The organism is Pseudomonas sp. JS425 (assembly GCF_018223845.1).
Lineage (GTDB): Bacteria > Pseudomonadota > Gammaproteobacteria > Pseudomonadales > Pseudomonadaceae > Aquipseudomonas > Aquipseudomonas asiatica.
The window spans coordinates 5,291,963-5,349,633 of the sequence record NZ_CP073661.1; the positions used below are offsets into that span (position 1 = coordinate 5,291,963).

Consider the following 57,671-nt stretch of genomic DNA (forward strand, 5'->3'; position numbering starts at 1 on the left):
ACTAGGCGTGCTGCACAAGTACTGGGCCGTCCGTGTGGCCATCGATGCCCAATTGTTCGCCCGCCTCGCCGCCAGCCGCGACCTGGCGGCGGACACCCAGGCCCTGGACCACGCACTGTTCGAGCTGAAACTCAAACCGCAGGCCGCCGACACCCGAGCATGGCCTGCCCGTAGCCGGGCCGCGCTGGCCCTGTTGCGCCGCCAGGCAGTGTGCCTGGGCCTGCAGCTGTCGCTGGCCTTGGCTACCCTGCTGACACTGCCTTTGAAGGGATGACTACCGATCCATGCTCGCCAACCTGACCGCCTACCTCATCACTTCCGCCGCCCGCCTGATCACCGGTGCCCGCGCCCTGTGGCTGGGCTGCACGCCGCTGCCGGTGCAGCGCCTGTATTTCGCCAACCACAGCAGCCATGGTGATTTCGTGCTGCTGTGGGCCTCGCTGCCGCAGCCGCTGCGCAAGCGTACCCGTCCGGTAGCCGGTGCCGATTACTGGGCCAAGCCGGGTATTCGCGATTTTCTTATCCGCAAGGTGTTCAACGGTGTGCTGATCAACCGGCAACACAGCGCCGGCCAGGGCAGCCCGTTGCAGCCGATCCTCGAAGCAGTGGCCCAGGGCGACTCGCTGATCTTTTTCCCGGAGGGCACTCGCAATCTCGGCGACGAGCCGCTGATGCCGTTCAGGAGCGGGCTGTACCACTTGGCAGCAGCCAACCCCGAAGTCGAACTGGTGCCGGTATGGATCGCCAATCTCAACCGGGTGATGCCCAAAGGTCGCGCCCTGCCGTTGCCGTTGTTGTGCACATTGAGCTTTGGCGAGCCGCTGCACCTGCAGGCGGATGAAAGCAAGCAAGCCTTTCTCGAGCGGGCCAGCCGGGCCTTGCTGAACCTGGCCCCAAGGATGCCTGAGATGGACGACAACACCCTTTCCCTGTTTGCCGGCATCGGCGCCCTGCTGCTGCTCGCCAGCGTGATCGGCCGCCTGCTCAAATGGCGCGCCGGCCCGGCACCGCACGCGGTGATCGACAACCTCAACGCCCGCATCAACGCCTGGTGGGTGATGGTGCTGGTGATCGGCATCGCCTTCCTGTTCGGCAAGTACGGCGTGATCGTGCTGTTCTACGGCGTGTCGTTCTATGCCTTGCGCGAGTTCATGACGCTCACCCCGACCCGGCGCAGCGACTACCCGGCGCTGGTGGCGGCGTTCTATGTGGCGCTGCCGGTGCAATACGTGCTGATCGCCATGGACTGGTACGGGTTGTTCAGCATCTTCATCCCGGTGTACCTGTTCCTGTTGCTGCCGATCCTGGCCAGCTTCGGCGGCGACACCACGCGCTTTCTCGAGCGCGCCTCGAAGGTGCAATGGGGGCTGATGATCGCGGTGTACTGCGTGTCGTCGGTGCCGGCATTGATGACCCTGGACATCCCGGGTTACGAGGGCCGCAACCTGCTGCTGATTGCCTGGCTGATCCTGGTGGTGCAGATCAGCGACGTGCTGCAGTACGTGTGTGGCAAGCTGTTCGGCAAGCACAAGGTAGCGCCCAACCTGTCACCATCCAAGACCGTCGAAGGCCTGGCCGGCGGCGTGGCGCTGGCCACCCTGATCGGCGCCCTGGTGTGCTGGATCACCCCGTTCACCTTCTGGCAGGCCGCGCTGATGGCGTTGGCGGTGAACGCCATGGGCTTCTTCGGCGGGCTGGTGATGTCGGCGATCAAGCGCGACCGTGGGGTGAAGGACTGGGGGCACATGATCGAAGGCCACGGCGGCATGCTCGACCGCATGGATTCGGTGTGCTTTGCCGCGCCGGTGTTCTTCCACTTTGTGCGGTATTGGTGGGCGTAATCATACCCCTTGGGGGTATAGAGGCCCCTGTAGGAGCGGCCTTGTATCGCGAAAGGGCCGCAGAGCGGCCCCAGGACTCCAGCAGTGGTGCACAAATTGCTGGGGCGTGCCTACCCACCTAATTCACTTGAGGTACGACCGCAGCAACGTCGCCACCTTGTCCGCCTCGTCCTGCCGCTCCTCGGCACTCAGCCCGTCCGCCACCAGGTGTTCGCGGATATGCCCTTCCATCACTTCGGCCATCAGCCCGTTCACCGCACCGCGCACGGCGGCGATCTGTTGCAGTATCGCCAGGCAGTCCTTGTCCTGCTCCAGCGCTGTCTCCAGGGCGGCGGCCTGGCCTTTGATCTTGCGCACCCGGGTCAGCAGCTGCTTCTTGCTCTTCAGGGTATGTGCCATTGGGTTTCACACCATGCTAGGTATACTGGGGTATAGTATATTTCTCGACGTTCCGGGAGCATGATAAACCATGGCGACACAAACCTCAGACCGCTGGCAGCACAGCCACCAGTTCCATACCAGCAACCTGAGCGCCGAGCGCAAGACGCGCCTGGCCGTGTGGCTGACCGCAGTGATGATGGTGGCGGAAATTACCGGGGGCTGGTTCTTCAATTCCATGGCGTTGCTGGCCGACGGCTGGCACATGAGCTCCCACGCCCTGGCCCTGGGCCTGTCGCTGCTGGCCTATGCCGCCGCGCGGCGTTATGCCGGCGACCGGCGCTTTGCCTTCGGCACCTGGAAGATCGAGATTCTCGGCGGCTACTCCAGCGCCCTGCTGTTGCTGGGCGTGGCCGGGTTGATGGCGTTCCAGTCGGTGCAGCGCCTGCTGGCACCGGGGCCGATCCATTATGACGAGGCGATCTTCATCGCCGCCGTGGGCCTGGCCGTCAACCTGATCTGCGCCTGGCTGCTGCGTGACGACCATCACCATCACGATCACGATCATCACCACCATGGCCACGACCATCACCATGACCATGACCATGGCCACCGTCACCACGACCTGAACCTGCGCTCGGCCTACCTGCACGTGATGGCCGACGCCGCCACCTCGGTGCTGGCTATCGTTGCCCTGCTGGCCGGCAAGTACTGGGGCGCCGGGTGGCTCGACCCGGTCATGGGCCTGGTCGGTGCGCTGCTGGTGGCGCTGTGGGCCCGCGGGCTGCTGCGCGATACCGGGCGGGTGCTGCTGGATGCGGAGATGGACGCGCCGGTAGTGGAAGAAATCCGCGCGGTGGTCGCGCAACTGCCGGTGCCGGCCAGCATCACCGACCTGCACGTGTGGCGCGTGGGCAAAGACCAGTACGCCTGCATTCTCGGCCTGGCCGCCTGGGCCGAACTCAGCGCCGACAGCGTGCGCCAGGCCCTGGGCGTACACGAAGAACTGGCGCACATCACCGTCGAGGTCAACCGCCTGGCATAGCGCGACCAGACAGCTGGACGTCGAGCCCAGGCAACTGCGGCTCGGCCGATGGCCCTATGGTGACGAGTCATTCAGCCAGTCACCAGGAGTTGTGCCATGTCCGATTTCATCACCGTCCTGCGCGAAACCTGCCCGACGCCGGTCGTGGACGCCACCAAGTGGAAGCGCATCGGCGGCGATCCGCACACCGTCAACCTCAACGCCTACCTGTCGGCCGACGGCAGCAAGATCATGGGCACCTGGATCTGCACTCCGGGCAAGTTCGAGGTCAACTACGAGAAGTGGGAGTTCTGCCACTTCCTCGATGGCTACTGCATCATCACCCCGGAAGGCGAAGAGCCGAAGCACCTGAAAGCGGGTGATGTGTTCGTGATCGAACCGGGGATGAAAGGCACCTGGGAAGTGGTCGAGACCGTGCGCAAGTACTTTGTCTTTGCCTGATTCATAAGCGGACTTTGCCGGTCATGTGGGATGCGCAAAAAATCCCACATGACCATGACGCCGCTCAGGTTCAGGCATGATGACCAATGAGTGCGCGAGACGAATAGTATCCTGCCGCAAGTATGATAGTAGCCTTTGGCACATCTCCGCTCGACTACGAGCGGTCACTCTTCAAGAGTTTTACACCCTTCTGAGAAAGACAAACGACTCTGTAGTTTACTTTGTCTCGTGAGGTACGACTTTCGATAGACCTCAGGAACTTTTTCGGGTCTGCCAAATTCAGCTCTCTCAAGGTAGCGGTATCCAAATCCCACCACTCGCTGTCCATGAGCCTGACAATGATATCTTCAGCATGTCGATACTTGATGACTTTGGCCGGATTCCCACCCACGATCGCATACGGCGGCACATCACGCGACACCAAAGCCTTGGTCGCGATAATGGCTCCGGTCCCGACCTTCACGCCTGCAAGGACAGTGGCTCCGGCGCCAATCCATACGTCGTGGCCTATCTGGGCAAGCGCTTCTTCAGCTCGATACTCCAGATTTCCTCCATCTTCATACTGAAATGGATGGGTACTTACCCAGGAGGATGGGTGTGTGTGTTTCTCTTGACCAATGACACAATCAGAGCCAATGGAGCAGAATCGACCTATGGAAGATACAAATGAAAGATGGGTACCACTTCTTATATAGGTGTAAGCACCAATTCCGACTTGGGAAGAACGAATTTTTATATGACCTAGTTGAACATATCCCTCTAGATCAGCACTGGCATACTTACTGAATGTTGAAGGCCCGGCAGCAATCTTACCCCCGTGAGACCTGACTATTCGCTTGTAGCGAGCGGCTTTGATTGACTCTATTATCTTGAACATAAAGATGGCTCAGGTTTCCCTATCTGGAAACCGTAGCAAATTGACATCTTGGGTTGAAGATGTTGTTGCCTGCGCAAAGTCAGTAAACTCATCAAAATACGTGGGAAAAATCTGAGCGCCCGGCAGCAAAAAAAATCGCGGATCAGACGCCCTTCCCTCTGGTGCGCAGTTACAGAGGGAAGGCCGCCTGGCCCGCGACGAAGTACACGCTCGTCAATCCTTCTTGCGGTAACCCTCGACGATCGCCGAGAAGTCCTTGCCACCCTCGCCGCGCAGGCTCATGGCCTGGTACAGCTGCTGGGCCACGGCCCCCAGGATCACCGGTTGATGCGCCTGGCGTGCAGCCTCGGTGGCCAGCCCCAGGTCCTTGAGCATCAGCTCGGCGCCAAAGCCACCGGTATAGCCACGCGATGCCGGCGCATCGCCCATGTCCACGCCCTTGGCCGCTGCGGCCTTGGACACATCACGCGCAGTCTGCGGGTCGATGGTGCTGCAATTCACGGTCGGCGTGCCGGGGCGTATGCCGGCCAGCACGGCCTTGTTCAAGTCGAACAGGTTCAGTTGGTGCCCGGCCTTGATCAGGTTGCGGGCCCTGGGTGCCCCCATGTTGCCCAGGCCGATGAATGCGATACGCATGACGTACTCCTTAACGCAGGCCGATGGCTTAACGCAGGCTGATGGTGGTGTTCACACCGTCGTTGACGCTGTCGTCATCGAACCAGCGGGCGGTGACGGTCTTGGTCTGAGTGTAAAACTGCACCACTTGCTTGCCGTACGGATGAGTGAAAATTCCCACATGACTCTGTTCGCAATTAAACATGATGAATAAGGCAACCAGGAGTTGAATAAACATCATCCTATTGCAAGGGTAACAGTTACATTTTTTGACATATGAATTCAGCTTTCCCCCTTCATTTGTAGTCCATTTCTGAACTGCACCTCTTCATCCCCTGAAGTATTGCCCCCGACTCATCGCAGGCCTAGGCTCTGCAAATCAGCCGGGTCACCGGGCAGCAATACCCAATTGATTCAATTGCCAGGGAGAAGAAAACATGGCTTTCGACGCCTACATTCAGATCGACAACATTCCAGGCGAAGCACTGGACAAGCAATACAGCAAATGGATTGAAGTGCTTGGCTACGATTTCGGCGTCAGCCAAAGCACATCTGCCACTGCAAGTTCTACTGGCGGAGCCACTTCCGGCCGTACCTCTGTCACCAACTTCACTTTCACCAAATACCTCGACAGTGCCAGTTGCAAACTGATGGAAGCCAGTTGCACCGGGCAGCACCTCAAGGAAGTGAAACTGGCACTCTGCCGCGCGGGTGGTGACAAACTCAAGTACTACGAAATTATCCTCGAGGAAGTGATCATCGCCGAGTATTCGCAGAGCGTGGACACCGGCGTACCGCTTGAAGTAGTGCAGCTCAACTACGGCCGGATCAAGACCACCTATACCCAGCAGCGGCGCATTGATGGCGCCGGTGGCGGCAATATCGCCAGCGGCTGGGACCGGATCGGCGACAAAAAATACGCGTGAGGACAAGCCTATGTCTGAAGCCCGGGCGTTTCTCAATCTCAAGCTGCAAAACTATCATAGGCTGAAATCCGACCTGGCGCTGACCGGTTATTCCCTGGAAAAGTTTGACGTGCTGAATTCGCACATCGCCAATACTGTGGTCCGTAGCCCGGATTTCTCATGAGGCCGGCAGGCGTGGCCGGTGAAGCCTCGGTGTATCAACAACCTGCCTTCCACCGCTAAAAATTGATCGTTTTTTATTCAATTCCCGCGTATGGGGCGCACTGCCCCCTTTCCCCCATTGAGCCGGGCCGGGGGCGCCCGCCTGTTCAGGTCGGCTTGAGGCGGGCAACCAGCCCCGCAAAGAGTTCCTGATGCGGATAGGCCTCGCTGATCAGCACGCGGATGCGCCGGCTGTTGCGAATGATCACCGCACCGATCTTGAGCAGTTTCAAGCGCAGGTTATGGATGCTCATGCGCGCCAATGCGGTGCCCTGGAGATGATCGCGTAGCCGTTCGAACAGCACATAGGCAAAGGCCGACAGCATCAGCCGCCACTGGTTGGTCCACCAGCGTGGGCTGGAGGTGCGGTCGGCGAACAGATCCAACTGTTGGTCCTTGATCCGATTCTCCATGTCGCCACGGCCGCAGTAGTCTTCGTAGTACTGCTGGGCAGCATCCTCGGCAAAGCGGGACACGACGATGAAGCGTGGATTGGCACCCTGCTCGCCATGTTCCAGGCGCGACACGACCAGGCGGCGCCTACGCCAACTACCGGCCTGATAGAGGAAGCGATACACGCCGGACATCTTCTGCCCGGTTTCTTGGTAGGCCTCGGCGACAGCTTGCATGGCCGGCGCCGCCATCCGCTGCAGGCGGGTGTTGCGGGCCAGACCCACCACATAATCCACCTGCTTGCGGTCACACCAGTCGAGCATGCGATGTCGGCAAAAACCGCCGTCACCGCGGAACACGATGCGGGTCTCTGGCCAGAAGCGGCGAATGAACTTGACCAGCAGTGCCAGGATGGCCCAACTGTGTCGGGCGCCATCGATGTTGCTCGGGCGCAAATAGCTCACCAGCAGATGGCGACCACAGAACACATAGAGCGGCAGGAAGCAGTAATGGTCGTAATAGCCATGGAAGAAGCGCCCTTCCTGATCACCATGCACCGGCACATCGGTCGCATCGAAGTCGAGCACGATCTCAGCCGGCGCCTGGTCATGCTGGGCGATGAAGTGCTCCCACAGCAGGCGATGGGCTTGCACCACCGTTTCGCGATCGGCTTGCTGTTCCAGGCGCCCCAGAGTGGATTTGCCGGCCAGCGGTTGCAGGCGGTTGACCGCAGTCTGCAGCGCGTAGTCATGGCGCAGGCCGTCATGATCGTTGAGATCCTCGTAGCCGGCGGCCAGTGCATAGATACGCTGGGCGAGCAGTGTCTGCAGTCCGTGCTGGACACGCCCAGGATCACGCCGATCGGGAACGATTTTGGCCAGGCGGCGGGTCAAGCCATGTTGCTGGTCGACCTCGCGCAGCAGCAACAAGCCCGCATCCGAGGTGATGTGACCACCGGTGAAAGAGGCCTCGACGAGGCGGCGAGAGAGGGGTGAAAAGTGGAGTTTTTCTGGTAGCATTTTGTGCGCGGCTGAAGACTTATGGGGCTTTGTTTGGCGACAAGAATCATAAGGCTTTCAGCCGTTTTTGTTTATGCGGTCATGAGAAATCCGGGGTAGCGGTGAACTTATCATCATCGGCGATCCCACCACGGCTTCCTGCACCAGCCAGGAAGCCTGGATGATGAGACAGGCGACGATTGCGCACATGGGGCTGATGCGCAACGGCCAAGGTGTGGATAACTTTTCCCTGGATAATTTCGAGACCTTGAAGAGCCTCATCGCGCATGCATCTGTGGGCGCTGGTGTAGTCAGTGAAGGGTGGAGCAAGCACCTGAAAGCTATCGAGGCCACCTTGATGGATATCGAGAAGCTGCATCAACAGCATCTCGGGTCAGGGGCCATGGCGGCTCGCGATCAGTTCTATGCAAAGCGTGCCGTCTTGTTCATGAAGTTGGATGAGCAGCTGAACAAGCTGGCGGCTTACGGTTCCGGGATAAGGAACAAAGGCTCGATCAAAAGGACGCTGGGGATATCCACAAAGAGTTATTTGCATACCGGCGAGATTGCAGGATATGCCAACAAAGTCTCAGGCGTGGCGACGGCTGCTAATTTGATCAAGAAAGGAACGTATGTAGGGATTGCATTAGACGTCGCTGCCACGGGCCTGGAGATACATAAAGCCTGTACGCTCGGACGCGAGGAGGAATGCAAAAAGGCGCAGTATGTCGAGGTTAGTTCATTAACCTTGGGCTTGTTGGGTACTACTGCTGGGGCAGCCAGTGGCAAGCTTATTCTTGGTGCTGCTTGCAGCGTGGTGTTTGGCGTAGCGACAGGTGGAACCGGAGCACTCGCTTGTGGGATATTCGGCGGTACAGTGGGGGGGAATGGCAGGCGGAAAATTTGGGAATGAAGCAGGCGCCTGGGCTGGGGAACTTCTATACGAGGCAGTAGCAAAATGACAATCATGCACTGGATTTTTTTAGTCTACAGCATGACAGTCACAACTTTACTTTTCTTGAACCTGGCATTAACAATATATATCGCTCATCGCAAAATTGATTACATTGAAGGATTTTTATTAAATTGCAATGCAATAACCGGCGAAAAAAAACTCTGGCTACATGCTGGCCTGATGGGAAAATTCTTTCGACTAACGAACATATCATTCATACTACTCATTCCTAAAATCTATGCACGAAAAAACCTCATTGACATCAAGGAAATAAATAATCTACCTTCAAAAATCAAGACCCTCCTAATCTTCATAGGCTCCTCGCTTTTGATATTGACTATCGCATTTTTTGGTTTGGGAGTTTTCATGTATTACTTACCCCCCTTGCCTAAATAATGCTCAAAAAACATCGCAGTACGGGCCCCCTCCCCTCTGGTGCGCAGTTACAGAGGGAAGGCCGCCCGGCCCGCGATAAAGTCCTCGCTCGTCAATCCTTCTTGCGGTAACCCTCGACGATCGCCGAGAAATCCTTGCCACCCTCGCCGCGCAGGCTCATGGCCTGATACAGCTGCTGGGCCACGGCACCCAGGATCACCGGTTGATGCGCCTGGCGTGCAGCCTCGGTGGCCAGCCCTAGGTCCTTGAGCATCAGCTCGGCGCCAAAGCCACCGGTATAGCCACGCGATGCCGGCGCGGTTTCGATGATGCCCGGCCACGGGTTGTAGGTGTCCGAGCTCCAGCAACGCCCGGTCGAACTGTTGATGATGCCGGCCAGCACCTTGGTGTCGATGCCCAGCGCATTGCCCAGGGCCATGGCCTCGGACACGCCTATCATCGAGATGCCCAGCAGCAGGTTGTTGCAGATCTTGGCGATCTGCCCTGTGCCCACTTCACCGCAGTGCACGATGTTGCGGCCCATCTGCTCCAGTACCGGCTTGAGGGTGGCGAACAGCTCGGCGCTGGCACCGACCATGAAGGTCAGGGTGCCTGCCGCCGCGCCGCCGGTGCCACCGGACACCGGCGCATCGCCCATGTCCACGCCCTTGGCCGCTGCGGCCTTGGACACATCACGCGCCGTCTGCGGGTCGATGGTGCTGCAATCCACGGTCGGCGTGCCGGGGCGAATGCCGGCCAGCACGCCGTCTTCGTTCAGGTACACGCTGCGCACATGGGTGGCAGCCGGCAGCATGGTGATCACCAGCTCGCTGTTGGCCGCCGCGTCCTTGGGCGAAGGGCTGATCTGCCCACCCAGTTCTGCCAGCTCGGCCAGCACGGCCTTGTTCAGGTCGAACAGGTTCAGTTGGTGCCCGGCCTTGATCAGGTTGCGGGCCATGGGTGCGCCCATGTTGCCCAGGCCGATGAATGCGATACGCATGACTCTCTCCTTAGCGCAGGCTGATGGTGGTGTTCACGCCGTCGTTGACGCTGTCATCATCGAACCAGCGGGCGGTGACGGTCTTGGTCTGAGTGTAGAACTGCACCACTTGCTTGCCGTACGGGCCGAGGTCGCCGAGCTTGGAGCCACGCGAGCCGGTGAAGCTGAAGAACGGTACCGGGACCGGGATCGGGATGTTGATGCCGACCTGGCCGACGTCGATTTCGCTCTGGAACTTGCGCGCTGCCGCGCCACTCTGGGTGAACAGGCCGGTACCGTTACCGAACGGGTTGGCATTGACCAGGGCGATGGCCTCATCAAGGGTATCGACCTCCAGGGTCACCAGCACCGGGCCGAAGATTTCCTGGGTGTAGACCTGCATGTCGGTCTTCACGCCCGAAAACAGGGTCGGGCCAATGAAGTTGCCTTGCTCGTAGCCCGGTACCGTGACGTCACGGCCGTCGAGTTCCAGCTTGGCGCCTTCCTTGATGCCACTTTCGATCAGACCCAGCACACGCTCCTTGGCGCGTTTGGAGACCACAGGGCCGACATCGGTGCCTGGCTCGCAGCCGGCATTGACCTTGAGCTTGCTGGCCGCTTCCTTGATGTCCGGCAGCCATTCACGGGCCTTGCCCACCAACACAGCCACCGAGGTGGCCATGCAGCGCTGGCCTGCTGCACCGAAGGCGGCACCGACCAGCGCGTTGACGGTTTGCGTGCGGTTGGCATCAGGCAGCACCACCGCGTGGTTCTTGGCGCCCATCATCGACTGCACGCGCTTGCCGTGCTGGCTGCCCAGGTTGTACACGTGGGTGCCCACTTCAGTGGAGCCGACGAAGGAAATCGCCTTGATGTCCTGGTGGGTGCAAATGGCATCCACCACTTGCTTGCCGCCGTGCACCACGTTGAGCACGCCAGCCGGTATGCCGGCTTCCAGCGCCAGTTCAACCAGCAGCATGGTCGACAGCGGGTCCTGCTCGGACGGCTTGAGCACGAAGGTGTTGCCGCAGACGATGGCCATGGGGAACATCCACAGCGGGATCATCGCCGGGAAGTTGAACGGGGTGATGCCAGCGCATACGCCGATCGGCTGGCGCAGGGTGTAGGTATCGACGCCGCCGGCAACGTTCTCGGCGAATTCGCCCATCTGCAGGGTGCCGATGGAGGCGGCGTGCTCGACCACTTCCAGGCCGCGGAAGATATCGCCTTCGGCGTCGGCCAGGGTCTTGCCCTGCTCGGCACTGAGGACCTGGGCGATGCGTTTGGTGTTTTCGCGGATCAGCGCCTGCAGCTTGAGCATGATGCGCATGCGCGCGCCGATCGGCGTGTTACGCCAGGTCTGGAAGGCGCGGTGGGCAGCGGCGACGGCTGCGTCGACTTCTTCGACGGTGGCGAACGGTACGCGCGCCAGCACCTCTTGGGTAGCCGGGTTGACGATGTCGCGCCATTCGGTGGTCTTGGACTCGACCCATTGGCCGTCGATCAGCAGCTTGACCTGCTCGATTTTGGTCTGGTTAGGGGATTGCGGTGCGTTCATCTGCGTTCTCCTTGGAATTATTGTCGGGACGAGATCGCCAGCGCCGTGCAAACGCGAGGTGGCGTCCTGAGGCTTGTTTCGAGTATAGATGTGCAAACATCCAACAAGAACGCACAAAAAAACCGGATCATCATGCAAAAAGACCTTACATCCCTGAGCGCGCTCAACTGGGACGACCTGAAGTTCTTCCTTGAAGTGGCGCGTACGCGCAAGGCCAGCAGCGCCGCCAAACGCCTGAGCGTGGACTACACCACTGTGTCGCGGCGCATCAGCTCGCTGGAGGGGGCGCTGGGCACCTTGCTGTTCGAGAAATCCCGGACCAACGGCTTTGTCCTCACCGCCGAGGGCCAGCGCTTGCTGGGCTATGCCGAGTCGATCGAGAGCACGCTGCACATGGCCTGCGAGCAGGTATCCGGGTCGGGCGTGGCGTTGTCGGGGCATGTGCGCATGGGCTGCACCGAAGGCTTCGGCAGCTTCTTCGTCACCCCGCAGCTAAGCCACTTCGTCGATGCCTACCCGGCGATTTCGGTGGATATCCTGCCGCTGCCGCACTTCATCAGTCTGTCCAAGCGCGAGGCGGACATCGTCATCGCCCTGGAGCGGCCGGAGCATGGGCCTTATGTGTGCTGCAAGCTGTGCGACTACCGCTTGCGGCTGTACGCGACCCAGGACTACCTGGACCGCCATGCACCGATCAACCAGATCGCAGACTTGGCCAAGCACCCGTTCATCAGCTACGTGGACGACCTGGCGTTCAGTTCGGAGCTGCTGTACCTGGCCAACCTGATCCCCAGCGCCAGCGCGCATTTACGCAGTACCAGCGTGATTGCGCAGTACACGGCAGCGTTGCAGGGGCGTGGGCTGGCGATCTTGCCGTGCTTCCTGGCGGCGCAGGACCCGCGGCTGGTGACGGTGTTGCCGGAGGAGATCGAGGTGACACGGCAGTTCTGGATGTATTGCCGGGAGGATTTGAGGAAGTTGAAGCGGATTACGCTGTTGTGGGACTACATCCGGGGGGTGACCGAGGCGAATGCGCCGTTGTTGATGGGGGAGACCCGGGAGATGCGGTTTGCTCAGGAATAAGGGGCTGCGTTGCAGCCCATCGCCGGCAAGCCAGCTCCCACGGATGCAGCGTTGATCTAGAGGTTGTCGCTGTACCTGTGGGAGCGGCCTTGTGTCGCGAAAGGGCTGCAGAGCAGCCCCGGCAATTTGTGCATCTGCGCTAAAACCCCGGGGGTAACACAGATAATGTGGGAGCGGGTTTACCCGCGAAGCAGACAACTCGGTGCATGGCACCGGCTTCGCCGGTGTTCGCGGGTGAACCCGCTCCACAGGGATATCTGATAGCCCGTAGGCTGTGGTCAGTACGAAGCCACCACAATGGACACCCGCCGGTTCTCGGTGCGCCCGGCGCTGGTGCGGTTGTTCGCCACCGGCTGGCTGCTGCCCAGTCCGCGGGACTGGATGTTCTGCGCCGGCATGCCTACCCCGACCAGCGCCTTGGCAACGCTCTGTGCGCGGCGCTCGGACAGCTGCTGGTTATATGCCGCCTTGCCGGACGAGTCGGCATGCCCATCCACCCGCACCCCCTGGATGCCAACGCCGAGCAGCGCCTTGCCAATGCGTTCGACAATCGCCTGGCTCTGGCTGTTGAGGCTGTCCAGGTCGCTGCCGAACAGCACCTTGCCGGACAAATCGTAGGCCCAGCCTTCGTCGGTCGGGGTAAAGCCTTCACGCTTGAGCACGGCAATCTGCTCGGCGGACAGGCCTTTGGGCGGAGCGCTCTGGCAGCCGGTCAGCGCCAGCACGGCGAGCAACAAGGCCCAAAGGGGGAAACGCAAAGCCTGTATCACGGGTTCAACTCCTGTTCTTGATTTCGCTGGCGGACCGTTCCGTCTGCGCCACCTGCCAATGGCCACGGCGTTTGCGCTTGGCCTGGTACATCGCCGCATCGGCGGCATTCAGAAGACTGGCGGGGTCGGCGCCGTCATCCGGGTAATAGGCAATACCGACACTCAACGAGGTGGCGATACTGCGGCCACTGTCCAGCTGCACCGGCAACTTCATGCTGGCAACGATCTTCTCGGCAATGTGCTCGGCGTCCTGGCGCGAATGCAAAGGCGTCAGCAGCACGGCGAACTCATCGCCACCCAGGCGCGCTACCAAGTCGTGCTCGCGCAGTTGGGCACGCACGCGGTCGGCCACGCTGATCAGCACTTCGTCGCCCACCGCATGGCCGAGGGTGTCGTTGATCTGCTTGAAGTGGTCACTGTCGAGGAACAGCAGCGCCAGGTGATCCTGCTGCCGTTCGGCATTGCGCACGCTGCGGCTCAGGCGCCCCTCGAAGAAGGCGCGGTTGGGCAAGCCGGTCAGGCTGTCGTGGCTGGCCTGGTGGGCCAGGGTCTGGTTTTCGTTCTGCAGGTGGCTGTGCCATACCTCCAGCTCATCCAGCAGCGCGTTGAAGTCATTGCCCAGTTCGTTGAGCTCGGCAATCGGCGCCTCCGGCACGCGCCGGTCGAAACTGCGCTCGCGGCGGGCGGCGTGGGCGACACTGGCCAGGCCGCGCAGCGGGCGGACGATATCGCTGAGCAGACGCCGCGACAGGTATTGGGCAGCCAGGGCGCTGAGCACCGTGCAGAACAGGATGCCGGCCAGCCCGCTGAACAAGAACAGCAACAGGCTTCGCCCCTGGCCAACCAGCTCGATGCGCCCGACCTGCTGTTGCTGGTGCGTGATCGGCAGGTTGATCGGCTCATCCAGCAAGGCGGTGGCCACCTGTGCCTCCAGCCGCGCGAGCACGCCGGTATCACTGCGCTGCCAATGCGCCAGCTGCTCGCCTTCGTTGTTGAAGACCCTGGCTTCGGCCACTTCCTCGGTACTGGCGATCAGCGCCAGCGATTCATTGGCGGCAGCGCTGTCGTCAAACACCACCGCCGCTTCCACGGTGTAGCTGATCGAGCGGGCGATCAGGTGCAGGTTGTCGTTGGCGTAGACACGCAGGGCGAGCACGCCCAGCAGGGTCAGGGATATGCCGGCAAGGCCCACGGCGAGCAAGGCGACGCTGAGGTGGCCACGGCCCAACACCGAGCGCAGGGTCGGGCGCACGCCGCGCTTGCGCGTTGGTTTCATGGTTGCACCGCCCGGCGCCGCGACAATTGCAGCACGCTGGGATGAATGTGCACGCCGGAGCGTGCCACCGAGTCCAGGTTGACTTCAAAGGCTACCTGCTGGTCGCTGACCCGCAAGCAGAACAGGCTACCGACCGTGCACGGGTCGTCTGCCTCGCTGATGCTCAGCACCGGGTGGCCACTGACGCGCTCGAACAGCCGGTCGCGCTGGCCCTGGTCGAGTTTGCCAATGTAGATGGCGTCGCAGGCCTGGGCGACCTGGCTATCGTCTGCCAGCAGCCGCCGCACCTGCAGCGGTCGGCCAGACTCCTGCACATGGCCTTTGATCAGGTCATCGGCGTATTCGGTCGGGCCGACCAGGCACAGGCGCAAGGGCGAAGGTTCGACGGGCCAGCGGGCGTAGCTGAAGATGCCCAGCACCACCTGGGTAACGGCCTTGGCACGTTGCTGCGCCTGGGCGGCAGTTATGGCGGGGTCTGCCTGGGCCGGGCCTGCGGAAAGGAACAGGGCGGCCAGCAATAGCGAAAGCACACAGCTCGTCACTCGCCTTGCGGCCACGTTCATGTGGGAAATCTCTTAAGGTCCTTTCCGATATCGGCGCAACGATAGCACATGGCCGCATGCTTGTAGGAACGGCGCGGATCTAATGCGATCCCTGTGGGAGCGGGCGTGCCCGCGAAGCAGGCACCACGGTGGCTGGCACGGGCTGCGCCCGCTCCCACAAGGGATCTCCTATTGGCTCACTACAGGGTCAGACCTGCTCCAGCATCAATCCGGAAATACGCCGTACCTTGCGCGCGACCGCTTCTTCGAAAATACCCTGGCGAGGCTCGACCAGGCTGAAGCAATGCTTGGCGCGGGTGATGCCGGTGTATACCAGTTCCTTGGTCAGCACCGGGTTGAGCGCATCCGGCAGCACCAGCGCGGTGTGGCTGAACTCCGAGCCCTGGGACTTGTGCACGGTCATGGCGAATACCGTTTCCACTTCGTTCAGCCGGCTGGGCAGGACGAAGCGCACGCCCCCACTGCCGTCGTTACGCGGGAAGGCCACGCGCAGTAAGGGTTCGCCGCGCTCGTCCGGCAGGCGCAGGGCGATGCCGATGTCACCGTTCATCAGGCCCAGGCCGTAGTCATTGCGGGTGACCAGCACCGGGCGCCCTTCGTACCAGGGCTGCTGGCTGTCGATCAGCCCGGCATTGTGCAGTACCCGCGCCACCCGCTCGTTGAGGCCTTCGACACCCCAGGCGCCGCGGCGTACCGCACACAGCAGCTGGAAGTCTTCGAAGCTGTGCAGCACCTTGCCCGCCCATTGCTCCCAGGCGGGGTCGTCAACGGCGGTATCGAGTGCCGGGCGGAAGCGGCCAAGGGTGCGCAGATAGCTGCGATAACCCTGCGGGCCGTCGCTGCCGCGGTTCAGCCCGTCGAGCAGCAGGCGGTCGAAGGCGCGGTCCTGTTCGTGCTTCAGGGCCAGGCTATGCACATCGGGCGGCGGCGTGGCCAACAGGTTGCGGGCCGCGTGGGAGTCCTGGCGATTGACCAGCCGGGCCAGTTGGCCAATGCCGCTGCCTTCGCCAAAACGCCGCGAGAAGCGCAGCATCACCACCTGCTGGGCCAACGGGTTGCGTTGCTCATCGCCGGCCTTGAGGCCGCTGCCCGCCAGCGACTCGCCACCGATCTGCTCCAGCCATGCCTCGGTCGCCGACGAGTAACAGCCCTCCTCGGCATCCCGGCACAGGTCACCCAGTACCGCACCGGCTTCGACCGAGGCCAGCTGGTCCTTGTCGCCCAGCAGTACCAGACGTGCCCGTGGCGGCAGGGCATCGAGCAGGTTGGCCATCATTTCCAGGTCGATCATCGACGCTTCGTCGACCACCAGCACGTCCAACGGCAGCGGGTTGCCGGCATGGTGGCGGAAGTGCCGCGAACCGGGGCGGCTGCCGAGCAGGCGGTGCACGGTGCTGACCTCGGTGGGGATCTGCCCGCGCACCTCGGCGCTGACCTGCAGGCGCTCGACCTGCTGGCCAATGGATTCGGTCAGGCGCGCGGCCGCCTTGCCGGTCGGCGCGGCCAGGCGAATGCGCAATGGCCTGCCCTGCTCCACCGCCGGCGCCTGCAGCAAGGCCAAAAGGCGTACCACGGTGGTTGTCTTGCCCGTGCCGGGGCCGCCGGTGATGATGCTGAAGCCTGCGCGGGTGGCAAGGGCGCAGGCGAGCTTCTGCCAGTCCACCTGGCCAGCCGGCGTACCGCCGTCAAACAGCTGCGCCAGGCGGCCACGCAAGTCGGCCGGGGGCGCTTCGGACTGGGTCAGGCGCTGGCGAAGTGTATGGTCGATGCGCCGCTCGTAACTCCAGTAACGGCGCAAGTACAGGCGCTCTCCGCTGAGCACCAGAGGCCGCGCTTGCTGCCCCGAAGTATCGCCGGCGGCCACTAGCGGACTGGCGGCAATGCGCTGGCGCCAGGCGTGCAGGTCGAGGTCGGCGAGCAACTGCGAAGGCAGCAGCAAGGGGCCGGTCAAGGCGTCGCCTTCAGGCGGCAAGGACAGGGCGAAATCGGGCTCGGCCAGGGTCTGCTGCAGGTCGAGGCAGACATGGCCGTGGCCCAGTTGGTGGCTGGCCAGGGCGGCGGCCAGCAACAGCAGTGGGTCACTACCGGGGGCTAGCTCCTCCAGGAATGATACGAACGCTCGGTCCAGGGCACGCAGCCAGCCGCGCTCTACCCAGCGGTCGAGCAGTTGCAGCAGGTCACCGCTGTCATGCTGTGGCGCCAATGCAAGCAGGTGCTCGGCGTGCAGCGGGGTGGGCAACAGGTCGACTAGGCTTCGGCTCATATCACGGCTCCGGCAAACAGGTCCTGCTGTACGGGCGGATGCTCACCACGGAACAGCGCATCGAGGCTTTCGATCAGCTCACGCGGTGGCTTGGCGTGGTAAACGCCGTGGCCGCTGCTGCTGGCACCTCGCAGGAAGATGAACAGGGCGCCACCAACATGGCGGTCGTAGTCGTAGTCAGGCAGGCGGGCGCGCAACTGGCGATGCAGGGCCAGCAGGTACAGCACGTACTGCAGGTCGTAGCGATGTTCGAGGATGGACTTTTCCATGGCCTGGGCATCGTAGGCCTGAATGTCCGGCCCCAGCCAGTTGGACTTGTAGTCGGTCACGTAGTAACGCCCGTCCAGCTCGAAGGCCAGGTCGATGAAACCTTTGAACATGCCATTGAGCACAGTCGGCTGCGCCGCCGGGCGTGCCAGGCCGGGGTGGGTGTGGCGTGCCACCAGGCGGTCGAGTTGTTCGGCATCGACCTGGTGGCTGGCGAACCAGAACTCCATTTCGATCTGGTAGTGGCGCAGCTGCCCGAGCGTTACACCGAGGTGGTTGCCCGGCAACGGCAGCGCTTCGCCCAGCAGGCGCTGCAGCCAGTGCGTCAGGGTGGGAATCCAGCCGGTCCAGTCGCGACGGTTGCAGCGCTGGCCAACGGTTCGCTCGATCAGCCGTGCATTGCCGCTGACCTGGCTGAAACCCTCGCGGCCAACCCATTCCAGCAAGCCATGCAGGAAGGTGCCGGGGTTGGGCCCGCGCGGGAAGCGGTGAATATCGCCACTGTCGGCCGGGACCTCGCGCAGCATCTGGGTATCGACCACTTCATCATCCAGTAACTGCTGGGCCTGGGAGCTGTCGGCACCGAGGGTCTGGTCGCCGACGCGCAGGGCACTGTACGAGGCAATCCACCAATGCTCGGCGCCCACCGCGCGGCGCGGCTTGCGGGCAGGTAGCAGCTCATGCTCGGCGTGCGGCATGCGATACACCTGCTCATCTGCCGGCGGCAGGCTCGGGCAAGAGATGTGCGGGCAGGTCTTGGCCAAGGCCTGCAACCAGTCCGTCAGTTGTTGCGAGCCCGGCAGGGCGAGGCCGCCACCCAGCAGGTAGCCGAACGCCGAGCGGTGCAGTTGCGAGCTCTTCTGGTTGCCCCGCTTGAGGTCGGCGACACCCAGCCAGCAGGCATGCTGGGCACGGGTCAGGGCCACGTAGAGCAGGCGCAGGTCTTCGGCCAGGCGCTCGTCGTCGGCGCGGTCGATCTGTTCCTGGTCTGGTGTGAGGGTGAGATGGGCGTTGCCCTGGCTATCATGCCAGGCCAGCGGCAGGCGGGTGCCGTCCACTGGTTTGTTGGTGCAGATGAACGGCATGTAGACCAAGGGGTATTCCAGGCCCTTGGATTTGTGGATGGTCACCACTTTCACCAACTGCTCGTCACTCTCCAGGCGCAGGATCTGCTCTTCACCAGCCTGGCCGGAACTGGCCAGGTGCTCGGCCAGGTGGCGGATCAGCGCCTGTTCGCCGTCCAGTTCGCCGGCGGCCTGTTGCAGCAGCTCGGCCAGGTGCAGCAGGTTGGTCAGCACCCGCTCGCCATCGCTGCGGCGGATCAGCGTGCGCGGCAGCTGGAAGTCATGCAGCAGGTGCCGCAGCATCGGCAACACGCCCTGACGCTGCCAGGTGTCGCGGTAACGGCGAAAACGCATGACCCAGTCTTCCCAGACCCGCTCGTCCTGGTTCAGGCGGTCCAGCGCAGCCAGCGACAGATCGAGGGTAAGGCTGGCCAGGGCGGCCTTGAGCAGGCGCTCCGAGTCGGGTTCGGCACAGGCCTTTAGCCAGGCCAACAGGTCGTGGGCTTCCTGGGCGGCGAATACCGAGTCCTTGTCGGACAGGTACACACTACGCACCTCGCGCGCGGCAAGCTCGGCGCGGACCATCTGCGCCTCATGGCCATCGCGCACCAGGATGGCGATGTCCGATGGCAGGCACGGGCGTAGTTCGCCCTCGGCATTCTGGAAACCAGCCGTGCCTTGCTGGCCGCCATTGAGCAAGGCGACGATATGGCTGGCGCAACTGGCTGCCAGCTGCTGCCGGTAAACGCTGCCGGAGACCGGCTCTTCGCTTTCCAGATGCCAGCATTGCAGGGCTGCGCAGGCTTCACCGTCGATCAACAGCTGTTCGCTACGGCCTTTGGCGCGGACCTCGATGAACGGCAGCGGGTTGTCATCAGCCTCGCGGAACAGGAATGCGCCACGCCCTGCCTCACGCGCCTCGGCCTGCAGGAACACCTGGTTGACCGCCGCGACCATGGCCTTGCTGGAGCGGTAGTTGGTGTCCAGGCTGTGCAGGCGACCACTGGTGGCACGGCGGGCAGCAAGGTAGGTGTAGATGTCGGCGCCACGGAAGGCATAGATCGCCTGCTTGGGGTCGCCGATCATGAACAGGCCGGTTTCGGCGCGGTTTTCGCTGATCTGGTAGATGCGCTCGAAGATGCCGTACTGCACCGGGTCGGTGTCCTGGAACTCGTCGATCAACGCCACCGGGAACTGTTCGCGGATCAGGCTGGCCAAGCGATCGCCAGCCTCGCTGGCCAGGGCGTGCTGCAGGCGCAGGAGCATGTCGTCGAAGCCCATTTCCGCGCGCCGACGCTTCTCCACTTCGAAGCGTGCCGCTACCCAGTTGGCGGCATGCTCGAGCAATGGGGCATCCGGGCTGTCCAGGGCCTGTAACTGTTGCTGCAAACTCTGCATGGCGTTGAGGGCCGGGTGCTCGGGTGGCTCGCCCTTCCAGGCTTCGGCCATGCCCGCTGGGGTCAGGCGGGTAAAGCCGGTGCCCAGGTCAAGTTCCACCAGTTGTTCGTTTGCGGCCCAGGCGCAGAGTTTGTCGAACCAGGGCTCGAAGTAACGGGCCTGCATCTTGCGGCCATCGACCTGTTTGGCGGCCAGTGCATCACGGCAGATCTGGCGCAACTCCTCGGCCCATTGCGCCCAAGGCGCCTTGAGCCGGGCCAACTGCTCGCCACGTTGCTGCAGCGATGCCTGGATCAGTGCCGCCGGCTCGGGCCCATCGTGCTGGACGCGCACGCGACCGAACAGCGGGCGGATCCGCGGCAGCAAGGCGTCGGGGCTGCCCCAGTGGCCACGCACCCAGGCCAGCGCGTCGCCTTGCATGCCGTAGCAGAAGCGCCGCCAGTAGTCGCGCATGACCTGACCCAGCAGTTCGCTGTGGTCTGTTTCCAGGGTCTGGGTGAACAGGCTGCCGCTGTCGAAGGCATGTTCGCGCAGCATGCGCTGGCACCAGCCATGGATGGTCGATACCGCTGCCTCGTCCATCCACTGCACGGCGATTTCCAGGCGCCCGGCACAGCGTGGCCAGGTTTCTTCCGGGTAATCGTCACGCAGCTGATGCAGCAGCGGGTCGGCCGCCTCCAGCTCGCCACGGAAGAACCGCGCAGCTTCGGCCAGGCGGGCGCGGATACGTTCGCGCAGCTCTTTGGTGGCGGCGTCGGTGAAGGTCACCACGAGGATCTGCGGTGGTAGCAGCTCGCGGTTGAAGCCCTGCTCGCCACCGTGACCGAGGATCAGACGCAGGTACAGCGCCGAAATGGTGAAGGTCTTGCCCGTGCCGGCGCTTGCCTCGATCAGCTGGCTGCCGTGCAGGGGGAAACTCAGTGCCAGGGGACGGTCCTGGGTCATGCGCCTTTCTCCGGGTTGCCCAGGGTCTGCCACGGGGCGTTGAACAATGGGCGGTACAAGGCTTCGCACCAGCCTTCGAAGGTTTCATCAGCGGTGAGTGCGGCAAAGTCGCGGAACTGCCGGGCCAGGGCAATGCTTTCACTGCGCTCGCCGAAGCTGGTGCGCTCATCGCCTTCGTAGGCGCGGGCGGCAGCAGCCAGGGCTTTGTCGCTATCGTCCTGGGCCAGCCAGGCGAACGCGGTCTTGGCCGCGACCGGCAACGGCGCATTCATCGCCGCCTGACGGGCTACCAGCAGGTCGCCCAGCAATTGCGCCGCCTGCGCTTGCGGCAGTGGCTCAAGCAGTAGGGTCAAGTCGCTGGCCACCAGCGCGCTGTTATACGGGTAGCCCGCCGCGCAGGCCGCCAGGTGCGTGACCCAGGGCGCGATCAGTCGGTGCCACTTGAGGGCGTTACGCCCGGCACTGATAGTGTTGGGTACGGTGGTGATGCTGAGCAGGCTCTGGTCATCTGCCTGGAATACCCGCCCAAGCCACCCTTCGAGGCGGTGCGGGCCGTGCTCGAAATGCACTGGCAATGCCCCCTCGACCAGCTGCGGCCAGCGTTGCAATAGCTGGCGGTGGCGTTGCAGCAGGCCTGGAAGGGGCTCGATCAGCTCGCGCTGCAGCAGTTCGCCGAAGCCGGCCAGTGGCAGCACGCCACAGGCCTGCAAGCGCCGTGCTTGTGCCTGCAGGGCCTGTTCGGCATTGTCCGGCTCGGCCAGCGCTGCACCCAACAGGCTTTCACTGGCGCCGTATCGTTGCAGGATATCGAGGACGAAGGGTTCCTCGTCCGGGGTCGGTGCTTCCAGCGCTTCGAAGTACACCTTCAGACGCTGGCTGAAGAAATGCCGCACCGGGTGGCGCAGGAAGTCATTCAGCTGGGTCAGGCTCAAGGCCTCCTCGTCATGGTATGGCGGCAGGACGGGGTCAGCCTGCTGGTCCTCCTGGCCCTGCTGGTGCAACACCTGCCATTCGTGGGCAAAGCTGAACAGCGGGCTGCCCTTCTGGAAGTAGCGTGAACTGAACGGTTGCAGCGGGTGCTCCTGGGTCAGTGCGTGCAGCAGTTGCTCGCCCGGTTCTGCCGGCTGCCCCTGCTCCGCGCCTGCCAGCTGCCAGCCGGCTGCAAGGTGATCGCGCAACTGGCCGATGAGCACCGAGGCCGGGCGTTCGCTGTTGTCGCGAATGCTGCGCCCGACCCAGCTGACATACAGCTGGTCGCGGGCCGACAACAATGCTTCGAGCAGCAGGTAGCGGTCATCCTCGCGGCGCGAGCGGTCACCGGGGCGGTAGTCGCTGGCCATCAGGTCGAAGTCCAGCGGCTGCTGAGCGCGGGGGTAATCGCCATCGTTCATGCCCAGCAGGCAGACCACCCGGAACGGGATGGCGCGCATCGGCATGAGGGTACAGAAGTTCACCGAGCCGGCGAGGAAGCGCTGGGACAACTTGCCCTGGTCGAGGCCCGACAGCCAGGCTTCGCGCACCACGGTCAGCGGCAATGGGTCTTGCAGGCCGACGGCCTCGCACACCTCAAGCCAGCTATCACGCAAATCCTGCAACTGCATCAGCAGGAACTCGTCGCGCTCGCCCTCGGCCAGGAAAAACACTTGCAGCAAGGCATGCAGGCGTTCCCCCCACTGGCTGACAGTGGCAGGCTCGGACAAGGCCTTGCTGGCTACTTCGAGGGCGTCGAGCAAGGCGACCAGCGGGCCGATCAGCGCCGCATCCAGGCCACCGATTTCATCGTAGGGTTCGATGCCGTCACAGGCCTCACCCACGCCGACGGCATAACCCAGCAGCATGCGCCGCAGGCCGAACCGCCAGCTGTTCTGTTCCAGCCCAGCGGGCAAGCCCAGGCTGGCCCGCTGCTCGGCATTGAGGCCCCAGCGGATGCCGGCCCCCTCGATCCAGCGGTGCAGCGTGGGCAGGTCGTTTTCGCGTATGCCGAAACGGGCGCGGACTGCCGGCACATCCAGCAGGTCGAGCACTTCGCTGACCGCGAAGCGGCTGTCCGGCAGCTTGAGCAGGTGTTCGAGGGCAATCAGCAAGGGTTCGCGGCCACGTTGGCCCTGGTCGGTCAGGGTGAACGGGATGTAGCGCGGATCGTTGCGCTGCAACTGGCCGAATACGGCGCGAATATGCGGCGCGTAGGTATCGATGGCCGGCAGCATGACGATCACGTCACGTGGGCGCAGGGTTGGGTCTGCGCTGAACCGGGCCAGTAACTGATCGTGAAGGATCTCCACTTCGCGTTGCGGGCTATGGGCGATGTGGAAGCGGATCGAGCGGTCCTTCGCTGGGTCGACTGGATGCCACTGCTCACGAGTTTCGGCGAGCGGACGCAGTTCAAGGATGTCGTCCTGCAACTGGTTGAGCAGCGTGGTGGGCGAGCCCTCACTGAATAGGTCGATGCGACCGTCGCTGAACACGCCCTGGTAACTGCTGGGGTCATCGTAGCTGTCGAGCAGGTTGATGTAATCGCGGCCTTGTTTGCCCCAGGCGGCCAGCAAAGGGTGGGCATGCTGGTGCAGCGACTGGTCGTCCAGTTGCAAGGGCATGCCCTGCTTGCGCTGCTGGCGCTTGTACTGGTGGCGCAGCAGGTCCTTGTCGGCAACGATATCGGCCCAGTGGTGGCGGCAGGGGTTGTGCACGCACAGTAGCACCTGGCTGAAGCGTGCCAGGCCGGCCAGTGCCTCGAGGGCCTGGGCTGGCAGCGATGAGATACCGAATACGATCACCCGGGCCGGCAGACCGGCAGGTGCCTGCTCCAGGCTATTGATCCGTTCGATGAAGCGTTGATGTACGCCGGCACGGCTCTGCGCCATGCCCTGCTCACCAACATCCTCCAGCAATGCACGCCACAACTCGGCCTGCCAGCGGTTGCCCGGGGGCAGCGCCTTGCGTTCAGCGCGGGCGGTGTTGAGGACGTGCTCGCCAGCGGCCCAATCCTTGAGCCAGTCGGCGCGGTAGACCTGATACTGGTCGAACAGGTCGGCCAGGCGCTCGGCGAGCTGATAGCGCTTGCGCAGGTCGCTGTCGTCGGTGAGGAAGCGTCGCAGCGGTTCGAAGTGAGGACGTTCGATCAAAGCCGGGAGCAGACGCATCAGACGCCAGGTCAGCGGTGCCTTGTCGAGCAGGGAGACTTCGGGAATTTCGTCACGGCCCAGCACGCTGCGGTAAAGCTGCCACATGAAGCTGCCTGGCAGTTGCACATCGATGGCGGCGGCGATGCCACAGCCGCCCTGGTCATCGTCCTGAGGGTCTTCGGCAAGAGCCAGCTTGAGCCATTGGGCGATGCCATTGCTTTGCACCAAGGCGATTTCGTTTTCCAGAGGTGCCAAGGGATAGCGACGCATCCAGCTCACCACCAAGCTGCGCAGGTCGTCGAGGCGGTTGCCGTGGACGATCATGAAGCCAGGGTGGAGGTGAGTGGTATTGGGCATCGGGAGGTCTCTGGCTGGCGCTGGGGGCTGAGGGGAAACGATATCACGTAGGTACGATACGGAGAGTATGGCGCAGTGCCACTAGCCGATTGACAAGGCATCGGTGGAACCCTGTTAGCGGCCTTGCGCCGTCCCTGTGGGAGCGGCTTTAGCCGCGAAGCAAGCGACGCGGTGGATGGCACCGGCTTTGCCGGCATTCGCGGGTGAACCCGCTCCCACAGGGGCGGCGTATGCTTGGGATTTTTTGCACCACAAAGACAAAACCCCTACCTGCATGCGCAGATAGGGGTTTTGCGAAATGAATCTTGACGATGACCTACTCTCACATGGGGAAACCCCACACTACCATCGGCGATGCATCGTTTCACTACTGAGTTCGGGATGGGATCAGGTGGTTCCAATGCTCTATGGTCGTCAAGAAATTCTGTTGCCAGAATGTCCAGATGGACAGCCCAGCGAATCCGGATATGCGATATTTGTGATGTTGCGAACTTTCGGTCGTTTCGTCTTCACCACCGCAATCTGCGCTAGCAAATTGCTTGGGTGTTATATGGTCAAGCCTCACGGGCAATTAGTATTGGTTAGCTCAACGCCTCACAGCGCTTACACACCCAACCTATCAACGTCGTAGTCTTCGACGGCCCTTTAGGGGATTCAAGATCCCAGTGAGATCTCATCTTGAGGCAAGTTTCCCGCTTAGATGCTTTCAGCGGTTATCTCTTCCGAACATAGCTACCCGGCAATGCCACTGGCGTGACAACCGGAACACCAGAGGTTCGTCCACTCCGGTCCTCTCGTACTAGGAGCAGCCCCTCTCAAATCTCAAACGTCCACGGCAGATAGGGACCGAACTGTCTCACGACGTTCTAAACCCAGCTCGCGTACCACTTTAAATGGCGAACAGCCATACCCTTGGGACCGGCTTCAGCCCCAGGATGTGATGAGCCGACATCGAGGTGCCAAACACCGCCGTCGATATGAACTCTTGGGCGGTATCAGCCTGTTATCCCCGGAGTACCTTTTATCCGTTGAGCGATGGCCCTTCCATACAGAACCACCGGATCACTAAGACCTACTTTCGTACCTGCTCGACGTGTTTGTCTCGCAGTCAAGCGCGCTTTTGCCTTTATACTCTACGACCGATTTCCGACCGGTCTGAGCGCACCTTCGTACTCCTCCGTTACTCTTTGGGAGGAGACCGCCCCAGTCAAACTACCCACCATACACTGTCCTCGATCCGGATAACGGACCTGAGTTAGAACCTCAAAATTGCCAGGGTGGTATTTCAAGGATGGCTCCATGAGAACTGGCGTCCCCACTTCAAAGCCTCCCACCTATCCTACACAAGCAAATTCAAAGTCCAGTGCAAAGCTATAGTAAAGGTTCACGGGGTCTTTCCGTCTAGCCGCGGATACACTGCATCTTCACAGCGATTTCAATTTCACTGAGTCTCGGGTGGAGACAGCGCCGCCATCGTTACGCCATTCGTGCAGGTCGGAACTTACCCGACAAGGAATTTCGCTACCTTAGGACCGTTATAGTTACGGCCGCCGTTTACCGGGGCTTCGATCAAGAGCTTCGCTTGCGCTAACCCCATCAATTAACCTTCCGGCACCGGGCAGGCGTCACACCCTATACGTCCACTTTCGTGTTTGCAGAGTGCTGTGTTTTTAATAAACAGTCGCAGCGGCCTGGTATCTTCGACCGGCATGGGCTTACGGAGCAAGTCCTTCACCCTCGCCGGCGCACCTTCTCCCGAAGTTACGGTGCCATTTTGCCTAGTTCCTTCACCCGAGTTCTCTCAAGCGCCTTGGTATTCTCTACCTAACCACCTGTGTCGGTTTGGGGTACGGTTCCCAGTTATCTGAAGCTTAGGAGCTTTTCTTGGAAGCATGGTATCAACCACTTCGTCGCCTGAAGGCAACTCGTCATCAGCTCTCGGCCTTGAAATCCCGGATTTGCCTAAGATTTCAGCCTACCACCTTAAACCTGGACAACCAACGCCAGGCTGGCCTAACCTTCTCCGTCCCTCCATCGCAATAACTGGAAGTACAGGAATATTAACCTGTTTTCCATCGACTACGCTTTTCAGCCTCGCCTTAGGGACCGACTAACCCTGCGTCGATTAACGTTGCGCAGGAAACCTTGGTCTTTCGGCGTGCGAGTTTTTCACTCGCATTGTCGTTACTCATGTCAGCATTCGCACTTCTGATACCTCCAGCAAGCTTCTCAACTCACCTTCACAGGCTTACAGAACGCTCCTCTACCGCGTCATCAAAGATGACACCCGTAGCTTCGGTGCATGGTTTGAGCCCCGTTACATCTTCCGCGCAGGCCGACTCGACTAGTGAGCTATTACGCTTTCTTTAAAGGGTGGCTGCTTCTAAGCCAACCTCCTAGCTGTCTAAGCCTTCCCACATCGTTTCCCACTTAACCATGACTTTGGGACCTTAGCTGACGGTCTGGGTTGTTTCCCTTTTCACGACGGACGTTAGCACCCGCCGTGTGTCTCCCATGCTCGGCACTTCCAGGTATTCGGAGTTTGCATCGGTTTGGTAAGTCGGGATGACCCCCTAGCCGAAACAGTGCTCTACCCCCTGGAGTGATACATGAGGCGCTACCTAAATAGCTTTCGAGGAGAACCAGCTATCTCCGAGCTTGATTAGCCTTTCACTCCGATCCACAGGTCATCCGCTAACTTTTCAACGGTAGTCGGTTCGGTCCTCCAGTCAGTGTTACCTAACCTTCAACCTGCCCATGGATAGATCGCCCGGTTTCGGGTCTATACCCAGCGACTAAACGCCCTATTAAGACTCGCTTTCGCTACGCCTCCCCTATTCGGTTAAGCTCGCCACTGAATATAAGTCGCTGACCCATTATACAAAAGGTACGCAGTCACCTAACAAAGTAGGCTCCCACTGCTTGTACGCATACGGTTTCAGGTTCTATTTCACTCCCCTCTCCGGGGTTCTTTTCGCCTTTCCCTCACGGTACTGGTTCACTATCGGTCAGTCAGTAGTATTTAGCCTTGGAGGATGGTCCCCCCATATTCAGACAAAGTTTCTCGTGCTCCGTCCTACTCGATTTCATTGACAAGAGATTTTCGTGTACGGGGCTATCACCCACTATGGCCGCACTTTCCAGAGCGTTCCACTAATCTCAAATCAACTTAAGGGCTGGTCCCCGTTCGCTCGCCACTACTAAGGGAATCTCGGTTGATTTCTTTTCCTCAGGGTACTTAGATGTTTCAGTTCCCCTGGTTCGCCTCTTGCACCTATGTATTCAGTACAAGATACTCAGCTTATGCTGAGTGGGTTCCCCCATTCAGAGATCTCTGGATCACAGTCTGTTTGCCGACTCCCCAAAGCTTATCGCAGGCTACCACGTCTTTCATCGCCTCTGACTGCCAAGGCATCCACCGTATGCGCTTCTTCACTTGACCATATAACCCCAAGCAATCTGGTTATACTGTGAAGACGACATTCGCCGAAAATTCGCATGTTGCTCTTTCAAGCAGAACTCACAAATTTTACCTTAGCCTGATTAACCAGCAGTGAAACTGGCCATCAGTCTATATCTATCACATATCCGAATTTTTAAAGAACGATCTGACAAAAGCCAGAAATCAACATTCGAGCTGAATGTTCATTTCTAAGTTCTGACAAGCTACTGCGTACGGCGAAAGTGGTGGAGCCAAGCGGGATCGAACCGCTGACCTCCTGCGTGCAAGGCAGGCGCTCTCCCAGCTGAGCTATGGCCCCGTGTATTCTACGGCTGAACCGTGTAATGGTAGGTCTGGGCAGATTTGAACTGCCGACCTCACCCTTATCAGGGGTGCGCTCTAACCAACTGAGCTACAGACCTATAACAGGGTCGCGTTACAGCATCGTCTTCTACAATGAATCAAGCAATTCGTGTGGGTGCTCATCAGCAGGCTGATGTCGTCGATTAAGGAGGTGATCCAGCCGCAGGTTCCCCTACGGCTACCTTGTTACGACTTCACCCCAGTCATGAATCACACCGTGGTAACCGTCCTCCCGAAGGTTAGACTAGCTACTTCTGGTGCAACCCACTCCCATGGTGTGACGGGCGGTGTGTACAAGGCCCGGGAACGTATTCACCGCGACATTCTGATTCGCGATTACTAGCGATTCCGACTTCACGCAGTCGAGTTGCAGACTGCGATCCGGACTACGATCGGTTTTGTGAGATTAGCTCCACCTCGCGGCTTGGCAACCCTCTGTACCGACCATTGTAGCACGTGTGTAGCCCAGGCCGTAAGGGCCATGATGACTTGACGTCATCCCCACCTTCCTCCGGTTTGTCACCGGCAGTCTCCTTAGAGTGCCCACCATAACGTGCTGGTAACTAAGGACAAGGGTTGCGCTCGTTACGGGACTTAACCCAACATCTCACGACACGAGCTGACGACAGCCATGCAGCACCTGTGTCAGAGTTCCCGAAGGCACCAATCCATCTCTGGAAAGTTCTCTGCATGTCAAGGCCTGGTAAGGTTCTTCGCGTTGCTTCGAATTAAACCACATGCTCCACCGCTTGTGCGGGCCCCCGTCAATTCATTTGAGTTTTAACCTTGCGGCCGTACTCCCCAGGCGGTCAACTTAATGCGTTAGCTGCGCCACTAAAATCTCAAGGATTCCAACGGCTAGTTGACATCGTTTACGGCGTGGACTACCAGGGTATCTAATCCTGTTTGCTCCCCACGCTTTCGCACCTCAGTGTCAGTATCAGTCCAGGTGGTCGCCTTCGCCACTGGTGTTCCTTCCTATATCTACGCATTTCACCGCTACACAGGAAATTCCACCACCCTCTACCGTACTCTAGCTCGCCAGTTTTGGATGCAGTTCCCAGGTTGAGCCCGGGGCTTTCACATCCAACTTAACGAACCACCTACGCGCGCTTTACGCCCAGTAATTCCGATTAACGCTTGCACCCTCTGTATTACCGCGGCTGCTGGCACAGAGTTAGCCGGTGCTTATTCTGTCGGTAACGTCAAAACAGCAAGGTATTAACTTACTGCCCTTCCTCCCAACTTAAAGTGCTTTACAATCCGAAGACCTTCTTCACACACGCGGCATGGCTGGATCAGGCTTTCGCCCATTGTCCAATATTCCCCACTGCTGCCTCCCGTAGGAGTCTGGACCGTGTCTCAGTTCCAGTGTGACTGATCATCCTCTCAGACCAGTTACGGATCGTCGCCTTGGTGAGCCATTACCTCACCAACTAGCTAATCCGACCTAGGCTCATCTGATAGCGCAAGGCCCGAAGGTCCCCTGCTTTCTCCCGTAGGACGTATGCGGTATTAGCGTTCCTTTCGAAACGTTGCCCCCCACTACCAGGCAGATTCCTAGGCATTACTCACCCGTCCGCCGCTGAATCAAGGAGCAAGCTCCCGTCATCCGCTCGACTTGCATGTGTTAGGCCTGCCGCCAGCGTTCAATCTGAGCCATGATCAAACTCTTCAGTTCAATACTGCTTGGGTTTTTAAGAAACCCTAAACTTGGCTCAGCAATCTCAAATGACTATGTGATTTCTCGCATGGCCACTTGTGATGCCGATAATCTTTGTGACTATCAGTCCGCACTCACAAGCACCCACACGAATTGCTTGATTCGATTTGTTAAAGAGCGTTTGGTTAAGAGCGTTTCGTCTCAACCGAGGCGCGCATTCTACGCTTCCCTCATTTGCTGTCAAGCGTTTATTTTGAAGTTTTTTGCGAGAAACTCGTTTAGCTTCAAACACTTGACTCGCTGCGATCTCTCGTAGCGGGAGGCGAATCATACAGCGTTTAGAAACGCTGTCAACCATCATCTCAACCGCTGCCGATCATTTGATCGTAGCCCTTTCAACTCTTTCCGAACAACCTAACTTGTTGAATTTCAATAAGTTTGTCGTTCCGATGTCGCTGGAAGTGGGGCGCATTATAAGGGGATTCGAGAGGGCGTCAACCTTTAATTTCAAGAAATTGAAGTAAACGCTCAAACCACCCTCCCCTGCCTCCGACCAACCCTGGGCAGCACCCGCGAAACCGCGGGAACCCGCAACACCATCAACACAGCCCCAATAACCGCATAGATAGCCCACTCCCGCAGATCCGAGCGCACGATCCACAAGAAATGCAGCAACCCCAACCCAAGTATCACGTACACCAACCGGTGCAGCTTCTTCCAACGCACACCCAGGCGCCGCTGGCTATACCGATTCGAGGTAACCGCCAGGGCCAGCAATCCAAGAAACCCAAGCGCACCCACAATTATGTATGGCCGCTTGCGCAACTCCACCGCCAACTGCCCCCAGTCCAGCCCAAGGATAAAGAACAGGTAAGCCAGGATGTGCAGCACGATATAGGCAAACACCCATAACCCCAGTTGCCGGCGCACCACGATCCAGCCCGACCATCCCGTCAGCTTCTGCAGCGGCGTCATGCCCAAGGTAACCAGCAGGAAGGTCAGCGCCCCGAGCCCAAGCCGGTCCATCATGATCTTTCCGGGATCAGGCCCTAGCAGATTCATCGCCGCCTCATACAACCACCAGACTGGGAACAGGCATCCCACGATGAAGATGGCCAGACGAAACCAGGGGTAACGCATCAGTAGTTCTTCCGCAGATCAAGCCCGGTATACAGCGACGCCACTTCATCGGCATAGCCATTGAACATCTGGGTTTCCCGCACATTGGGACTGAACAGCCCGCTGGGCAGCCGCCGTTCACGCGCCTGGCTCCAACGCGGGTGGTCGACCGTCGGGTTCACATTGGCATAGAACCCATATTCATCCGGCGCCAGCCCTTCCCAGGTGGTGCCCGGCTGCTCCGCCACCAGGCTGATACGCACAATCGACTTGATGCTCTTGAAGCCATACTTCCACGGCACCACCAGCCGCAACGGTGCGCCATTCTGGTTGGGCAGCTCCCGGCCATACATCCCGACCGCCAGGATCGCTAAAGGATGCATTGCCTCATCCAGGCGCAAGCCTTCTCTATAAGGCCAGTCGATCAAGGCGAACCCCGAACGCTGCCCCGGCATGTGCTCCGGGTCTTTCAGGGTTTCGAAGCGCACATAACGTGCCTTGGATGTCGGCTCGACCTGCTTGAGCACCTGCGCCAACGGGAAGCCCAGCCACGGAATGACCATCGACCACGCCTCCACGCACCGCAGCCGGTAGATGCGCTCCTCGAGCTGGTACGGTTTGACGAAGTCCTCCAGCGCATAGCGGCCGGGCTTACCCACTTCGCCATCGACCACAACGCTCCACGGTTCGGTCTTCAGGCTGTCGCCATTGGCCGCCGGGTCACCCTTGTCGGGCCCGAACTCGTAGAAGTTGTTGTAGTGGGTGGCATCCTTGAACGGCGTGATTGCCTCACCCTTGACCGTTACTGCCTGCCATCGGGTAGCTGCGAGCTTTTCATTGAACCAGCCAGGCGCCCTGCCCGCCTCGACATCGGCGTAACGGCTGGCTTCAGCTGCGCGCGCCATGCTCGGCAAAGCGCCCAAGGCCAGGCCAGCCAACGAGCCACCCAGCAGGGTACGACGGGAGAGGTAGATGCCTTCGGGGGTGATCTCCGACGCTTTGCACTCGGAAGACCTAGGAAGCTTGATGAGCATGAGCGGCTCCACAGCACTGGATAACGGATGTACCAGTAAGACTATGGAGCCGGCGGGTTATTCCAGCATTAAATGATTGTCACGCTTTGCGACGGCGTGACTTCAGCAGGAACTGAATCGGGCCCGAAGCCGCATAGGCGAGGAAGATCAGCAGCAGGATACGCGGCGGGTCGCTGAACACCACGGCAAACACCAGCACCACGGCCAGGATAGCCACGAACGGCACACGCCCCTTCAGGTCCAGCTCCTTGAAGCTGTTGTACTTGATGTTGCTGACCATCAGCATGCCGGCAGCAGCCACCAGCAGCGCCACCAGGAACGACAGCTTGGAGCCCTGGATGCCGTAGTCGCTGAACGCCCACACGGTACCCGCGACCACACCCGCAGCAGCAGGACTGGCAAGGCCGATGAAGTAGCGCTTGTCGGCGGTGCCGACCTGGGTATTGAAGCGTGCCAGGCGCAGTGCTGCACCGGCCACATAGATGAAGGCAACCATCCAGCCAACCTTGCCCATGTCACCCAGCGCCCAGCCAAAGGCCAGCAAGGCCGGAGCGACACCAAAGGCAACCATGTCCGACAGTGAGTCGTACTCGGCACCAAAGGCGCTCTGTGTATTGGTCATGCGCGCGACACGGCCATCCAGGCCGTCGAGCACCATGGCCACGAAGATGGCGATCGCAGCGAAGGCAAAGTACTTGCTCGCCTCGCGCGGGTCACCGGCACTCAGAGCGCTCTGCGCGCTCATCGAGCTGATGATGGAATAGAAACCGGCAAACAGGTTGGCGGTGGTAAACAGGTTGGGCAGCAGGTAGATGCCACGATGGCGTACCTTGCGCCCTTCGGCGTCATGCCCTTCTTCAACGTGCTCATCGACAGGTAGCAGGCTTTCGGCGTCGGAGGGCTTGTTCGGCTCTTCGGGACGTTCGCTCATGGAGGGTACCTTGCAACAGGATGGAAAATGTTCGACACGGACCTGCAAAACAGGTTCTGACGGCAGGCCACTGGTCTGCTTTATACCAGAAGCTGACTGTCAGAACGAAAAAACGCGGCCGAAGCCGCGTTTTTCATCTTTCGATAAGACTTAGTTCTTGGTCTTGTCGACGATTTTGTTAGCCGAGATCCACGGCATCATCGAGCGCAGCTGCTCGCCGATGATCTCGATGCCGTGAGCGGCGTTGTTGCGGCGCTTGGCGGTCATCGATGGGTAGTTGGTAGCACCTTCGGAGATGAACATCTTCGCGTACTCGCCGTCCTGGATGCGCTTCAGGGCATTGCGCATGGCCTTGCGGGATTCTTCGTTGATGACTTCCGGGCCGGTTACGTACTCACCGTACTCGGCGTTGTTGGAGATCGAGTAGTTCATGTTGGCGATGCCGCCTTCGTACATGAGGTCAACGATCAGCTTCAGTTCGTGCAGGCACTCGAAGTAGGCCATTTCCGGCGCGTAGCCAGCTTCGACCAGGGTTTCGAAACCGGCCTTGACCAGCTCGACGGTACCGCCACACAGAACAGCCTGCTCACCGAACAGGTCGGTTTCGGTCTCGTCCTTGAAGGTGGTTTCGATGATGCCGGTACGGCCGCCGCCTACGCCCGAAGCGTACGACAGGGCAACATTCTTGGCGTTGCCGGAGGCGTCCTGGTAGATGGCGATCAGGTCAGGGATACCGCCGCCCTTGACGAACTCGGAACGAACGGTGTGGCCCGGGGCCTTCGGCGCGATCATGATCACGTCGAGGTCGGCACGTGGAACAACCTGGTTGTAGTGGATCGAGAAGCCATGGGAGAAGGCCAGGGTAGCGCCCTTCTTGATGTTCGGCTCGATTTCCTGCTTGTACAGTTGGCCCTGGAATTCGTCCGGGGTCAGGATCATGACCAGGTCGGCAGCAGCGACGGCAGAGGCAACGTCGGTCACTTTCAGGCCATGGGCTTCTGCCTTGGCAACGGTGGCCGAACCTTTACGCAGACCGATGGTGACATCTACACCGGAGTCCTTCAGGTTGCACGCCTGAGCGTGGCCCTGGGAACCGTAACCGATGATGGCGACTTTCTTACCCTGGATGATGGAAAGGTCGCAGTCTTTATCGTAGAAAACTTTCATGAAAATACCCCTGGTTATATCTCGGCCCCTGCGGAGCCATCGCTAATTTTTGAATTTAGATGCTGAGCACTTTGTCGCCACGGGCAATGCCGGTAACGCCGCTGCGCACGGTTTCGAGAATCGATGCAGTGCCGATCGCCTGGATGAAGCTGTCCAGTTTGTCGCTGGTGCCGCTCAGCTGCACGGTGTACACGCTGGCAGTCACATCGACGATCTGGCCACGGAAGATATCCGTGGTGCGCTTGATCTCGGCGCGCTGGGCACCGGTGGCCTTGACCTTGACCAGCATCAGTTCACGCTCGATGTGAGCGCTTTCCGACAGGTCGACGAGCTTGACCACTTCGACCAGCTTGTTCAGGTTCTTGGTGATCTGTTCGATCACTTCGTCATGGCCAACGGTGGTCAGCGTCAGACGCGACAGGGTCGGGTCTTCGGTCGGCGCCACGGTCAGGCTTTCAATGTTGTAGTTACGCTGGGAGAACAGGCCGACCACGCGGGACAACGCACCTGGTTCGTTTTCCAGCAGCAGGGAGATGATGTGCCGCATATCAGGTACGCTCCGTCTTGCTCAGCCACATGTCACGCATCGAGCCATCCTTGATCTGCATCGGATAGACGTGCTCACTGCGGTCAACCGCGATGTCGATGAACACCAGGCGGTCCTTCATCGCAAACGCTTCTTCCAGCTTCGGCTTGAGGTCCTTCAGGCTGGTGATGCGGATACCCACATGGCCATAGGCCTCGGCCAGCTTGATGAAGTCAGGCAGCGACTCGACGTACGAGTGCGAGTGACGACCGTTGTAGGCCATGTCCTGCCACTGACGGACCATGCCCAACACACCGTTGTTCAGGTTGACGATCTTCACCGGCAGGCCGTACTGCATGCAGGTGGACAGCTCCTGGATGTTCATCTGGATGCTGCCTTCGCCGGTCACGCAGGCCACGTCCTGGTCCGGGAAGTTGAGCTTGACGCCCATCGCCGCCGGGAAGCCGAAGCCCATGGTGCCCAGGCCACCGGAGTTGATCCAGCGGTTCGGCTTGTTGAAGCGGTAGTACTGCGCCGCGAACATTTGGTGCTGACCCACGTCGGAGGTGACGAAGGCATCGCCATTGGTCACTTCGCACAGGGTCTCGATGACTTTCTGCGGCTTGATGACATTGCCGTCGCCCTTGTCGTAAGGGAACAGCTCGCCATTGCCACGCCATTCGTCGATCTGCTTCCACCAGGCATCCAGCGCCGCCTTGTCAGGCTGCTCGCCGATTTCCTTGAGGATGCCGAGCATTTCGCTGAGCACGCTGTCGACCGGGCCGACGATCGGCACGTCAGCCTTGATCATCTTGGAGATCGACGCCGGGTCGATGTCGATATGGATGATCTTGGCGTTCGGGCAGAACTTGGCCGGGCCGTTGACCACGCGGTCGTCAAAACGGGCACCGACGGCGAAGATGACGTCGGCATGGTGCATGGCCATGTTGGCAGTAAAGCTGCCGTGCATGCCGAGCATGCCGAGGAACTGGCGGTCGGTACCCGGGAAGCCACCCAGACCCATCAGGGTATTGGTGACCGGCAGGTTGAGCGACTTGGCGATTTCGGTCAGGGCTTCGGAGCCACCACCGAGGATCACGCCGCCACCGGAGTAGACGATCGGGCGCTTGGCCGCCAGCAGCATCTCTGCAGCCTTGCGGATCTGGCCGGAGTGGCCGCGTACCGCTGGGCTATAGGAGCGCAGCTTGACCTTTTTCGGGTAGACGTATTCGAACTTCTCGGCCGGGTTGGTCATATCTTTTGGAATGTCGACCACGACCGGACCTGGGCGACCGGATTGCGCCAGGTAGAATGCTTTTTTCAGAACTTCGGGGATTTCGCTGGCATGTTTGATCATGAAGCTGTGCTTCACGATCGGCCGCGAAATACCGATCATGTCGGTTTCCTGGAAGGCATCGGTACCCACCATGGTGCTAGGCACCTGGCCGGACAGGATGACCATCGGAATCGAATCCATGTAGGCGGTGGCAATACCGGTAATGGCATTGGTCGCGCCCGGGCCGGAGGTTACCAGCACCACGCCGGCCTTGCCGGTGGCGCGGGCGTAGCCGTCCGCCATATGGGTAGCTGCCTGCTCATGACGAACCAGGATGTGCTCGACTTCCGGTTCCTTGAACAGCGCGTCGTAAACATGCAGGAGAGCACCACCAGGGTACCCGTAGATGTGCTTAACGCCTTCGTCACGCAAGAAGCGGACGACCATCTCAGCGCCAGATAAAAGCTCCACGTTGTTCACCTCTAAAACGCCAGAATACCGCCCTCACTGGACGGGTCTTAATAGGTTTACTGCCAAGCAGAGCATGAGCGAACGTCAGCACTGACTGAGCAAGTATTGGGAGCGCCCCAGAGTGTTGCGGGGTTTTCCCACCCAGCGCGAGGTAACGCGTTGCGGGGTGTAACAGGTCGGCGCGGGTGTGCGCCTCATGATCTGCTTAGCGGGTCTGCTTCTGGCAGTCCCTCTACAGCGGAGATTGGATTCTTCTGATTCGGCGCCAACAAGTCAAGAAAAATTATTGCCAATTTTTCCCCAAGATGAATTCTTGCCACCACTAAAAATCGCTTCAGCAGCAGAATAAATAAGATTTCCACAAAAAAGGGCCACAATCTGCGGCCCTTGAAGGAAAAACTGAAGAAATCAGGCGGAAGGAGCAATCAATTGGTCAAATGCTGCCAACAGGCGGCGTAGCTCACGACTTTGCTCTGGCCGGTCGGTAAATACCGTTTCAGCCATTACCAGGATGCCGGACGCATTGGGCAGCGGGTGGCCCAACTCGATGATGATCTTCATGCGCGGCAGGAAGATCCATTGGAGCCACTGCTCGAAACTGAGGGTATCGACTGCGAAAGGCACCGTACTGGCCAGTGCCTCATCGCTTGGCGGCTCGTCATCCCACCAGCCTTGCACCTGCAGCTCACGTTCGATCAGCAGCAGGTGGTCGGCAACATCCAGAATGCGCTGCTCGATCATCACGAATTGACCCGTGCCTTTTGCCGGGCCAGTGCGGCACCAGCGCTGTCACCCTGCTTCTCGCGGGCCTGGGCGATGGTGTTCCACAGCTCGGCCTGCAGGCTCGGGCGGCCATTGGCGTAAGTCAGGGCACGACGCGCCAACTGCTCGGCCTGCGGTGCATCACCTTGCGACAGGCGTACTTGGGCCAGACGGTACAGTACCTGCGGCTCGCGCGGGGCAATGCGCTGAGCACGCTCCAGGCTCGATGCGGCACCGTTGAAGTCACCGCTGCCCTGCTGGGTCTTCGCGGTGGTCAGCAGCGCCAGCACCGGGCCGTCCAGCTGCTCGTCGGCCGACAGGCCACCGGTAGCAGCACCGCTACGCGGAATACCGGTTGGCGCGCTGGTGCTTTGCGGGGCGCTGTTCATCGCCGCGATGTCGAAGGGTTCGTCGGCGATCGGGTTCAGATTGGTGGTCATTGGTGCCGAAGTGACCGGCCCAGTGGTAATTGGGCCTGGGGTGATCGGCCCCGGGGTAATCGGCGAGGTGCTGATTGGCGCCGCGCCATTGGCCGCCGGGAACGTCTGGATGCCCGAAGCGCCAGCGCCCTGCGGGATCATCACGGTCACGCCGGAGTCTTCAGGCAGCGTTTGAGCCTGCGCGGTACCCGCGTTATAGCCACCCGCAGAGCGATTGGCCGTCACGCGTTCGCTGTTGGACACCCGGGTGCTCGAGTCGACCACCGGAATATTGCCGCGCGGGACGCTGGCGCACCCCTGGAGCACAGCCAGCGCCGTCACGGCAGGAAACAGCCACTTGTTCACGTCACACCTCATCAATGCAGCCTGTGCTTAATTCATCCAGCCCTTGACCCAGTCCATGACCGATTCAACTGGATCCTGCTCGCCGCCGCAGGTCGCGCCGGCGGGCGGTTCACTCCCGCGAATATACGGCATCTGCACCGCTCCCGGACAGCTGCCATCAGACCCATGGCCACTGTACGGGTCAATCCAGGCCTGCACCACGTTGTCCGGTTGCGGCATGTCCAGCGGCAGCGGGTCGGCCTTCTTCATGAAGCTGGTCCACACCTGCAGGGCGCCGGTAGCACCAGTAAATGGCGTCTTGCCGTTGTCGTCACGCCCCATCCATACCACGGCCAGCAGGTCCTGGCTGAACCCGGAGAACCAGCTGTCGCGCGAATCGTTACTGGTGCCGGTCTTGCCCGCCAGGGTGAGATTGCGCGGCAAAGTGTTGTACACCGAGCGGCCGGTGCCTTCGCGCATCACCCGCTGCATGGCGTTCTGCACCAGGTAGATAGCCCCCGGGTCGAAGGTTTGCTGGATCTGGAACGGGTAGCGTTTTAGCGGCTCGCCCTCGGCGGTGAGCACGCTGCGGATACCGCGCATCGGGGTATTGAAGCCGCCGTTGGCGATGGTCTGGTACATCGTCGCGACCTGCATTGGCGACATGCCGCCGGCACCCAGCAGCATGGCCGGGAAGGCTGGCCAGTCAACGTTCACTCCCAGCCGGCCAATGGTCTTGATCACGTTGGGCACACCCACTTCCAGGCCGATCTTGGCAGTCGACAGGTTGTAGGAGTTGGCCAGCCCCTGGTACAGGTAGATGGTGCCATGCGGGCGACGATCGTAGTTCTGCGGGCGCCAGACCTGGCCGTCGGCACCTTTGACCGAGAACGGCTCGTCCTGCACCCAACTGGTCAAGGTGTACTTGGTCGGTTGTTCCAGCGCGGTCAGGTACACCGCCGGCTTGACCAGCGAACCGATCGGCCGCACGGCATCAATGGCGCGGTTGAAGCCGGCGAAGCCGGCCTGGCGGCTGCCGATAAGCGCCTGCACCTCACCGGTTTCCGGATTGGTCACGACCATCGCCGACTCAACCTCGTCCGCCCCCTTGCGCCCCGCGAGGCGCTTGAAGGTCTCGCTCATCGAGGTTTCGGCCTTCATCTGCAGGATCGGGTCGAAGCTGGTGAAGATGCGCAGGCCTTCTTCGGTCAAGTCTTCATCGCGGTAGTCCTGGCGCAGCTGACGCTTGACCAGGTCGAGGAAGGCCGGGAACGAGCTGTCTGCCAGGCTGCCGCGCTTGGTCACGCCCAGCGGCATCTTCTTCGCTGCATCGACTTCTGCCTGGCTGGCCACGCCCTGCTCGGCCACCAGGTCGAGCACCAGGTTGCGGCGGGCCAGGGCGCGGTCCGGATAGCGACGCGGGTTGTAGTAGGACGGCCCCTTGACCATGCCCACCAGCAAAGCGATCTGGTGCAACTTCAGCTCCGACAGCGGTTGGCTGAAGAAGAACTGGCTGGCGAGGCCGAAGCCGTGCACCGCACGCTGACCATCCTGGCCGACGAACACCTCGTTGAGGTAGGCCTCGAGGATCTCGCGCTTGTCGTAGTGCAGCTCCAGCAATACGGCCATCATCGCCTCGGTCAGCTTGCGGCTGAGGCTGCGCTCGCTGGTGAGGTAGAAGTTCTTCACCAACTGCTGGGTCAGGGTGCTGCCACCCTGGCGCATGGAACCTGCCGAGGTATTGACCCACATGGCTCGGGCGATGGACTTGGGCGACACCCCGAAGTGGCTGTAGAAATCGCGGTCTTCCGTCGCCACCAGGGTTTCGAGCAGGTACGGCGGTACCTGGTCGATCTTGATCAGGATGCGGTCTTCGAGGTTTTTCGGGTAGATGCCGCCGATCATCAGCGGCTCCAGGCGCACTACGTCGAGCGTCTTGCCGTTGGCGCCGGAAAGGCCTGCCACGTAATCGCCGGAGAAGCGCACACGCACGAACTGCGCCGGCTCCATGCCCTCGTAGAACTGGAAGCCACGGGTATTGAGCTCGACGGTGTTGCCGTTGACTGCCGCCGCTCCCGGCCCGTTGGCCGCGCTTTCACGCCGGTAGCCGAGCGCGTCCAGCTCGGTGAGGAAGTCGTTCTTGCTCAGTTTCTGGCCGGTGAACAGCTCCAGCGGCCGGGCATACACCTTGGCCGGGATGGTCCAGCGCTTGCCGGAAAACTTTTCCTGGACAACGGCATCGAGGTAAACCGCGAAGCCGGCGACTAACACCAGGCCGACCAGGCTGAGCTTCAAAGCCCAGCCCAGCCAGGCGCGGGAGCGGCCGGTCGGGCGTTTCTGAGGGGTACGGGGATTTCGAGTTCGGGTCATGGCGGCGGATTATACGCACTTTATAAAGGCTGGGCAGACGCCCCCGGCGGTAGGCAGGGACGGCACCATTGACCATAATGGCGCATTCGAATTCCCTGCCCCCGGAAGGATTTCCCGTGAGCCAAGCCCTTATCACTGCGTTGCAGAACCCAGCCCTGTACCCTCACCCCGTGGATGGGTTCCAGCTCATCGAGACGCATATCTCCTGGGTCCTGCTCACCGGCGAGTATGCCTACAAGATCAAGAAGCCGATGAACTTCGGCTTCCTCGACTTCACCGGCCTGGACCAGCGCCGGCATTTCTGTAACGAAGAATTGCGCCTGAACCAGCGCCTGACCGATGGCCTGTACCTTGAAGTGTTGCCGATCACCGGTAGCGTCGACGCGCCGCAGATCGGCGGTGAAGGCGAAGCCATCGAGTACGTGCTGAAGATGCGCCAGTTCCCGCAGGGGCAGATGCTCAACACCCTGCAGGCCAATGGCGAACTGAACGCCGCGCACATCGACCAGATGGCCCGGCAGATCGCCGAGTTCCACCTGCAGGCCCCACGCGTGCCGGTGGAGCACCCACTGGGCACGCCGGACAGCGTGATGGCACCTGTGGAGCAGAACTTCGAGCAGATTCGCCCGTTCCTCAGCGACAAGGCCGACCTGCAGCAACTCGACGCCCTGCAGGCCTGGGCACGCAGCAGCTTCGAGCGCCTGCATGGCCTGCTGGAAAAGCGCAAGGCCAATGGTTTCATCCGTGAATGCCACGGTGACATCCACCTGGGCAACGCCACCCTGATCGACGGCAAGGTGGTGATCTTCGACTGCATCGAGTTCAACGAACCGTTCCGCCTGACCGATGTGTACGCCGATACCGGCTTCCTGGCCATGGACCTGGAAGACCGCGGCCTGAAATGCCTGGCCCGCCGCTTCATCAGCCAGTACCTGGAACTGACCGGCGACTACGAAGGCCTGGAACTGCTCAACTTCTACAAAGCCTACCGCGCGCTGGTACGGGCCAAGGTTGCACTGTTCAGCATGCCAGCCGATGCCGATGGCGTGCAGCGCGCCACCACTCTTCGCACCTACCGCAACTATGCCAACCTGGCAGAAAGCTACAGCGCCATCCCGTCGCGCCTGCTGGCCATTACCCACGGTGTTTCGGCTGTGGGCAAAAGCCACGTGGCCATGCGCATGGTCGAAGCCCTTGGCGCCGTCCGCGTGCGTTCGGATGTGGAGCGCAAGCGCCTGTTCGGTGAACAGCAGCAGGCTGAGGCTGGCCAGCTGAGTACCGGCATCTATGATCAGGACGCCAGTGTCGCGACCTACCAGCGCCTGCACGAGGTGGCAGCGACCGTACTGCGGGCCGGCTTCCCGGTGGTGCTGGATGCCACCTACCTCAAACGTGATCAGCGCCAGGCCGCAGCGGACATCGCCAGCCAGACGGGCGTGCCGTTCCTGATCCTCGACTGCCATGCGCCGGATGCGGTCATCGCCAGCTGGCTGGAGCAGCGCCAGGCAGAAAATACCGACCCGTCGGATGCCACCCTGGAAGTGGTCAAAGCCCAGCAGGCCAGTCGTGAGCCACTGGATGCACAGGAACTGGTGCAGAGCACCCGCGTCGATACCCAGAGCGCCGGGAGCATGGACCAGGTGATCGAGCAGATTCGCCAGCGCTTGCCTGGGCTGTAAGGTCGGCGCTTTCCTGTGCCGGCCTATTCGCGGGTGAACCCGCTCCCACAGGTACTGCCTCAGTCGTGAGGCTTGCAGATAACCTTGTGGGAGCGGGTTTACCCGCGAATAGGCCGGCACAGGACATCTCGTCGCCCCCTATGGCAAAAGGCCGCGCATTTCCTATCCCCCGCTACACTCCTCTCTGACCTGCTCGCGATTTATCCCCCAATCCCCGTTCAGCCATCGCAAGGAGGCTCGATGAACGATGAATTGCAGCATCTGAAGAACCTTGGCAAGACCTCTGCGCAGTGGCTGCATGCAGCCGGCATCCACAGTGCATCGGATCTGCGCCGCCTGGGCGCGGTAGGTGCGTACCAGGCCGTGAAGACACGAGGGTTCCGCGCATCGAAGGTGCTGTTGTATGCCATTGAAGGCGCCCTGCTGGACATGCACTGGAACGATTTGCCGCTGGAGCGCAAAGAAGCGCTCAACCAACAACTGGATGCGAAAAGCCCTGCGCAAAAAAATCAGAAATAATCTCGGGAAAGGGATTGACGTCGAAATGAGAATAGTTATGATTATCACAACTGGTCGCGAGACTGGTTGGATAAGCTAAGAGCCCCTGGTTCGGACTCTCAGATTATCTCCTCATCAGGCTAATCACGGTTATTGACCCGGCAATTTGCCGGGTCTTTTTTTGCCTATTACAGCCCCGTCACCGCAGTTGCGCGCAATAGTCCTGCTCCGGCATCGCTGCCGTGTACCACACAAAATCAGCCTCGCCTGCCTCGACCTGCTCACCAACCTCAGCTAGCAGTAGCACCTTGCTCTCCCCCTGCGCTTGCAGGTCAGCCAAGTGCAACGGTACACCCAGGTCCTTGCGCACGTGATAGGCCCCGGCCAGCAGCAGTGCTGGCTGCGGCGCCGCCAGCAAGCGCTCGGCCATGCGCCGGTCGCGCTGCTGCTGCACGGCCAGCATCGCCGGCAACTGGCTTTCTGGCAGCATCCCGCAATGCCCGGCACGCACATGCTCCAGCAAGGCGGCCTTGACCGTCGGCGCATTGGAGCGTTCGCCCGGTAACGAAGCCGGCTGACGATAGGCCTGGCGCATCTCGCCGGGCGAGAGGTTGGCGGCCAGCACAGGCACCCGCTGCTGCAAAGCCTCGGTCACGATTGGCCCGTACAGCTGCCAATCCCAGCCGTCCTGCCAGGCCAAGGCCTTGGGCAGGTCTACCGGCAAAGGTTGCCCCGCGAGGTTGTCCAGCAGCGGTTGCTGCTCGGGCTGCAGCATTTCCAGCAGCAGGCTGCCCTGCACACGTTGGCCTTGTAGGGCGCGCAGCATCCACAGCTGCAGTGCGTGATGGTCGGGGTTGTCGTGTTTCTCGCCGACCAGTACCCGGGGAGCGGTAGACAGGCGCTGCACCAGTTGCTCAGGGCTGATCAGCTGACCATCAGCAAGATCGACGATATGCCCCAGCTCGGCATGGCTGCGCCCCTCACTGCTCTGCCAGGCGGGCAGGGGCGGCAGGCTGGCCTGGCAGCCACCCAGTTCCAGCACCAGGCACAGCGAGAAAGCGGACAGCAGCGGATGTCGCATGGACAGCACCTCCATTTATGGCCTGCACGAGCCCTTGTAGGACCGCGCCAGCGTTAGCGGGTGATGATCAGCGGATGCCCACGCTCCGGGTGCGCCTGTACCAGTACGTCGATCCCGTATACCGCCTTCAACGCCGCCGGCGTCAGCACTGCTTCGGGTGCGGCAAAGGCATGGCAGCGCCCCTGCTCCAGCAGCAGGATACGATCACAGTAGCGCGCCGCCAGGTTCAGGTCATGCAGGATCACCAGCACCGCGGCGCCACGGTCGGCAAAGCGGCGCACGGCTTCGAGGGTGGTGTGCTGGTGCAACGGGTCGAGCATCGAGGTTGGCTCGTCCAGCAGCAGCGTTGAACCCGCCTCGCCCGGCCACAGCTGCGCCAGCACCCGAGCCAGGTGCACTCTTTGCCGCTCGCCGCCAGACAACGCCAGGTAACTGCGCTCCACCAGGTGCCAGGCATCCGCTGCCCGCAAGGCCGCTTCGACGATTTCAGCATCGCGCCGCTGCCCGGTGCCATGGGGCATGCGCCCCATGCCCACCACTTCCTCGACCCGGAACGAGAACCCCAGGCTGGACACCTGCGGCAACACCGCCAGGCGCCTGGCTCGCTCCTGCCCTGCCCAGTCCGCCAGTGGCCTGCCCTGTAGCGTCACCCGCCCGTGATTGGGCGCCAGCTCACCACACAGTACTCCTAGCAGGCTGCTCTTGCCGGCACCGTTGGGGCCGAGCACACCCACCACCTGCCCCTGGCTCAGCTGCAGATGAATGTCATGCAGCACTTCGTTGCTGCCCCGCCGCAAGTACAGCCCCTCGGCTTGCAACATCAACTGCGCCCTCGTATCAGCAGGAACAGGAAGAACGGTGCGCCGATAAAGGCCGTGACGATGCCGATCGGCAGCTCGGCAGGCGCCAGCAGCAGCCGCGCCGCCAAATCGGCGAACAGCATCAGCGCACCGCCAGCCAACAAGGAAGCTGGCAGCACCACACGGTGATCAGGCCCGGCCAGCAGGCGCACCAGGTGCGGCACCACCAGGCCGATGAAACCGATCAGCCCTGCTGCCGCCACCGCCGCACCCACGCCCAGCGCCGTGCAGAACACCAGCTCGCGCTTGAGCCGCTCCACGTCAATGCCCAGGTGACGCGCCTCCGATTCACCAAGCAGCATGGCATTCAACGCCTTGGCCCGACGTGGCAGCCACACTGCCACGCCCGCAGCCACCAGCAGCAAAGGCCACAGCCGCTGGTAACTGGCACCATTGAGGCTGCCCAAGTTCCAGAAGGTCAGCGTGCGCAGCGTGGCGTCGTCGGCCAGGTAGGAGAACAACCCCACGGCAGCACCGCCCAGCGCGGTCATGGCCACACCGGCCAGCAGCATCGTGGCGACGTTGGTCTGGCCGTCGCGTCGCCCCAGACGATAAACCAGCGCAGTCACGCCCAGCCCGCCGATGAAAGCGCACAGCGACAACAGGTAGGGGGCAAGCACATCCGGCATGCCGCCCAGCCAACTGCCGCCAACGATGGCCACCGCCGCGCCCACCGCTGCTCCGGCGGCAACCCCTACCAGCCCGGGGTCGGCCAGAGGGTTACGGAACAGCCCCTGCATGGCCACACCAGACAGCGCCAGCACCGCGCCCACCGCCAATCCCAGCAAGGTGCGCGGCAGGCGGATCTGGCCGAGGATCATCTCGGCCTGCTGCAGGCCGTCAGCGGCAATGGGTAACCCCAGCAAGCGCAAGCCGGCACGCAGGGTATCGAACAACGGCAGGCTGACCGGCCCCAAGGCCAAAGACAACCACACCGCCAACAGGCACAACAGGCCCAGGCAAACGAACAGTGTGCGTGGCTGGACCCGTTGTTTCATTGGTAGAGGCTGATCTTGGCGGCCGGATAGAAGGTAGCCGCAAGCAACTGAAGTGTTGCCGGCAGGCGTGGCCCGAGCCCGCCGACCAATAGTGTCGGGTCAAGCGATACCAGGCGTTTCTCTCGCACGGCGCGCGAGGTCGCCAGCGCGGGGTTTTCTTTCAGCAACGCCTTCAAGGCTTGGTCATCGGCCAGCGCCCGGTCGGAAAACACGATCACATCCGGGTCCAGCGCAGCCAGTGCTTCGCTGGAGAAATTCTTGTAGCCCTGATGTTCTGCCAAGTTGCGCCCGCCTGCCTGGCTCAGCAGCCAGTCGCCAGCGGTACCCTGCCCGGCGATCAGCGGCTTGGCACCCGCATGCCCGACTAGCAGCAACACTCCTGGCGCCTTCTGCCCGGCCTGGGCCTGCCTGACCCTGGCCTGCAAGGCATCGAGCTGCTGGTGGTAACCCGACGCCAAGACCGCGGCCTGCTCTTCTGCGCCCAGCAATTGCCCCAGATGCTTGAGGTTTTCATCCACCGCCGCCACCTCGGCTTTGCTGGAGAACAGTTCGACCCGCACGCCAGCCTTGCGGATTTGCGCCAGTACCGGTGGCGGCCCCATTTCTTCGGTGCCCACCAGCACATCCGGGCGCAGGCTGAGAATGCCTTCCGCAGACAACTGCCGCTGGTAGCCGACGCTAGGCAGTGACTTCAGCGATTGCGGGTGCTGGCTGGTGGTGTCCACACCCACCAAGCGCGCTTCACCGCCAAGTGCGCTGATCCATTCGCTCAGTGCGCCACCAGCGCTGACCCAACGCTGCGGCAGCTCGGCCGCCAGGGCCTGGGTGGACAGCACAACGCTCGCGCACAGAGCGAGCAAGGCGACAGGACGGCGCATCATCGGGTTCCTTCTGCAGGCGAGCCGCGCGCCTTGTGGCGAGCGACGGAACTGCGCACCATAGGCAGCCGGGCGCAGCGAATATGGACAATTTGATAATTATTCGCATTGAAGCGTCAAGCCATCACTTGTTCCACGAGTCGTCTTTGCCATGCACTTCCTTTGTACCTCCCACGGCCTGGCCGAAGGCCAAAGCCGCGCCTTCAGCGTAGACGGCATCGAACTGTTCGGCGTACGCCGCCAGGGCCAGGTGTACCTCTACCGCAACCGTTGCCCGCACCGCGGCATCCCGCTGAACTGGGTAGAAGATGCGTTTCTCGATGACAGCGCCAGCCTGATTCACTGCGCCCATCATGGCGCGCTGTTTCTGATCGAAAGTGGAGAATGCGTGGCCGGGCCGTGCGAGGGCGAGCAACTGCAGGCCCTGAGCTGCCACGAGGACAGCCAGGGCATCTGGCTCAAGGGGTAAGCAGCACCGGCAGGCGGCGGTCGATGACAATGCCTTCGGAGTCCAGGCGTGCGCCGTAGGCCAGCACCTCCACTCCATCTGAAACTGCCGCGCGCAGGGCCTGAGCATAAGCCGCATCGATTTCCTCGACCGGGCGCACCGCGTCGATACCGGTCAGGTTCACACAATACAGCTGCACAGCCCGCACGCCTTGCCTGGCCAACTTCGCCAGCTCTCGCAGGTGCTTGGCGCCGCGCTGGGTCACCGCATCAGGAAAGGCCGCGACCGTGCTGGCTGGGTAGCCCAGGGTCACGCTCTTGACTTCGACATAGGCCGGGGCACCGTCGAACTCCAGGCGAAAGTCGATGCGGCTGCCTTCCTCGCCGTAGGCTACCTCACGCCTTAGCGCACTGAAACCGGCCAGTTCGGCGATGATGCCGGCACGCAGGGCCTCTTCGACCAGCGCATTGGCCCGCCCGGTATTCACACAGGCCAGCCGCCCCTGCGGGGTTTCGCTGATTTCCCAAGTGCCCGGGAGCTTGCGCTTGGGGTCGTTGGAGCGGCTGAACCACACCTGCCCGCCTTCACGCATGCAGTTGAGCATGGAGCCGGTGTTGGGGCAGTGGATGGTGAGTTGTTCGCCGCCGGGCAGTTCGATATCCGCCAGAAAGCGTTTGTAGCGGCGCAGCAGGCGGCCCTGTTCGAGTGGGGGATGGAACTGCATCAGCCTTGCCAGCTCCGCAGGCCGCGAGCAATCCGCTGCACCGCCTCTTCCAGGCGCGGCAGGCTCTGGGTGTAGGCAAAGCGCACATGGTGGCCGGCCAGGTGACGGCCGAAGTCCAGGCCCGGGGTGAAGGCCAGGTGCTCGGTCTCCAGGAAGTGCCGGCAGAAGGCGAACGCATCACCGCCAAAGGCACTGATGTCGGCATACAAGTAGAACGCCCCCTGCGGCTCGACGGCAATGCGAAAGCCCAGTTCGCGCAGGGCGGGCAACAGGTAGTCGCGGCGGCGGGCGAACTCGGCGCGGCGCTCCTCGAAAATGGCCAGGGTTTCGGGCTGGAAACACGCCAGCGCGGCATGTTGGGCCATGCTTGGCGCACTAATGTACAGGTTCTGTGCCAGCTTCTCCAGGTCGGCCACCGCGCCAGGAGGCGCCACTAGCCAGCCGAGGCGCCAACCGGTCATGCCGAAATACTTGGAAAAACTATTCAGGACGAATGCCGAGTCGTCCACTTCCAGCACGCTGGGCGCGTCCATGCCATAGGTCAGCCCGTGATAGATCTCGTCCACCACCAGATGGCCGTGCCGTTCACGGGTGGCGCGGGACAGGTTGGCCAGGTCGTCACGCCCCAGCACGGTACCGGTCGGGTTGGCCGGCGAGGCGACCAGGGCTCCGACCGTGTCCTTGTCCCAGTAGCGGTCGACAAGGTCGGCAGTCAGCTGGTAATTCACATCCGGACCCACCGGCACAAGCTGCGCCCCGCCCTCGACCAGGCGCAGGAAGTGGCGGTTGCACGGGTAGCCTGGGTCGGCCAGCAGCCAATGTTTGCCTGGGTCGACCAGCAGACTGCTGGCCAGCAGCAGCGCACCGGAACCACCCGGGGTGATGAGGATGCGCTCAGGGTCGACGCTAAGGCCATAACGCTGGCCGTAGAAACCAGCAATGGCTTCGCGCAGTGCCGGCAGGCCGCGTGCGGCGGTGTAGCGGGTGTGCCCGGCGGCCAATGCTGCCTGGCCGGCGGCAACGATGGGCGCGGCCGTGGTGAAGTCCGGCTCGCCGATTTCCAGGTGGATCACGTCGTGTCCGGCCGCCTGCAGCTCGTTGGCCCGGGCCAGCAGCGCCATGACGTGGAAGGGTTCGATGGCGCGGCTGCGCGCACTGTAGGGGTGGGCCATGACCTTCTCTCAATTGGGTCTAAACTGGAGATTCTACCTCTGCACGCCACCGAACGTGCGGCTCAGGCCGCTGTCAATTACCAGGATCGGGCGGGGTAGCGCACCCCCGATCTATCTGGTAAGTTCGGCGGCTCGCAGTCGCAGGGCCGGCGGGTGCCGGAGATGGAGCAGCCTGCGCATTGGATCAGATGAGTGAGAGGCGGTCTATTCATGTCCACCGTAGAAAAGCAAAAAGCCCAGACCATGTACGGTGTCGAGCCCTACGTAGAATCCAAAGGTGAAGAGTACATGGGCGAGCCCATGAAGAAGCACTTCACCAAGCTTCTCGGCGCCTGGAAGCAAGAGCTGATGACCAGTGTGGACCGCACTGTGGACCACATGAAGGACGAGGCAGCCAACTTCCCAGACCCGGCCGACCGTGCCAGCCAGGAAGAAGAATTCGCCCTGGAGCTGCGCAACCGCGATCGCGAGCGCAAGCTGATCAAGAAAATCGACAAGACCCTCGACAAGATCAAGGCCGACGAGTACGGCTGGTGCGAATCGTGCGGCATCGAGATCGGCCTGCGTCGCCTGGAGGCCCGCCCTACCGCCGACCTGTGCTTCGACTGCAAGGAAATCGCCGAGAAAAAGGAAAAGACGGTCGGCAAAGGCTGATCTTTCTTTCCACCTGAACGGGGCGCATCATGCGCCCCGTTTCATTTATATGCCCAGCCTGACCATGACCCACTCAAGCTACATCGGACGTTTCGCCCCCACCCCCAGCGGCTTCCTGCACTTCGGCTCGCTGGTCGCCGCCCTCGCCTCCTGGCTCGATGCCCGCGCCGTGAACGGCCGCTGGCTGCTGCGCATGGAAGACACCGACCCGCCTCGGGAAATGCCCGGTGCTCGCGATGCGATCCTGCAGACCCTGGAGCGCTACGGCCTGGAGTGGGACGGCGAAGTGGTGTTCCAGAGCCAGCGGCACGATGCCTATGCCGCGGTGGTCGACCGCCTGTTCAACATGGGCCTGGCCTACGCCTGCACCTGCTCGCGCAAGCAGCTTGAGGGTTACAACGGTATCTACCCGGGCCTTTGCCGCAATGCCGGGCATGCTAGGGATGGCGCGGCGATCCGCCTGCGCGTGCCAGAGCTGATCTACCGCTTTACCGACCGCGTACAGGGCGAGTTCCAGCAGCACCTGGGGCGTGAAGTGGGCGATTTCGTCATCCAGCGCCGCGACGGGCTGTATGCCTACCAACTGGCGGTGGTACTGGACGATGCCTGGCAAGGTGTTACCGACATCGTGCGTGGCGCCGACCTGCTCGACAACACCCCGCGCCAGCTGTACCTGCAAGAGTTGCTGGGCTTCTCGCAGCCGCGTTACCTGCATATTCCGCTGATCGTGCAGCCGGACGGGCACAAGCTGGGCAAGTCGTACCGCTCGCCGCCGCTGCAGGCGGACCAGGCGACACCGCTGTTGCTGCGGGCGTTGCGGGCGCTGGGGCAGAAAGCCGACCCCGAGTTGCTGCTGGCAACGCCGGCGGAGGTATTGGCGGTAGCTCGCAAACAGTGGCGGCCCGAGGCGATTGCACAGCGGACCACGGTGCCAGAGGCTGATTTGCGCTGAGGCAGGCCCGGCCCTTTCGCGGGTAAACCCGCTCCCACAGGGCCCTCACCACACCTGAGGAAAGCGCATTACCTGTGGGAGCGGGTTCACCCGCGAAGAGGCCGGCACAAGCAACCCATCCCTCAAAAACAAAAGCCCAATAAATTCAACCTCTTGGCGAACACCATGGATTCCCGCTAGCATCCCCCCAGCCATTTGCGCCAATAATAAGTCCAAGCCCGCAGCGCCCAACCATCGAGGCCAGCATGTACATCTATCGTTTGGTCCTGCTTCTGGTCGTGGGGATCTACCTGTTCTCCCCGGCCATCATGGACTGGTGGATCGAACCGACCGGAGCCTGGTACCGCCCTTACCTGCTCTGGCTGATCCTGATCGTCGTCACCTTCATCCTGCAGAGCCAACGAGATGCCGATGAGCTTTAGCCTGACCCAGATGATCCTGATCAGCGCCGCGTACCTCATGGTGCTGTTCGGTGTGGCCTGGATCAGCGAGCGGGGGTTGATCCCGCGCTCGATCATTCGCCACCCGCTGACCTACACCCTGTCGCTGGGCGTATACGCCAGTGCCTGGGCCTTCTATGGCTCGGTGGGCCTGGCCTACCAGTACGGCTACGGCTTCCTTGCCTGTTACCTGGGGGTGTCCGGCGCGTTCCTGCTGGCGCCAGTGCTGCTCTATCCGATCCTGAAGATCACCCGTACCTACCAGCTGTCCTCGCTGGCCGACCTGCTGGCGTTCCGCTTCCGCAGCACCTGGGCCGGGGCGCTGACCACCATCATCATGCTCATCGGCGTTCTGCCCTTGCTGGCCCTGCAGATCCAGGCGGTAGCCGACTCGATCAGTATCCTTACCGGTGAGCCGGTCAAGGCACGTGTGGCCTTCGCCTTCTGTACGCTCATCATCCTGTTCACCATCTTCTTCGGCTCGCGGCACATCGCCACACGCGAAAAGCACGAAGGGCTGGTGTTCGCCATCGCCTTCGAGTCGGTGATCAAGCTGCTGGCCCTGGGCGGTATCGGCCTGTATGCCCTTTATGGCGTGTTCGGCGGCCCGCACGAACTGGAAGTGTGGCTGCTGCAGAACCAGACCGCCCTGGCCGCTCTGCATACGCCGCTGCAGGAAGGTCCATGGCGCACCTTGCTACTGGTGTTCTTCGCCTCGGCCATCGTCATGCCGCACATGTACCACATGGCCTTCACCGAAAACCTCAACCCGCGCTCGCTGGTCAGCGCCAGCTGGGGCCTGCCGCTGTTCCTGCTGCTGATGAGCCTGGCCGTGCCGCTGGTGCTGTGGGCCGGCCTGCGTCTGGGCGCCACCACCAACCCCGAATACTTCACCCTGGGCCTGGGGCTTGCCGCCAACAACCAGGCACTGGCGCTGCTGGCCTACATCGGCGGCTTGTCGGCCGCCAGCGGGCTTATCATCGTCACAACCCTGGCGCTGTCGGGCATGGCCCTCAACCACCTGGTGCTGCCGCTGTACCAGCCGCCGGCCGAAGGCAACATCTACCGCTGGCTGAAGTGGACCCGCCGCGCGCTGATCGTCGCCATCATCACCGCGGGCTTCATGTTCTACCTCACCCAGAACAACCACCAGAGCCTGGCCAACCTGGGCATCGTCGCCTTCGTGGCCACGTTGCAGTTCCTGCCGGGCGTGCTGTCGGTGCTGTACTGGCCAACTGCCAACCGCCGTGGCTTCATCGCCGGCCTGCTGGCCGGCACCCTGGTGTGGATGGTGACCATGCTGCTGCCATTGCTGGGCAACCTGCAGGGCTTCTACATCCCGCTGCTGGACATGATCTACGTGCTGGACGACACCAGCTGGCACATGGCGGCCATCGCCTCGCTGGCGGCCAACGTGCTGTTGTTCACCCTGATCTCGCTGTTCACCAACGCCAGCAACGAAGAGGTAAGCGCCGCCGAAGCCTGCGCAGTGGACAATGTGCGCCGCCCGCAACGCCGCGAGCTGCACGCCGCCTCGCCACAGGAGTTCGCCACCCAACTGGCCAAGCCGCTGGGCGCCAAGGCCGCACAGAAGGAAGTGGAACAGGCCCTGCGCGATCTCTACCTGCCGTTCGACGAGCGCCGCCCCTATGCCTTGCGCCGCCTGCGCGACCGCATCGAGGCCAACCTGTCCGGCCTGATGGGGCCGAGCGTGGCCCAGGACATGGTCGAGACCTTCCTGCCGTACAAGTCCGGTAACGAAAACTACGTGACCGAGGACATCCACTTCATCGAAAGCCGCCTGGAAGACTACCACTCGCGCCTGACCGGCCTGGCCGCCGAGCTCGACGCCCTGCGCCGCTACCACCGCCAGACCCTGCAGGAACTGCCCATGGGCGTCTGCTCGCTGGCCAAGGACCAGGAAATCCTGATGTGGAACAAGGCCATGGAAGAGCTCACCGGCATCGCCGCCAAGCACGTGGTCGGCTCGCGCCTGGTCACCATCAGCGAACCCTGGCGCGGCCTGCTGCAAGGCTTCATCAACGTGCCAGACGAGCACCTGCACAAGCAGCGCCTGGCGCTGGACGGCCAGCCGCGCTGGCTGAACCTGCACAAGGCGGCCATCGACGAGCCGCTGGCCCCGGGCAACAGCGGCCTGGTACTGCTGGTGGAGGATCTTACCGAAACCCAGGCCCTGGAAGACAAATTGGTGCACTCCGAACGCCTGGCCAGCATCGGCCGTCTGGCCGCCGGCGTGGCCCACGAAATCGGCAACCCGATCACCGGCATCGCCTGCCTGGCGCAGAACCTGCGCGAAGAGCGTGAGGGCGATGGCGAAATCATCGAGCTGTCCAGCCAGATTCTCGAACAGACCAAGCGGGTATCGCGCATCGTCCAGTCGCTGATGAGTTTCGCCCATGCCGGCGGCAGCCACCAGAACAGCGAAGAACCGGTATGCCTGGCCGAAGTGGCGCAGGACGCCATCGGTCTGCTGGCGTTGAACCGGCGCAATTTCGAAGTACAGTTCTTCAACCTCTGCGACCCGGAGCACTGGGCCGAAGGGGACCCGCAGCGCCTGGCCCAGGTGCTGATCAACCTGCTCTCCAACGCCCGCGACGCATCAAAGCCCGGCAGCGCCGTGCGCGTGCGCAGCGAAGTCAGCGAGCACACCGTCGACCTGATCGTCGAGGATGAAGGCAGCGGGATCCCGAAGAACATCATGGACCGCCTGTTCGAACCCTTCTTCACCACCAAGGACCCGGGCGAAGGAACCGGACTGGGGCTTGCTCTGGTCTATTCCATCGTGGAAGAGCATTATGGGCAAATCACCATCGACAGCCCGGCCGATATCGAACGGCAACGTGGCACCCGGATCCGCGTGACCCTGCCCCGGCATGTCGTAGCGACGTCCCCTGAAATTCGAGACCGTCGAGAGAATTGAATCAATGCCGCACATTCTGATCGTCGAAGACGAAACCATCATCCGCTCGGCCTTGCGTCGCCTGCTCGAACGGAACCAGTACCAGGTCAGCGAAGCCGGCTCGGTGCAGGAAGCCCAGGAACGCTTCAGCATTGCCACCTTCGACCTGATCGTCAGCGACCTGCGCCTGCCAGGCGCACCCGGCACCGAACTGATCAAGCTCGGCCAAGGCACCCCGGTGCTGATCATGACCAGCTACGCCAGCCTGCGCTCGGCGGTAGACTCGATGAAAATGGGCGCGGTGGACTACATCGCCAAGCCCTTCGACCACGACGAGATGCTGCAAGCGGTTGCGCGTATCCTGCGCGACCGGCAGAACGCCCCGGCTGCCGCACCGGCGGCCGAGCCACGCGCCACCAATGGCAAGGCCGCCCCCGCCGACAAAGGCAGCGCGGCGGCCGCCAATGGCGAAATCGGCATCATCGGCTCGTGCCCGCCGATGCAGGACATGTACAGCAAGATCCGCAAGGTCGCGCCCACCGACTCCAATGTGTTGATCCAGGGCGAGTCGGGCACCGGCAAAGAGCTGGTCGCACGCGCCCTGCACAACCTGTCGCGTCGGGCCAAGGCACCAATGATTTCGGTGAACTGCGCGGCCATCCCCGAGACACTGATCGAGTCCGAGCTGTTCGGCCACGAGAAAGGCGCGTTCACCGGCGCCAGCGCCGGGCGCGCTGGCCTGGTGGAGGCTGCCGATGGCGGTACCCTGTTCCTCGACGAAATCGGCGAACTGCCGCTGCAAGCCCAGGCCCGCCTGCTGCGCGTGCTGCAGGAAGGCGAGATTCGCCGGGTGGGTTCGGTACAGTCGCAAAAGGTCGATGTACGCCTGATCGCCGCGACCCACCGCGACCTGAAGAACCTGGCCAAGGCCGGTCAGTTCCGTGAAGACCTGTATTACCGCCTGCACGTGATCGCCCTGAAACTGCCTGCCCTGCGCGAGCGCGGCAGCGACGTCAACGAGATCGCCAGCGCCTTCCTCGCCCGCCAGAGCGCGCGCATCGGCCGCGACGACCTGCACTTCTCGGCCGAAGCCGAGCAGGCCATTCGTCACTACAGCTGGCCGGGTAACGTGCGAGAGCTGGAAAACGCCGTTGAGCGCGCGGTGATCCTCAGCGAGAGTGCGGAAATTTCCGCCGACCTGCTGGGCATCGACATCGAGCTGGGTGACCTGGAAGAGGACGAAATCCTCGACAACGCCCTGGTCGTGGCCAGTTCGGCTAATGCCAGCCATGAGCCGACCGAGGACCTGTCGCTGGAAGACTACTTCCAGCACTTCGTGCTCGAGCATCAGGACCACATGACCGAGACCGAGCTGGCCCGCAAGCTCGGGGTCAGCCGCAAGTGCCTGTGGGAACGCCGCCAGCGCCTGGGCATCCCGCGGCGCAAGAGCAACGCTACCAGCGAATAACCACGCTGCCTGGGCGGGAGGTTCCTCCTGCCCTGATCCCTCTCTATCTGCCGTTCCGGCCTCTTCGCGGGTGAACCCGCTCCCACAGAAATCTCACTGCCCTAAAGGGTGGTGCAATCCTTGTAGAAGCCGGCTTACCGAGATTTAGCGAAACCTGCGCAGTCTCTGTGGGAGCGGGTTCACCCGCGAAAGGGCCAGCAAAGCCAGCGCACACACCCCAGGTAACACATCAGCCCCCGCAAAAATCTGTTACCCAAGCTTTCCGCCGTAACAGTTCCCGAGGCGTACGGTAACGAAATTTCGACATTTTCGACCGCTGAAAAACTGCTCGCCACCTCCAACCCCTTGATTTTACTGGGTTTGCAAAAGTTGGCACGGCACCTGCTATATGTCTGGTACAAGAACAATAACAAGCACTGCAACTCAGAATAAGAACAAGACGAAACGGCTCACGCACAATAAAAACAAGACGGCGGAGGCGCAGCTAACTGATTCTTTTGGAGAGGATGCGTGTTTGGGGCTTGCCCCACAACCAGGCAGAGAACAACAAAAACTGCACTAAAAAGCAGCGCCTGAACTGGTTGGATCGACAGATCAACGTGACATCAGCGACCAAAGCAATCCGTTTGCTCTTAACCCCTGGATTGGGGGTCGTCCACAAGCTTCGAGATTTGTGGACAGGGCACTCAACAAAAACAAGAAGCCCAGCAAAAAAACAATAAGAGCACGCAACGACTTCTTGGGGAGCTTAGGCTCCCCTTGTCGTTTCTACCCTTCTGGCAGGCATCCTGCTACCCGCCTACACCATTCCTTGAGTAAATGCTAGAATCCCCGCCCATCATGCGGCCATTCTCCTATTCTTGGCCGAACATTCCTTCAAACAGTGCATCCCATGCTGAAGAAGCTGTTCCAGTCGTTCCGCCCGCCCGTACCGGGCCCGCACCACAGGCGCACCACGCCTGAGGTGATCAACAAAAGCCAGCACTCGCTGCAACGCCACCAATTCAGCCGCCATGCGGTGAACATCGTGGAACGCCTGCAGAGCGCCGGTTACCAGGCTTACCTGGTCGGTGGCTGTGTCCGCGACCTGATGCTGGGCATCACGCCGAAAGACTTCGACGTCGCCACCAGTGCCACCCCTGAACAGGTCCGTGCCGAGTTCCGCAACGCACGCATCATTGGCCGCCGCTTCAAGCTGGTCCACGTGCATTTCGGACGTGAAATCATCGAAGTCGCAACTTTCCGCGCCCACCATTCGGAAGACGACCAGGGCGACAGCCACCGTTCGTCGCACAATGCCAGTGGCCGCATTCTGCGTGACAACGTGTACGGCACCCTGGAAGAGGACGCGCAACGTCGCGACTTCACCATCAACGCCCTGTACTACGACCCGGTCAGCGAGCGCATCCTCGACTACGCCAACGGCGTGCACGATATCCGCAACCGCTTGCTGCGCCTGATCGGCGACCCTACCCACCGCTATCAGGAAGACCCGGTGCGCATGCTGCGCGCGGTGCGCTTCGCCGCCAAGCTCGACTTCGGCATCGAAAAACACACGGTCCAGCCGATTCGAGAGCTGGCCCCACTGCTGCGCGAAATTCCGCCAGCGCGCCTGTTCGAAGAGAGCCTCAAGCTGTTCCTCTCCGGCCAGGGCGCCATCGTCTTCGAAATGCTGGTCGACCTTCAGTTGTTCGAGCCGCTTTTCCCGGCCAGTTCGCATGCCCTGGACGAGCGCCCGACCTACACCCACACGCTGATCAGCCAAGCGCTGAACAACACCGACCTGCGCGTGAAGCAAGGCAAACCGGTAACCCCGGCCTTCCTCTTCGCCGCGCTGCTGTGGCCAGCCCTGCCGGCCCGCGTGCTGCACCTGCAGAACCAGGGCGTGCCGCCTATCCCGGCCATGAACGGTGCGGCCCACGACCTGATCGCCGAACAATGCGCACGTATCGCCATCCCCAAGCGCTTCACCCTGCCGATCCGCGAGATCTGGGACATGCAGGAGCGCCTGCCACGCCGCAGCGGCAAGCGCGCCGACATGCTGCTGGACAACCCGCGCTTCCGCGCCGGCTACGACTTCCTGCTGCTGCGCGAAAGCGCCGGGGAAGAAACCGACGACCTCGGCCAGTGGTGGACCGACTACCAGGATGCCAACGACAGCGAGCGCCGCGAGATGATCCGCGAACTGGGCAGCCGTGACGAAGGCACCGGCGCCGGCCCGCGCAAACGCAAGCGCAGCGGTGGCAAGCGCAAGCGCAGTGGCGACGAGGCGTTCGAGTGAGTACCCGCGCCTATATCGGCCTGGGCAGCAACCTGGACGC

45 protein-coding genes, 2 tRNA genes, 3 rRNA genes and 2 pseudogenes (2 of these 52 running past the window's edge) are annotated in these 57,671 nt (G+C 61.6%); 19 read left to right on the top strand and 33 right to left on the bottom strand.

Annotation, left to right across the window (positions count from 1 at the left end; translation table 11 throughout):
• The 3 genes and pseudogenes from KDB76_RS24390 to KDB76_RS24400 all read left to right on the top strand — a co-directional run.
• Positions 1–274, top strand: partial view of a hypothetical protein gene (locus tag KDB76_RS24390; protein WP_013974236.1) — the 3' portion only. Its footprint begins 158 nt before the window's first position; the window shows 274 of its 432 coding nt (coding positions 159–432); its start codon lies beyond the left edge, outside the window; it ends in the stop codon at positions 272–274.
• A 10-nt stretch (positions 275–284) separates the two neighbouring features.
• Positions 285–899 (top strand): annotated as a pseudogene (locus KDB76_RS24395) (lysophospholipid acyltransferase family protein); the annotation flags it as partial.
• A gap of 9 nt (positions 900–908) precedes the next feature.
• Complete coding sequence (locus tag KDB76_RS24400) at positions 909–1,841, top strand: phosphatidate cytidylyltransferase (RefSeq protein ID WP_013974238.1); 933 nt, start codon at positions 909–911, stop codon at positions 1,839–1,841.
• 123 nt (positions 1,842–1,964) lie between these two features.
• Here KDB76_RS24400 and KDB76_RS24405 read toward each other — a convergent pair whose 3' ends face one another.
• Entirely contained in the window at positions 1,965–2,240 is a 276-nt protein-coding gene (locus KDB76_RS24405; RefSeq protein ID WP_003258414.1) for a metal/formaldehyde-sensitive transcriptional repressor, read from the bottom strand.
• 70 nt (positions 2,241–2,310) lie between these two features.
• Here KDB76_RS24405 and dmeF point away from each other — a divergent pair, with 70 nt between their 5' ends.
• Positions 2,311–3,264 carry a CDF family Co(II)/Ni(II) efflux transporter DmeF gene (dmeF, locus tag KDB76_RS24410; protein ID WP_013974239.1) on the top strand — a complete coding sequence of 318 codons (954 nt, stop codon included), beginning with the start codon at positions 2,311–2,313 and terminating at the stop codon, positions 3,262–3,264.
• Between the two features lie 96 nt (positions 3,265–3,360).
• The gene (locus tag KDB76_RS24415; RefSeq protein ID WP_003258412.1) at positions 3,361–3,705 is read left to right on the top strand and encodes a cupin domain-containing protein; all 345 of its coding nucleotides are present in this window, start codon (positions 3,361–3,363) and stop codon (positions 3,703–3,705) included.
• 154 nt (positions 3,706–3,859) lie between these two features.
• Here KDB76_RS24415 and KDB76_RS24420 read toward each other — a convergent pair whose 3' ends face one another.
• The 3 genes and pseudogenes from KDB76_RS24420 to KDB76_RS24430 all read right to left on the bottom strand — a co-directional run.
• Positions 3,860–4,582 (bottom strand): CatB-related O-acetyltransferase, encoded by a 723-nt coding sequence (locus KDB76_RS24420; protein ID WP_038410149.1) that lies wholly within the window; start codon positions 4,580–4,582, stop codon positions 3,860–3,862.
• Between the two features lie 213 nt (positions 4,583–4,795).
• Entirely contained in the window at positions 4,796–5,218 is a 423-nt protein-coding gene (locus KDB76_RS24425) for an NAD(P)-binding domain-containing protein (protein WP_013974240.1), read from the bottom strand.
• A gap of 28 nt (positions 5,219–5,246) precedes the next feature.
• Positions 5,247–5,360, bottom strand: a pseudogene (locus tag KDB76_RS24430) (methylmalonate-semialdehyde dehydrogenase); the annotation flags it as partial.
• A gap of 274 nt (positions 5,361–5,634) precedes the next feature.
• On the opposite strand from KDB76_RS24430, the gene KDB76_RS24435 reads away from it, so the two are divergent.
• Positions 5,635–6,123: a type VI secretion system tube protein Hcp gene (locus KDB76_RS24435; protein ID WP_013974242.1), complete on the top strand. Its 489-nt coding sequence runs from the start codon at positions 5,635–5,637 to the stop codon at positions 6,121–6,123.
• 10 nt (positions 6,124–6,133) lie between these two features.
• Complete coding sequence (locus KDB76_RS24440) at positions 6,134–6,286, top strand: hypothetical protein (protein ID WP_212632287.1); 153 nt, start codon at positions 6,134–6,136, stop codon at positions 6,284–6,286.
• A gap of 145 nt (positions 6,287–6,431) precedes the next feature.
• Here the strand turns inward: KDB76_RS24440 and KDB76_RS24445 are convergent, their stop codons facing one another.
• Entirely contained in the window at positions 6,432–7,736 is a 1,305-nt protein-coding gene (locus KDB76_RS24445) for an IS1380-like element ISPa33 family transposase (protein WP_038409882.1), read from the bottom strand.
• Between the two features lie 160 nt (positions 7,737–7,896).
• Here KDB76_RS24445 and KDB76_RS24450 point away from each other — a divergent pair, with 160 nt between their 5' ends.
• Positions 7,897–8,628 carry a hypothetical protein gene (locus tag KDB76_RS24450; protein WP_349254005.1) on the top strand — a complete coding sequence of 244 codons (732 nt, stop codon included), beginning with the start codon at positions 7,897–7,899 and terminating at the stop codon, positions 8,626–8,628.
• Positions 8,629–9,157: 529 nt separating this feature from the next.
• Here the strand turns inward: KDB76_RS24450 and mmsB are convergent.
• Positions 9,158–10,045 carry a 3-hydroxyisobutyrate dehydrogenase gene (gene mmsB / locus KDB76_RS24455; RefSeq protein ID WP_013974244.1) on the bottom strand — a complete coding sequence of 296 codons (888 nt, stop codon included), beginning with the start codon at positions 10,043–10,045 and terminating at the stop codon, positions 9,158–9,160.
• 10 nt (positions 10,046–10,055) lie between these two features.
• Positions 10,056–11,582, bottom strand: coding sequence for a CoA-acylating methylmalonate-semialdehyde dehydrogenase (locus KDB76_RS24460; protein WP_013974245.1), 1,527 nt, complete (start codon positions 11,580–11,582; stop codon positions 10,056–10,058).
• Positions 11,583–11,714: 132 nt separating this feature from the next.
• Here KDB76_RS24460 and KDB76_RS24465 point away from each other — a divergent pair, with 132 nt between their 5' ends.
• On the top strand, positions 11,715–12,665 hold the full coding sequence (locus KDB76_RS24465) for a LysR family transcriptional regulator (protein ID WP_013974246.1): 951 nt from the start codon (positions 11,715–11,717) through the stop codon (positions 12,663–12,665).
• A 278-nt stretch (positions 12,666–12,943) separates the two neighbouring features.
• Here the strand turns inward: KDB76_RS24465 and KDB76_RS24470 are convergent, their stop codons facing one another.
• The 20 genes from KDB76_RS24470 to mrcB all read right to left on the bottom strand — a co-directional run bounded on the left by KDB76_RS24470 (position 12,944) and on the right by mrcB (position 40,578).
• Entirely contained in the window at positions 12,944–13,435 is a 492-nt protein-coding gene (locus tag KDB76_RS24470; protein WP_023661427.1) for an OmpA family protein, read from the bottom strand.
• A gap of 4 nt (positions 13,436–13,439) precedes the next feature.
• Positions 13,440–14,711, bottom strand: coding sequence for a diguanylate cyclase (locus KDB76_RS24475; protein ID WP_013974248.1), 1,272 nt, complete (start codon positions 14,709–14,711; stop codon positions 13,440–13,442).
• Positions 14,708–15,274 carry a YfiR family protein gene (locus tag KDB76_RS24480; protein ID WP_024087750.1) on the bottom strand — a complete coding sequence of 189 codons (567 nt, stop codon included), beginning with the start codon at positions 15,272–15,274 and terminating at the stop codon, positions 14,708–14,710. Before KDB76_RS24480 ends, KDB76_RS24475 begins: the two co-directional genes overlap by 4 nt.
• Before the next feature lie 187 nt (positions 15,275–15,461).
• Entirely contained in the window at positions 15,462–17,537 is a 2,076-nt protein-coding gene (recD, locus tag KDB76_RS24485; RefSeq protein WP_013974250.1) for an exodeoxyribonuclease V subunit alpha, read from the bottom strand.
• Entirely contained in the window at positions 17,534–21,211 is a 3,678-nt protein-coding gene (gene recB, locus KDB76_RS24490) for an exodeoxyribonuclease V subunit beta (RefSeq protein ID WP_013974251.1), read from the bottom strand. Before recB ends, recD begins: the two co-directional genes overlap by 4 nt.
• On the bottom strand, positions 21,208–24,690 hold the full coding sequence (gene recC, locus KDB76_RS24495; RefSeq protein WP_023662317.1) for an exodeoxyribonuclease V subunit gamma: 3,483 nt from the start codon (positions 24,688–24,690) through the stop codon (positions 21,208–21,210). The genes recB and recC overlap by 4 nt, the downstream gene beginning before the upstream one ends.
• A gap of 303 nt (positions 24,691–24,993) precedes the next feature.
• Positions 24,994–25,109, bottom strand: a 5S ribosomal RNA gene (rrf, locus tag KDB76_RS24500).
• A 131-nt stretch (positions 25,110–25,240) separates the two neighbouring features.
• A 23S ribosomal RNA gene (locus tag KDB76_RS24505) occupies positions 25,241–28,132 on the bottom strand.
• Between the two features lie 243 nt (positions 28,133–28,375).
• Positions 28,376–28,451 (bottom strand) — tRNA-Ala (locus KDB76_RS24510).
• Positions 28,452–28,477: 26 nt separating this feature from the next.
• A tRNA-Ile gene (locus tag KDB76_RS24515) sits at positions 28,478–28,554 on the bottom strand.
• 85 nt (positions 28,555–28,639) lie between these two features.
• A 16S ribosomal RNA gene (locus tag KDB76_RS24520) occupies positions 28,640–30,176 on the bottom strand.
• Together the 16S, 23S and 5S rRNA genes with 2 tRNA genes alongside form the textbook arrangement of a ribosomal RNA operon.
• Positions 30,177–30,686: 510 nt before the next feature.
• Positions 30,687–31,298, bottom strand: coding sequence for a protein-methionine-sulfoxide reductase heme-binding subunit MsrQ (msrQ, locus tag KDB76_RS24525; RefSeq protein ID WP_013974253.1), 612 nt, complete (start codon positions 31,296–31,298; stop codon positions 30,687–30,689).
• Positions 31,298–32,311: a protein-methionine-sulfoxide reductase catalytic subunit MsrP gene (gene msrP / locus KDB76_RS24530; RefSeq protein ID WP_015271833.1), complete on the bottom strand. Its 1,014-nt coding sequence runs from the start codon at positions 32,309–32,311 to the stop codon at positions 31,298–31,300. Before msrP ends, msrQ begins: the two co-directional genes overlap by 1 nt.
• Before the next feature lie 79 nt (positions 32,312–32,390).
• The gene (gene pssA / locus KDB76_RS24535) at positions 32,391–33,242 is read right to left on the bottom strand and encodes a CDP-diacylglycerol--serine O-phosphatidyltransferase (RefSeq protein WP_009685387.1); all 852 of its coding nucleotides are present in this window, start codon (positions 33,240–33,242) and stop codon (positions 32,391–32,393) included.
• A gap of 150 nt (positions 33,243–33,392) precedes the next feature.
• Positions 33,393–34,409, bottom strand: a complete 1,017-nt coding sequence (gene ilvC, locus KDB76_RS24540; RefSeq protein ID WP_013974255.1) for a ketol-acid reductoisomerase — start codon at positions 34,407–34,409, stop codon at positions 33,393–33,395.
• A 55-nt stretch (positions 34,410–34,464) separates the two neighbouring features.
• Positions 34,465–34,956, bottom strand: coding sequence for an acetolactate synthase small subunit (ilvN, locus tag KDB76_RS24545; protein WP_003250040.1), 492 nt, complete (start codon positions 34,954–34,956; stop codon positions 34,465–34,467).
• 1 nt (position 34,957) lies between these two features.
• On the bottom strand, positions 34,958–36,682 hold the full coding sequence (locus KDB76_RS24550; RefSeq protein WP_015271834.1) for an acetolactate synthase 3 large subunit: 1,725 nt from the start codon (positions 36,680–36,682) through the stop codon (positions 34,958–34,960).
• Between the two features lie 408 nt (positions 36,683–37,090).
• Positions 37,091–37,423, bottom strand: coding sequence for a YqcC family protein (locus KDB76_RS24555; protein WP_031324603.1), 333 nt, complete (start codon positions 37,421–37,423; stop codon positions 37,091–37,093).
• Positions 37,423–38,241: a tetratricopeptide repeat protein gene (locus KDB76_RS24560; protein WP_038410151.1), complete on the bottom strand. Its 819-nt coding sequence runs from the start codon at positions 38,239–38,241 to the stop codon at positions 37,423–37,425. The genes KDB76_RS24555 and KDB76_RS24560 overlap by 1 nt, the downstream gene beginning before the upstream one ends.
• A 15-nt stretch (positions 38,242–38,256) precedes the next feature.
• Complete coding sequence (mrcB, locus tag KDB76_RS24565; RefSeq protein WP_038410152.1) at positions 38,257–40,578, bottom strand: penicillin-binding protein 1B; 2,322 nt, start codon at positions 40,576–40,578, stop codon at positions 38,257–38,259.
• 116 nt (positions 40,579–40,694) lie between these two features.
• On the opposite strand from mrcB, the gene KDB76_RS24570 reads away from it, so the two are divergent.
• Positions 40,695–42,257 (top strand): bifunctional aminoglycoside phosphotransferase/ATP-binding protein, encoded by a 1,563-nt coding sequence (locus tag KDB76_RS24570; RefSeq protein ID WP_023661649.1) that lies wholly within the window; start codon positions 40,695–40,697, stop codon positions 42,255–42,257.
• Positions 42,258–42,497: 240 nt separating this feature from the next.
• Positions 42,498–42,776 (top strand): TfoX/Sxy family protein, encoded by a 279-nt coding sequence (locus KDB76_RS24575; RefSeq protein ID WP_013974260.1) that lies wholly within the window; start codon positions 42,498–42,500, stop codon positions 42,774–42,776.
• Between the two features lie 178 nt (positions 42,777–42,954).
• On the opposite strand, the gene KDB76_RS24580 is transcribed toward KDB76_RS24575, so the two are convergent.
• Genes KDB76_RS24580 through KDB76_RS24595 form a run of 4 tightly spaced genes read right to left on the bottom strand, consistent with a single transcriptional unit; the run spans position 42,955 to position 46,575 of the window.
• Positions 42,955–43,836 (bottom strand): ChaN family lipoprotein, encoded by an 882-nt coding sequence (locus KDB76_RS24580; RefSeq protein ID WP_024087753.1) that lies wholly within the window; start codon positions 43,834–43,836, stop codon positions 42,955–42,957.
• Positions 43,837–43,889: 53 nt separating this feature from the next.
• Positions 43,890–44,657 carry a heme ABC transporter ATP-binding protein gene (locus KDB76_RS24585; protein ID WP_013974262.1) on the bottom strand — a complete coding sequence of 256 codons (768 nt, stop codon included), beginning with the start codon at positions 44,655–44,657 and terminating at the stop codon, positions 43,890–43,892.
• Entirely contained in the window at positions 44,657–45,640 is a 984-nt protein-coding gene (locus KDB76_RS24590) for an iron ABC transporter permease (protein ID WP_162097118.1), read from the bottom strand. The genes KDB76_RS24585 and KDB76_RS24590 overlap by 1 nt, the downstream gene beginning before the upstream one ends.
• Before the next feature lie 50 nt (positions 45,641–45,690).
• Positions 45,691–46,575, bottom strand: a complete 885-nt coding sequence (locus tag KDB76_RS24595) for an ABC transporter substrate-binding protein (RefSeq protein WP_038410153.1) — start codon at positions 46,573–46,575, stop codon at positions 45,691–45,693.
• Between the two features lie 148 nt (positions 46,576–46,723).
• Between KDB76_RS24595 and KDB76_RS24600 the strand changes: the two genes are divergently transcribed.
• On the top strand, positions 46,724–47,041 hold the full coding sequence (locus tag KDB76_RS24600) for a Rieske (2Fe-2S) protein (RefSeq protein WP_013974265.1): 318 nt from the start codon (positions 46,724–46,726) through the stop codon (positions 47,039–47,041).
• On the opposite strand, the gene sfsA is transcribed toward KDB76_RS24600, so the two are convergent.
• Positions 47,031–47,744, bottom strand: coding sequence for a DNA/RNA nuclease SfsA (gene sfsA / locus KDB76_RS24605; protein WP_038410154.1), 714 nt, complete (start codon positions 47,742–47,744; stop codon positions 47,031–47,033). The two genes, KDB76_RS24600 and sfsA, sit on opposite strands and share 11 nt — an antisense overlap.
• A complete protein-coding gene (locus KDB76_RS24610) occupies positions 47,744–48,916 on the bottom strand; it encodes a pyridoxal phosphate-dependent aminotransferase (RefSeq protein ID WP_013974267.1) in 1,173 nt (390 codons plus the stop codon). The genes sfsA and KDB76_RS24610 overlap by 1 nt, the downstream gene beginning before the upstream one ends.
• A 210-nt stretch (positions 48,917–49,126) precedes the next feature.
• On the opposite strand from KDB76_RS24610, the gene dksA reads away from it, so the two are divergent.
• From dksA to folK, 7 genes are all read left to right on the top strand, one after another.
• Entirely contained in the window at positions 49,127–49,570 is a 444-nt protein-coding gene (dksA, locus tag KDB76_RS24615; protein WP_003259209.1) for an RNA polymerase-binding protein DksA, read from the top strand.
• A 64-nt stretch (positions 49,571–49,634) separates the two neighbouring features.
• On the top strand, positions 49,635–50,522 hold the full coding sequence (gene gluQRS / locus KDB76_RS24620; protein ID WP_024087757.1) for a tRNA glutamyl-Q(34) synthetase GluQRS: 888 nt from the start codon (positions 49,635–49,637) through the stop codon (positions 50,520–50,522).
• A gap of 245 nt (positions 50,523–50,767) precedes the next feature.
• Positions 50,768–50,944, top strand: coding sequence for a hypothetical protein (locus KDB76_RS24625; protein ID WP_003250005.1), 177 nt, complete (start codon positions 50,768–50,770; stop codon positions 50,942–50,944).
• Positions 50,928–53,903, top strand: a complete 2,976-nt coding sequence (locus KDB76_RS24630) for a sensor histidine kinase (protein ID WP_023661523.1) — start codon at positions 50,928–50,930, stop codon at positions 53,901–53,903. The genes KDB76_RS24625 and KDB76_RS24630 overlap by 17 nt, the downstream gene beginning before the upstream one ends.
• Positions 53,904–53,907: 4 nt before the next feature.
• Positions 53,908–55,350, top strand: coding sequence for a sigma-54 dependent transcriptional regulator (locus tag KDB76_RS24635; protein WP_212632199.1), 1,443 nt, complete (start codon positions 53,908–53,910; stop codon positions 55,348–55,350).
• A gap of 892 nt (positions 55,351–56,242) precedes the next feature.
• Positions 56,243–57,631 carry a polynucleotide adenylyltransferase PcnB gene (locus tag KDB76_RS24640; RefSeq protein ID WP_015271847.1) on the top strand — a complete coding sequence of 463 codons (1,389 nt, stop codon included), beginning with the start codon at positions 56,243–56,245 and terminating at the stop codon, positions 57,629–57,631.
• Positions 57,628–57,671 carry the 5' end (the start) of a 2-amino-4-hydroxy-6-hydroxymethyldihydropteridine diphosphokinase gene (folK, locus tag KDB76_RS24645; RefSeq protein WP_013974273.1) on the top strand. 436 nt of this gene lie beyond the right edge of the window, so 44 of the gene's 480 nt are visible here — the first part of the coding sequence; it begins with the start codon at positions 57,628–57,630; its stop codon lies beyond the right edge, outside the window. The genes KDB76_RS24640 and folK overlap by 4 nt, the downstream gene beginning before the upstream one ends.

Excerpts from the sequence above, each read along its gene's own strand:
- KDB76_RS24635 (WP_212632199.1), top strand. The coding sequence starts at position 53,908 with ATGCCGCACATTCTGATCGTCGAAGACGAAACCATCATCCGCTCGGCC.
- ilvC (WP_013974255.1), bottom strand. The coding sequence starts at position 34,409 with ATGAAAGTTTTCTACGATAAAGACTGCGACCTTTCCATCATCCAGGGT.
- KDB76_RS24480 (WP_024087750.1), bottom strand. The coding sequence starts at position 15,274 with ATGAACGTGGCCGCAAGGCGAGTGACGAGCTGTGTGCTTTCGCTATTG.
- KDB76_RS24445 (WP_038409882.1), bottom strand. The coding sequence starts at position 7,736 with ATGCTACCAGAAAAACTCCACTTTTCACCCCTCTCTCGCCGCCTCGTC.
- KDB76_RS24585 (WP_013974262.1), bottom strand. The coding sequence starts at position 44,657 with ATGTTGCAAGCCGAGGGGCTGTACTTGCGGCGGGGCAGCAACGAAGTG.
- KDB76_RS24560 (WP_038410151.1), bottom strand. The coding sequence starts at position 38,241 with ATGAGGTGTGACGTGAACAAGTGGCTGTTTCCTGCCGTGACGGCGCTG.
- msrQ (WP_013974253.1), bottom strand. The coding sequence starts at position 31,298 with ATGCGTTACCCCTGGTTTCGTCTGGCCATCTTCATCGTGGGATGCCTG.
- gluQRS (WP_024087757.1), top strand. The coding sequence starts at position 49,635 with ATGACCCACTCAAGCTACATCGGACGTTTCGCCCCCACCCCCAGCGGC.
- dmeF (WP_013974239.1), top strand. The coding sequence starts at position 2,311 with ATGGCGACACAAACCTCAGACCGCTGGCAGCACAGCCACCAGTTCCAT.
- ilvN (WP_003250040.1), bottom strand. The coding sequence starts at position 34,956 with ATGCGGCACATCATCTCCCTGCTGCTGGAAAACGAACCAGGTGCGTTG.
- dksA (WP_003259209.1), top strand. The coding sequence starts at position 49,127 with ATGTCCACCGTAGAAAAGCAAAAAGCCCAGACCATGTACGGTGTCGAG.
- KDB76_RS24460 (WP_013974245.1), bottom strand. The coding sequence starts at position 11,582 with ATGAACGCACCGCAATCCCCTAACCAGACCAAAATCGAGCAGGTCAAG.
- KDB76_RS24640 (WP_015271847.1), top strand. The coding sequence starts at position 56,243 with ATGCTGAAGAAGCTGTTCCAGTCGTTCCGCCCGCCCGTACCGGGCCCG.
- KDB76_RS24405 (WP_003258414.1), bottom strand. The coding sequence starts at position 2,240 with ATGGCACATACCCTGAAGAGCAAGAAGCAGCTGCTGACCCGGGTGCGC.
- KDB76_RS24610 (WP_013974267.1), bottom strand. The coding sequence starts at position 48,916 with ATGGCCCACCCCTACAGTGCGCGCAGCCGCGCCATCGAACCCTTCCAC.
- KDB76_RS24400 (WP_013974238.1), top strand. The coding sequence starts at position 909 with ATGGACGACAACACCCTTTCCCTGTTTGCCGGCATCGGCGCCCTGCTG.
- KDB76_RS24595 (WP_038410153.1), bottom strand. The coding sequence starts at position 46,575 with ATGATGCGCCGTCCTGTCGCCTTGCTCGCTCTGTGCGCGAGCGTTGTG.
- mrcB (WP_038410152.1), bottom strand. The coding sequence starts at position 40,578 with ATGACCCGAACTCGAAATCCCCGTACCCCTCAGAAACGCCCGACCGGC.
- recC (WP_023662317.1), bottom strand. The coding sequence starts at position 24,690 with ATGCCCAATACCACTCACCTCCACCCTGGCTTCATGATCGTCCACGGC.
- KDB76_RS24425 (WP_013974240.1), bottom strand. The coding sequence starts at position 5,218 with ATGCGTATCGCATTCATCGGCCTGGGCAACATGGGGGCACCCAGGGCC.
- KDB76_RS24555 (WP_031324603.1), bottom strand. The coding sequence starts at position 37,423 with ATGATCGAGCAGCGCATTCTGGATGTTGCCGACCACCTGCTGCTGATC.
- KDB76_RS24465 (WP_013974246.1), top strand. The coding sequence starts at position 11,715 with ATGCAAAAAGACCTTACATCCCTGAGCGCGCTCAACTGGGACGACCTG.
- pssA (WP_009685387.1), bottom strand. The coding sequence starts at position 33,242 with ATGAGCGAACGTCCCGAAGAGCCGAACAAGCCCTCCGACGCCGAAAGC.
- mmsB (WP_013974244.1), bottom strand. The coding sequence starts at position 10,045 with ATGCGTATCGCATTCATCGGCCTGGGCAACATGGGCGCACCCATGGCC.
- KDB76_RS24415 (WP_003258412.1), top strand. The coding sequence starts at position 3,361 with ATGTCCGATTTCATCACCGTCCTGCGCGAAACCTGCCCGACGCCGGTC.
- KDB76_RS24580 (WP_024087753.1), bottom strand. The coding sequence starts at position 43,836 with ATGCGACATCCGCTGCTGTCCGCTTTCTCGCTGTGCCTGGTGCTGGAA.
- msrP (WP_015271833.1), bottom strand. The coding sequence starts at position 32,311 with ATGCTCATCAAGCTTCCTAGGTCTTCCGAGTGCAAAGCGTCGGAGATC.
- KDB76_RS24625 (WP_003250005.1), top strand. The coding sequence starts at position 50,768 with ATGTACATCTATCGTTTGGTCCTGCTTCTGGTCGTGGGGATCTACCTG.
- KDB76_RS24600 (WP_013974265.1), top strand. The coding sequence starts at position 46,724 with ATGCACTTCCTTTGTACCTCCCACGGCCTGGCCGAAGGCCAAAGCCGC.
- KDB76_RS24440 (WP_212632287.1), top strand. The coding sequence starts at position 6,134 with ATGTCTGAAGCCCGGGCGTTTCTCAATCTCAAGCTGCAAAACTATCAT.
- KDB76_RS24630 (WP_023661523.1), top strand. The coding sequence starts at position 50,928 with ATGCCGATGAGCTTTAGCCTGACCCAGATGATCCTGATCAGCGCCGCG.
- KDB76_RS24575 (WP_013974260.1), top strand. The coding sequence starts at position 42,498 with ATGAACGATGAATTGCAGCATCTGAAGAACCTTGGCAAGACCTCTGCG.
- KDB76_RS24435 (WP_013974242.1), top strand. The coding sequence starts at position 5,635 with ATGGCTTTCGACGCCTACATTCAGATCGACAACATTCCAGGCGAAGCA.
- recD (WP_013974250.1), bottom strand. The coding sequence starts at position 17,537 with ATGAGCCGAAGCCTAGTCGACCTGTTGCCCACCCCGCTGCACGCCGAG.
- recB (WP_013974251.1), bottom strand. The coding sequence starts at position 21,211 with ATGACCCAGGACCGTCCCCTGGCACTGAGTTTCCCCCTGCACGGCAGC.
- sfsA (WP_038410154.1), bottom strand. The coding sequence starts at position 47,744 with ATGCAGTTCCATCCCCCACTCGAACAGGGCCGCCTGCTGCGCCGCTAC.
- KDB76_RS24450 (WP_349254005.1), top strand. The coding sequence starts at position 7,897 with ATGATGAGACAGGCGACGATTGCGCACATGGGGCTGATGCGCAACGGC.
- KDB76_RS24420 (WP_038410149.1), bottom strand. The coding sequence starts at position 4,582 with ATGTTCAAGATAATAGAGTCAATCAAAGCCGCTCGCTACAAGCGAATA.
- KDB76_RS24475 (WP_013974248.1), bottom strand. The coding sequence starts at position 14,711 with ATGAAACCAACGCGCAAGCGCGGCGTGCGCCCGACCCTGCGCTCGGTG.